Source organism: Rhodobacteraceae bacterium M385 (assembly GCA_025141835.1).
Lineage (GTDB): Bacteria > Pseudomonadota > Alphaproteobacteria > Rhodobacterales > Rhodobacteraceae > Gymnodinialimonas.
This window is the reverse complement of the sequence record CP081102.1, coordinates 2,617,265-2,673,029: the sequence shown is the minus strand read 5'-3', so window position 1 is coordinate 2,673,029 and position 55,765 is coordinate 2,617,265. Positions and strand designations below refer to the sequence as shown.

General features: G+C 59.2%; 59 protein-coding genes, 3 tRNA genes, 1 pseudogene and 1 riboswitch (1 of these 64 only partly in view). Of the genes and pseudogenes, 39 read left to right on the top strand and 24 right to left on the bottom strand.

Going from position 1 to position 55,765, the window contains the following annotated elements; genetic code table 11:
• The 3 genes in view from cobA to K3728_13020 are tightly spaced (at most 1 nt apart) and all read left to right on the top strand, a layout consistent with a single transcriptional unit that may run on beyond the window.
• Window positions 1-620, top strand: the 3' portion of a protein-coding gene (gene cobA / locus K3728_13030) for a uroporphyrinogen-III C-methyltransferase (GenBank protein UWQ94619.1). It extends 103 nt beyond the left edge of the window; the window shows 620 of its 723 coding nt (coding positions 104-723); its start codon lies beyond the left edge, outside the window; it ends in the stop codon at window positions 618-620.
• A gap of 1 nt (window position 621) precedes the next feature.
• A complete protein-coding gene (cobF, locus tag K3728_13025; GenBank protein ID UWQ97557.1) occupies window positions 622-1,362 on the top strand; it encodes a precorrin-6A synthase (deacetylating) in 741 nt (246 codons plus the stop codon).
• Complete coding sequence (locus K3728_13020; protein UWQ94618.1) at window positions 1,359-1,709, top strand: DUF1636 domain-containing protein; 351 nt, start codon at window positions 1,359-1,361, stop codon at window positions 1,707-1,709. Before cobF ends, K3728_13020 begins: the two co-directional genes overlap by 4 nt.
• On the opposite strand, the gene K3728_13015 is transcribed toward K3728_13020, so the two are convergent.
• The 4 genes from K3728_13015 to K3728_13000 form a co-directional block, all read right to left on the bottom strand.
• Window positions 1,693-2,169: a hypothetical protein gene (locus tag K3728_13015; GenBank protein UWQ94617.1), complete on the bottom strand. Its 477-nt coding sequence runs from the start codon at window positions 2,167-2,169 to the stop codon at window positions 1,693-1,695. The genes K3728_13020 and K3728_13015 overlap by 17 nt on opposite strands.
• A gap of 27 nt (window positions 2,170-2,196) precedes the next feature.
• Window positions 2,197-2,889, bottom strand: a complete 693-nt coding sequence (locus tag K3728_13010) for a CbtA family protein (GenBank protein ID UWQ94616.1) — start codon at window positions 2,887-2,889, stop codon at window positions 2,197-2,199.
• A gap of 4 nt (window positions 2,890-2,893) precedes the next feature.
• A complete protein-coding gene (locus tag K3728_13005; protein ID UWQ94615.1) occupies window positions 2,894-3,073 on the bottom strand; it encodes a CbtB-domain containing protein in 180 nt (59 codons plus the stop codon).
• A 38-nt stretch (window positions 3,074-3,111) separates the two neighbouring features.
• A riboswitch (cobalamin riboswitch) is annotated at window positions 3,112-3,318 on the bottom strand.
• A gap of 111 nt (window positions 3,319-3,429) precedes the next feature.
• Complete coding sequence (locus tag K3728_13000) at window positions 3,430-5,424, bottom strand: EAL domain-containing protein (protein ID UWQ94614.1); 1,995 nt, start codon at window positions 5,422-5,424, stop codon at window positions 3,430-3,432.
• 170 nt (window positions 5,425-5,594) lie between these two features.
• Here K3728_13000 and K3728_12995 point away from each other — a divergent pair.
• Window positions 5,595-5,668: transfer RNA gene (locus tag K3728_12995), tRNA-Gly, on the top strand.
• Window positions 5,669-5,737: 69 nt separating this feature from the next.
• Here K3728_12995 and K3728_12990 read toward each other — a convergent pair.
• On the bottom strand, window positions 5,738-7,141 hold the full coding sequence (locus tag K3728_12990) for a M10 family metallopeptidase C-terminal domain-containing protein (protein ID UWQ97556.1): 1,404 nt from the start codon (window positions 7,139-7,141) through the stop codon (window positions 5,738-5,740).
• Window positions 7,142-8,262: 1,121 nt separating this feature from the next.
• Between K3728_12990 and K3728_12985 the strand changes: the two genes are divergently transcribed.
• From K3728_12985 to K3728_12965, 5 genes are all read left to right on the top strand, one after another.
• A complete protein-coding gene (locus K3728_12985) occupies window positions 8,263-10,089 on the top strand; it encodes an ATP-binding cassette domain-containing protein (protein ID UWQ94613.1) in 1,827 nt (608 codons plus the stop codon).
• Between the two features lie 108 nt (window positions 10,090-10,197).
• A complete protein-coding gene (locus K3728_12980) occupies window positions 10,198-12,087 on the top strand; it encodes an acyl-CoA synthetase (GenBank protein ID UWQ94612.1) in 1,890 nt (629 codons plus the stop codon).
• A gap of 9 nt (window positions 12,088-12,096) precedes the next feature.
• Window positions 12,097-13,302, top strand: coding sequence for a winged helix DNA-binding domain-containing protein (locus K3728_12975; GenBank protein UWQ94611.1), 1,206 nt, complete (start codon window positions 12,097-12,099; stop codon window positions 13,300-13,302).
• A gap of 57 nt (window positions 13,303-13,359) precedes the next feature.
• Window positions 13,360-14,514, top strand: a complete 1,155-nt coding sequence (locus tag K3728_12970) for a CapA family protein (protein UWQ94610.1) — start codon at window positions 13,360-13,362, stop codon at window positions 14,512-14,514.
• Window positions 14,515-14,565: 51 nt separating this feature from the next.
• Entirely contained in the window at window positions 14,566-15,216 is a 651-nt protein-coding gene (locus K3728_12965) for a hypothetical protein (protein ID UWQ94609.1), read from the top strand.
• A 20-nt stretch (window positions 15,217-15,236) separates the two neighbouring features.
• On the opposite strand, the gene K3728_12960 is transcribed toward K3728_12965, so the two are convergent.
• The 9 genes from K3728_12960 to K3728_12920 form a co-directional block, all read right to left on the bottom strand.
• Window positions 15,237-15,929, bottom strand: a complete 693-nt coding sequence (locus K3728_12960) for a fumarylacetoacetate hydrolase family protein (protein ID UWQ97555.1) — start codon at window positions 15,927-15,929, stop codon at window positions 15,237-15,239.
• Between the two features lie 168 nt (window positions 15,930-16,097).
• Window positions 16,098-17,600, bottom strand: coding sequence for a mannitol dehydrogenase family protein (locus K3728_12955; protein ID UWQ97554.1), 1,503 nt, complete (start codon window positions 17,598-17,600; stop codon window positions 16,098-16,100).
• 29 nt (window positions 17,601-17,629) lie between these two features.
• Window positions 17,630-18,403, bottom strand: coding sequence for an L-iditol 2-dehydrogenase (locus tag K3728_12950; protein UWQ94608.1), 774 nt, complete (start codon window positions 18,401-18,403; stop codon window positions 17,630-17,632).
• Complete coding sequence (locus K3728_12945) at window positions 18,400-19,404, bottom strand: ABC transporter ATP-binding protein (protein UWQ94607.1); 1,005 nt, start codon at window positions 19,402-19,404, stop codon at window positions 18,400-18,402. The genes K3728_12950 and K3728_12945 overlap by 4 nt, the downstream gene beginning before the upstream one ends.
• 11 nt (window positions 19,405-19,415) lie before the next feature.
• Complete coding sequence (locus tag K3728_12940) at window positions 19,416-20,246, bottom strand: carbohydrate ABC transporter permease (GenBank protein UWQ94606.1); 831 nt, start codon at window positions 20,244-20,246, stop codon at window positions 19,416-19,418.
• A 10-nt stretch (window positions 20,247-20,256) separates the two neighbouring features.
• Window positions 20,257-21,123 (bottom strand): sugar ABC transporter permease, encoded by an 867-nt coding sequence (locus K3728_12935; GenBank protein ID UWQ94605.1) that lies wholly within the window; start codon window positions 21,121-21,123, stop codon window positions 20,257-20,259.
• A gap of 125 nt (window positions 21,124-21,248) precedes the next feature.
• Window positions 21,249-22,568: a sugar ABC transporter substrate-binding protein gene (locus K3728_12930; GenBank protein ID UWQ94604.1), complete on the bottom strand. Its 1,320-nt coding sequence runs from the start codon at window positions 22,566-22,568 to the stop codon at window positions 21,249-21,251.
• 120 nt (window positions 22,569-22,688) lie between these two features.
• Window positions 22,689-23,720, bottom strand: a complete 1,032-nt coding sequence (locus tag K3728_12925) for a LacI family transcriptional regulator (GenBank protein ID UWQ94603.1) — start codon at window positions 23,718-23,720, stop codon at window positions 22,689-22,691.
• Between the two features lie 176 nt (window positions 23,721-23,896).
• A tRNA-Thr gene (locus K3728_12920) sits at window positions 23,897-23,971 on the bottom strand.
• 190 nt (window positions 23,972-24,161) lie between these two features.
• Between K3728_12920 and K3728_12915 the strand changes: the two genes are divergently transcribed.
• Genes K3728_12915 through K3728_12885 form a run of 7 tightly spaced genes read left to right on the top strand, consistent with a single transcriptional unit; the run spans window position 24,162 to window position 29,366 of the window.
• Entirely contained in the window at window positions 24,162-24,332 is a 171-nt protein-coding gene (locus tag K3728_12915) for a hypothetical protein (GenBank protein ID UWQ94602.1), read from the top strand.
• A gap of 17 nt (window positions 24,333-24,349) precedes the next feature.
• Window positions 24,350-25,609: a UDP-N-acetylglucosamine 1-carboxyvinyltransferase gene (gene murA, locus K3728_12910; GenBank protein UWQ94601.1), complete on the top strand. Its 1,260-nt coding sequence runs from the start codon at window positions 24,350-24,352 to the stop codon at window positions 25,607-25,609.
• Complete coding sequence (locus tag K3728_12905; GenBank protein UWQ94600.1) at window positions 25,606-26,067, top strand: DUF2948 family protein; 462 nt, start codon at window positions 25,606-25,608, stop codon at window positions 26,065-26,067. The genes murA and K3728_12905 overlap by 4 nt, the downstream gene beginning before the upstream one ends.
• Window positions 26,064-27,071: a GNAT family N-acetyltransferase gene (locus K3728_12900; GenBank protein ID UWQ94599.1), complete on the top strand. Its 1,008-nt coding sequence runs from the start codon at window positions 26,064-26,066 to the stop codon at window positions 27,069-27,071. Before K3728_12905 ends, K3728_12900 begins: the two co-directional genes overlap by 4 nt.
• Window positions 27,072-27,118: 47 nt before the next feature.
• Window positions 27,119-28,423: a histidinol dehydrogenase gene (gene hisD / locus K3728_12895; protein UWQ94598.1), complete on the top strand. Its 1,305-nt coding sequence runs from the start codon at window positions 27,119-27,121 to the stop codon at window positions 28,421-28,423.
• 12 nt (window positions 28,424-28,435) lie between these two features.
• On the top strand, window positions 28,436-28,903 hold the full coding sequence (locus K3728_12890) for a UPF0262 family protein (protein UWQ94597.1): 468 nt from the start codon (window positions 28,436-28,438) through the stop codon (window positions 28,901-28,903).
• A gap of 4 nt (window positions 28,904-28,907) precedes the next feature.
• The gene (locus tag K3728_12885) at window positions 28,908-29,366 is read left to right on the top strand and encodes a low molecular weight phosphatase family protein (protein ID UWQ94596.1); all 459 of its coding nucleotides are present in this window, start codon (window positions 28,908-28,910) and stop codon (window positions 29,364-29,366) included.
• Window positions 29,367-29,401: 35 nt separating this feature from the next.
• On the opposite strand, the gene K3728_12880 is transcribed toward K3728_12885, so the two are convergent.
• Complete coding sequence (locus tag K3728_12880; GenBank protein UWQ94595.1) at window positions 29,402-29,758, bottom strand: VOC family protein; 357 nt, start codon at window positions 29,756-29,758, stop codon at window positions 29,402-29,404.
• 109 nt (window positions 29,759-29,867) lie between these two features.
• Here K3728_12880 and K3728_12875 point away from each other — a divergent pair, with 109 nt between their 5' ends.
• From K3728_12875 to K3728_12830, 10 genes are all read left to right on the top strand, one after another.
• The gene (locus K3728_12875; GenBank protein ID UWQ94594.1) at window positions 29,868-30,602 is read left to right on the top strand and encodes a WYL domain-containing protein; all 735 of its coding nucleotides are present in this window, start codon (window positions 29,868-29,870) and stop codon (window positions 30,600-30,602) included.
• A gap of 66 nt (window positions 30,603-30,668) precedes the next feature.
• Window positions 30,669-31,982 carry a mechanosensitive ion channel gene (locus K3728_12870; GenBank protein UWQ94593.1) on the top strand — a complete coding sequence of 438 codons (1,314 nt, stop codon included), beginning with the start codon at window positions 30,669-30,671 and terminating at the stop codon, window positions 31,980-31,982.
• Between the two features lie 42 nt (window positions 31,983-32,024).
• A complete protein-coding gene (locus K3728_12865; GenBank protein ID UWQ94592.1) occupies window positions 32,025-32,426 on the top strand; it encodes a nuclear transport factor 2 family protein in 402 nt (133 codons plus the stop codon).
• A complete protein-coding gene (locus K3728_12860) occupies window positions 32,423-33,004 on the top strand; it encodes a GNAT family N-acetyltransferase (GenBank protein ID UWQ94591.1) in 582 nt (193 codons plus the stop codon). The genes K3728_12865 and K3728_12860 overlap by 4 nt, the downstream gene beginning before the upstream one ends.
• Window positions 33,001-33,891 carry a carbon-nitrogen hydrolase family protein gene (locus tag K3728_12855; GenBank protein ID UWQ94590.1) on the top strand — a complete coding sequence of 297 codons (891 nt, stop codon included), beginning with the start codon at window positions 33,001-33,003 and terminating at the stop codon, window positions 33,889-33,891. The genes K3728_12860 and K3728_12855 overlap by 4 nt, the downstream gene beginning before the upstream one ends.
• A gap of 69 nt (window positions 33,892-33,960) precedes the next feature.
• On the top strand, window positions 33,961-34,179 hold the full coding sequence (gene infA / locus K3728_12850; GenBank protein UWQ94589.1) for a translation initiation factor IF-1: 219 nt from the start codon (window positions 33,961-33,963) through the stop codon (window positions 34,177-34,179).
• A gap of 6 nt (window positions 34,180-34,185) precedes the next feature.
• Window positions 34,186-34,734 (top strand): hypothetical protein, encoded by a 549-nt coding sequence (locus K3728_12845; protein UWQ94588.1) that lies wholly within the window; start codon window positions 34,186-34,188, stop codon window positions 34,732-34,734.
• Between the two features lie 12 nt (window positions 34,735-34,746).
• A complete protein-coding gene (locus K3728_12840; GenBank protein ID UWQ94587.1) occupies window positions 34,747-35,319 on the top strand; it encodes a Maf family protein in 573 nt (190 codons plus the stop codon).
• Window positions 35,320-35,342: 23 nt separating this feature from the next.
• Complete coding sequence (locus K3728_12835; protein ID UWQ94586.1) at window positions 35,343-35,504, top strand: hypothetical protein; 162 nt, start codon at window positions 35,343-35,345, stop codon at window positions 35,502-35,504.
• Entirely contained in the window at window positions 35,501-36,535 is a 1,035-nt protein-coding gene (locus K3728_12830) for a ribonuclease E/G (GenBank protein UWQ94585.1), read from the top strand. The genes K3728_12835 and K3728_12830 overlap by 4 nt, the downstream gene beginning before the upstream one ends.
• A gap of 124 nt (window positions 36,536-36,659) precedes the next feature.
• On the opposite strand, the gene K3728_12825 is transcribed toward K3728_12830, so the two are convergent.
• A complete protein-coding gene (locus K3728_12825) occupies window positions 36,660-37,925 on the bottom strand; it encodes a lytic murein transglycosylase (protein UWQ94584.1) in 1,266 nt (421 codons plus the stop codon).
• Between the two features lie 139 nt (window positions 37,926-38,064).
• Here K3728_12825 and K3728_12820 point away from each other — a divergent pair, with 139 nt between their 5' ends.
• Together K3728_12820 and K3728_12815 are read left to right on the top strand one after the other, a co-directional pair.
• Complete coding sequence (locus K3728_12820; protein UWQ97553.1) at window positions 38,065-38,247, top strand: DNA gyrase inhibitor YacG; 183 nt, start codon at window positions 38,065-38,067, stop codon at window positions 38,245-38,247.
• Window positions 38,248-38,349: 102 nt separating this feature from the next.
• Window positions 38,350-38,424: transfer RNA gene (locus K3728_12815), tRNA-Phe, on the top strand.
• A 31-nt stretch (window positions 38,425-38,455) separates the two neighbouring features.
• Here the strand turns inward: K3728_12815 and K3728_12810 are convergent.
• From K3728_12810 to K3728_12800, 3 genes are read right to left on the bottom strand one after another with little or no spacing between them, the layout of a single operon-like run.
• Window positions 38,456-39,568, bottom strand: coding sequence for a tyrosine-type recombinase/integrase (locus K3728_12810; protein ID UWQ94583.1), 1,113 nt, complete (start codon window positions 39,566-39,568; stop codon window positions 38,456-38,458).
• A complete protein-coding gene (locus K3728_12805) occupies window positions 39,568-39,804 on the bottom strand; it encodes a hypothetical protein (protein UWQ94582.1) in 237 nt (78 codons plus the stop codon). The genes K3728_12810 and K3728_12805 overlap by 1 nt, the downstream gene beginning before the upstream one ends.
• A gap of 15 nt (window positions 39,805-39,819) precedes the next feature.
• Complete coding sequence (locus tag K3728_12800; GenBank protein UWQ94581.1) at window positions 39,820-40,131, bottom strand: hypothetical protein; 312 nt, start codon at window positions 40,129-40,131, stop codon at window positions 39,820-39,822.
• Between the two features lie 36 nt (window positions 40,132-40,167).
• Here K3728_12800 and K3728_12795 point away from each other — a divergent pair, with 36 nt between their 5' ends.
• From K3728_12795 to K3728_12745, 11 genes are all read left to right on the top strand, one after another.
• A complete protein-coding gene (locus tag K3728_12795) occupies window positions 40,168-40,590 on the top strand; it encodes a helix-turn-helix domain-containing protein (GenBank protein UWQ97552.1) in 423 nt (140 codons plus the stop codon).
• 4 nt (window positions 40,591-40,594) lie between these two features.
• Window positions 40,595-40,900: a hypothetical protein gene (locus tag K3728_12790; protein ID UWQ94580.1), complete on the top strand. Its 306-nt coding sequence runs from the start codon at window positions 40,595-40,597 to the stop codon at window positions 40,898-40,900.
• 15 nt (window positions 40,901-40,915) lie between these two features.
• Window positions 40,916-44,143, top strand: coding sequence for an N-6 DNA methylase (locus K3728_12785; protein UWQ94579.1), 3,228 nt, complete (start codon window positions 40,916-40,918; stop codon window positions 44,141-44,143).
• 1 nt (window position 44,144) lies between these two features.
• Window positions 44,145-45,083, top strand: a complete 939-nt coding sequence (locus K3728_12780) for a GIY-YIG nuclease family protein (protein UWQ94578.1) — start codon at window positions 44,145-44,147, stop codon at window positions 45,081-45,083.
• A gap of 12 nt (window positions 45,084-45,095) precedes the next feature.
• Window positions 45,096-46,001 (top strand): restriction endonuclease, encoded by a 906-nt coding sequence (locus tag K3728_12775; GenBank protein UWQ94577.1) that lies wholly within the window; start codon window positions 45,096-45,098, stop codon window positions 45,999-46,001.
• Between the two features lie 30 nt (window positions 46,002-46,031).
• Entirely contained in the window at window positions 46,032-47,681 is a 1,650-nt protein-coding gene (locus tag K3728_12770; GenBank protein UWQ94576.1) for a hypothetical protein, read from the top strand.
• Window positions 47,682-47,754: 73 nt separating this feature from the next.
• Window positions 47,755-48,033, top strand: a complete 279-nt coding sequence (locus K3728_12765; GenBank protein UWQ94575.1) for a hypothetical protein — start codon at window positions 47,755-47,757, stop codon at window positions 48,031-48,033.
• A 1-nt stretch (window position 48,034) separates the two neighbouring features.
• Entirely contained in the window at window positions 48,035-48,622 is a 588-nt protein-coding gene (locus K3728_12760) for a hypothetical protein (protein ID UWQ97551.1), read from the top strand.
• Window positions 48,623-48,636: 14 nt separating this feature from the next.
• Window positions 48,637-48,912: a HigA family addiction module antidote protein gene (locus K3728_12755; GenBank protein UWQ94574.1), complete on the top strand. Its 276-nt coding sequence runs from the start codon at window positions 48,637-48,639 to the stop codon at window positions 48,910-48,912.
• Between the two features lie 9 nt (window positions 48,913-48,921).
• A complete protein-coding gene (locus K3728_12750; GenBank protein UWQ94573.1) occupies window positions 48,922-50,253 on the top strand; it encodes an HNH endonuclease in 1,332 nt (443 codons plus the stop codon).
• 329 nt (window positions 50,254-50,582) lie between these two features.
• A complete protein-coding gene (locus tag K3728_12745; protein UWQ94572.1) occupies window positions 50,583-51,506 on the top strand; it encodes a DUF2971 domain-containing protein in 924 nt (307 codons plus the stop codon).
• Between the two features lie 75 nt (window positions 51,507-51,581).
• Here K3728_12745 and K3728_12740 read toward each other — a convergent pair whose 3' ends face one another.
• The 5 genes and pseudogenes from K3728_12740 to K3728_12720 all read right to left on the bottom strand — a co-directional run bounded on the left by K3728_12740 (window position 51,582) and on the right by K3728_12720 (window position 55,627).
• Window positions 51,582-52,025, bottom strand: a complete 444-nt coding sequence (locus tag K3728_12740) for a hypothetical protein (GenBank protein UWQ94571.1) — start codon at window positions 52,023-52,025, stop codon at window positions 51,582-51,584.
• A gap of 183 nt (window positions 52,026-52,208) precedes the next feature.
• Window positions 52,209-52,535 (bottom strand): hypothetical protein, encoded by a 327-nt coding sequence (locus tag K3728_12735; GenBank protein UWQ94570.1) that lies wholly within the window; start codon window positions 52,533-52,535, stop codon window positions 52,209-52,211.
• Window positions 52,536-52,754: 219 nt separating this feature from the next.
• Window positions 52,755-54,308 carry a relaxase/mobilization nuclease domain-containing protein gene (locus tag K3728_12730; protein UWQ94569.1) on the bottom strand — a complete coding sequence of 518 codons (1,554 nt, stop codon included), beginning with the start codon at window positions 54,306-54,308 and terminating at the stop codon, window positions 52,755-52,757.
• The gene (locus tag K3728_12725; protein ID UWQ97550.1) at window positions 54,302-54,730 is read right to left on the bottom strand and encodes a MobC family plasmid mobilization relaxosome protein; all 429 of its coding nucleotides are present in this window, start codon (window positions 54,728-54,730) and stop codon (window positions 54,302-54,304) included. The genes K3728_12730 and K3728_12725 overlap by 7 nt, the downstream gene beginning before the upstream one ends.
• A gap of 41 nt (window positions 54,731-54,771) precedes the next feature.
• Window positions 54,772-55,627: pseudogene (locus K3728_12720) on the bottom strand (hypothetical protein).
• Window positions 55,628-55,765 lie beyond the last annotated feature (138 nt).

Below are 55,765 nucleotides of genomic sequence, written 5' to 3'. Positions count from 1 at the left end.
ATGACCTGTCGTCTGGGCCGATCCTGTCCCATGCCCAAAGCGGGGCGGATCTTGTGGGGGTCGGCAAACGCGCCGGAAGGCCCTCCCCGAAACAGAGCCACGTGAGCCGCCTTCTGGTGGATTATGCGAAGACAGGCCAGCGCGTTGTGCGGCTGAAATCTGGCGACAGCGGGCTGTTTGGGCGCTTGGAAGAAGAGCTTGTCGCGTTGCGGGAGGCGGGGATTGAATATGAGATTATCCCCGGCGTGCCGTCTGCCATCGCGGCGGCGGCGGCGGCGGGCATTCCGCTGACCCGGCGGCTGACGGCGCGGCGGGTGCAATTTGTGACCGGCCATGATGCGACCGGTGAACTGCCCGAGGACATTGACCTCAACGCCCTTGCGGATCGAACGGCTAGCACCGTGATTTTCATGGGTAAACGGACGTTTCCCAAACTGGCCGCGGCCTTAATCGAACGGGGGCTTCCCGCAGACACGCCCGCCATCCTGGCCGAGGCCGTCAGCACCCCGGAGCAAGCCCTGCACCGGATGACATTGGGCGCACTTGCGAAAAAACTGACAGCCGAGGTGGGCACCGCACCCGCATTGATCCTTTACGGTCCGTTAGCAGATGAACGCTAAGATGGACCTCTGGCTGATTGGCATTGGCACCGGAAACCCGGCGCATATCACGTTGGAGGCGCAGCGCGCTTTGCGCGATGCCGCGGTGATCCTTGTGCCGCGAAAGGGGCCTGACAAATCCGATCTTGCGGGCTTAAGGCACCGGATTATCGCTGATGCGGGTGCGGTGGCGCAGGTTGTCGAATTCGACTACCCCACACGCAACCCCGCGATCCCCTACAAGGACCGCGTGCGCGCGTGGCATGACGAAATCGCCCGTCGCTGGCAAGCCGCCATTGCCGAGGCTTCGCCCAACGGCCCGATTGCCTTGTTGGTATGGGGGGACCCATCGCTCTATGACAGCACGCTGCGTATCGCCACGCGCCTTACGCCTGCGCCGCGATTGCGTGTGCTGCCGGGCATCACGGCGCTTCAGGCGTTGACGGCGGCCCATGGGCTGACCTTCAACACCCTCGCGGGGGCTGTGACGGTCACAACCGGGCGTCGCCTGCGGGAACTTGGCTGGCCCAAGGGGGCTGAAACGGCTGTCGTCATGCTGGACGGCGAATGCAGTTTCCAAACCCTCGACCGCGATGATCTGTTGATCTGGTGGGGCGCCTATTTGGGGATGGAGGAGGAGATTCTCGACCATGGTTCCTTGTCAGAGGCAGGGCCGCGGATCATCGAGGCGCGCGCTCAGGCGCGGGCGGATCATGGGTGGATTATGGATACATATCTGTTGCGCCCCAAGGGGTTAGAATGACCTTCGGCGCTGTCGTCCACCTTTGTGCAACTTGCGCGCCGTCCGGTTTCGCGCAGGCACGCGATGGCTTGCAAGAAGCGCTTACAACAGCGGGACTGGCCGCAGAAGTCGTGGCGCAGCCCTGCATGAACGCCTGCGCCAGCCCAGTCAGCCTCGCGGTGCAGGGACCGGGCCGGGCCACGTATTTCTTCGCCGGGATCGACCCGGTCGCGGATCGTGCGGATATCGTGGCAACGGTTGCCACCTACCTGAACGCGCCAGCGGGTTGGATCGAGGATGCAACCGCCTGCGGTCGTCTGCGGCTTTGCCTGAAAGGTCGCGTACCAGCGCTTAGTTCTGGATCGTGACGCTGGCACGAAGCGGCGTTTGTTCGACCGCTAAAGGACTGTGATCGTTAGCATTTAGGGTGACTTCCACCGTCACTTCGCCTTCGGGCAGGTGATCGAGATGCACCCAAGGCCCGTAGAACCGCCCCAACTTCACCCCGTTGATATAAACATGGGCGTGGCCTTGGCCTTCAACATGAGAAAGGCTCGCGTTTTCCGGGGAAAAGGTGAAGTTCTCGGTCAGAATGTGGAGGTTATAGCCCGCCATCGGGTCTCGTGTCACGGTGACCGCAAGGGTCGGGGCTGTGGCCGAGGCGGGCAGGGACAGGACTGTGTCGTGATCCATCTCGCCGTGGCCCGCAACGCCATGGGCGCTGTGGTCGTGACCGTCGAGCGTGATGCCATTGGCGGCAGCAATCGTGAAGCCGATGCCGCCGCCAAAAATAAGGCCAATAACCAGAAGGGGTAGACCTGTGTTCATCTAGGATCTCCGTTCCGGATCAAAGGGTTACGCGGGGTCTGATGCGCCGATGCGCCGCGACCAGAAGAAGCCTGCGAAGGTGCCCAGAAGGACCCAGGCCGCCATGCCGACGCCCAAGGCGCGTGCCGCAAAGAGGGCGCCGATCTCTGTCGGGACGGGGCCGGTGAAAACCTCAGGCTCGGGCGCGCCATAGACGTGAGGGGCGAGCAACAGGACCGCCGCGCTTAACCAAGCCATCCAGCTTTTACCAAACCCAATCAACCCCATGGCAATGGCGGCCATGATGACAGTGGCAAACCACCAGATTTGGCGCAAAGTTACATCGGCAGCGGCCACACCGGGCACTTCCGGCGCAAGGGTGAAGCCCGGCGCCAGATGCACCGCGACGAAGCCCGCAATGCCCCAGATCAACCCATTGCGCGGCGAAATGATCGCGCCGCGTTCTTCGGCCACGGACATCGCGGCAAGCAGCACCATCGCGTAGCCAGAATAAACCAACATGGTGAACACAATGCTAAGACCATCGCGCAACGGATCAATGCCGCCCACATCTTGGACCGCGGGCACATTGGAGTTTGCGCCGAAGTGAAGCAACGCCCCGGTCTCGTATAATTCAGCATGGAGCAGGACAGGCTGCACAAACCAAAGCTGCAACAGGGCGGCAATCAACCCCGAGGCAGCACCAGCGAACAACGCGCTGGTCAAAAGGCGTGTAAACATCTGCTTAGTGGCAGGGGAAGCCAGTGGCGTGGCGCACGTCGTGGGCCGCATCATGCAGCGTTGCCGCCTGCACGTGTCCGGTTACGAACATCAGGCCGATGCCCATGGCAGCAACCAAAAGGGCCGCGCCGATGGTGGACAGGCCAGTTTTGGCGCCGGTCAGGTTTTGCGTTTGTGTCGTCATCTTGTCTTGCTCCTTGTTGCCGTCACACCCGACGGCCCGTTTGCGTTTGCACAATCGGCAGGTCTCCTGGCTCGCGGCTGTTGGTCTGGTTGGCCTTCCCGGATCGCTCCAGTGGCATCGACAACCTGACACACCGCTTACAGTTGCGGGGGCAGCTGCAGAGTTGGCCGGATGGCCGCACTGCATTCCCTCTATATTCCCTCGGCAAATGCGTGCTTTGGGAAACCGAATGTTCCTATTCAATGACAGAGGGGCGCGGGCGCTGTCAAACGGAATGCACATCAACCGGGTCTTAGAACCCGTGCTTGCCGTGATTGTGGACCTTTCGCGACCTATGGCAGGCCCGGTACGACGCGTTATAGCCCTGCCTCTTGCAACAAAGGCAGCAGTTCATCCGCGCTAAGCGGCTTCCCGACGAGGAAACCTTGAATCTGAGCACACCCCTCGTCCCGCAACCAATCGAACTGCGCCTGGGTTTCCACCCCTTCGGCTACAACGTTCACGTCCAGTTGCTGCGCGAGGGCAAGGATCAGGCGAATGATCGGCCCCGAACTCGGCCATTGCCCAATGAACGAGCGATCAATCTTCAAGCAATTCAGCGGAAACCGAGAGATATAGGCCAAGTTGGAATAGCCTGAGCCGAAGTCATCAATCGAGATTTTGAACCCCAGATCGCTGATCGCTTGCAACTGTACCGCAGCCCCTTCCTGATCCTCGATCAAAGCCCTTTCGGTGATTTCCAGTTCGATCTTATGGGTGGGGAAATCGGGGCGGCTGGCATAGGCTTTAAGGGTGCCCATCAGGTCAGAACCAAGGAACTGCCGGGGCGAGATATTCAGCGAGAGGCACAAGTCAAGACCCGCCTTATGCCATTCAATTGCTTGATAAAATCCCATCTCCAACACTTGCCGGCCAAGCGCGTGGATCAGCCCTGTATCCTCGCAAATTGGGATGAAATCATCGGGCAAGACCAAGCCGAGGGACGGGTGATACCACCGCGCCAAGCCTTCTACTGCCGTGATCGTACCGGTACTCACGTCCAGACGCGGCTGATAGTGAAGGTCGAACTGACGCTTGGAGAGGGCGACTTCAATCTCGGCCTCTATCCGTTTGCGGGCCTCGATCTCTGCGCCCATCTTCTCATCATAGAAAAGAAAGCGATTTCGTCCCGCATTCTTGGCAAGGTAGAGGGCGATATCGGCTTGACGTAACGCGGTCTCAATCTCTGTTTGCACGGGGTCAAATACGGATATGCCGATACTGACCTTGGCGCTAATCGCGTCTGGTCCCACATCAAGGGGCCGGGACAGATCATCAAAGAACTGCGCCGCCCGTGTGGGGCAATTTTCTGGATCATCCAGGTTCACGACGACGACAAATTCATCCCCGCCAAGGCGCACTACGATATCGCCTTCTTGTGCGCGGGCAATGGCCCGGTCCGAGAGCTCCATCAACACTTTGTCGCCGATCACGTGACCGAAGGTGTCGTTGATCTGCTTGAAACGGTCGACGTCAAAGTACATCAGCGCAATGTGACGTGCGCCCTTGCGGGCCAGATTGGCGATGTGGTCAAGCAAATAAGATCTGTTGAAACAGCCGGTTAGTTGGTCCCGGTCCGCCAAAAAACGGGCTTGGTCGCGGGTTAGTTTCAACTCTGTCACATCAATGGCTGTGACTAGAACGGCGGGCTCCCCGGTTGCGGCGTCGTCGCATTTCTTGGCCGAGATATCGAACCACCGGTTGCCGTTTTTGGTAAACACTTCGGCGATCAGGCGATGCTCTCCTGTGTCGCGCAATTGGTCCGCGATCATGTCATGGTCAGACTGACGGATGAACATCTCCCGAAAGGTGCTGTTCGCATCCAACACAACCTTCCGCGCTGCCGGGTTCATATAGAGCGCTGGCCCGTCCGCGCCGAACAACGAGATCATCACGTCGGTGTGCAACAACGCCTCTGTGCTGCGCAGGTTGTCTGGATTTTGGTCGGTGTCGCCCAAAGCCTCGCACTGCATGGCCATGCGCCCATCCAGCAGACGGAAACCGCTGAACTGAAGCTTGATCGTTGTGGGCGTGCCATTGGGGAACAGAGTCCAAAGCTCTGTGAACACGGCATCATGGGCGACGAAATCGGCTTGGTATTGTTTCAGGCGGGTGGCGACGGTGGCGGTCATGTCCTCGGACATATCGCGGCTTTTAAGGTCTTGCTCATCCTTGGCGTGCCAAAGGGCGCAGGCGGCGGCGTTGGCATGAATGACCCGGCAGGTGTCGATATCGTACACCCAAGTCGGCGTCCGCAGTTTCCGTGCGGCAGCAAATTGATCGATCCTCAGGGTGTGATCGGCCGTATTCATCCTAAAGCCGTAGCCGACAACACCTTACTGGGCAAGACAACGCCGCTTGATCGCGGACAAGGCGAACCGTGTTGGTGGCGCGAAACTGAGCGATAACATCCAACGCGCGGCATTTGCAGCTGATGGCAACTTGACCCGCATTCGGCAATGAAATATCCGAACGGTGCAACGCGGGCGTTGTGTAATGGTAAGACCTCAGCCTTCCAAGCTGATGATACGGGTTCGATTCCCGTCGCCCGCTCCAACCTTCAGCAAATGCGTGTTTTTCGGGTCCGGTAGGGTGCGGTTGTGTCGTTGCCCCCTGCTACCCCCATCAAAAGATGAAGTCCTGAGCGTCCAGATTTGCGAAGGTAACGCTTTCCAGCAAGATTGTCCCCCCGCCCGTAGTGATCGCGACATCTGCCCCCACTTGCACTGCTGCCGCAGTGCCCGAGCCTGTCCCGAGCACTTCGGAGAGGCTGTTCAAAGAGGAAAGTCCAGAAAAGTCGATCTTTTCGTAATCATTCGTCGCCTCAAAATCGCTGATGACGTCGTCGCCGTGGCCGTCAAAGAAGATGAAAGTATCGGCGTTGAAATTGCCCGTCATCGTGTCGTTACCTGCGCCGCCGATCAGCGTGTCATGCCCGGCGCCGCCAAATAGCACATCGTCGCCCGCATCGCCCTTTAGGTAGTCGCTTTGCGAGCCGCCGCGCAGCATGTCGTTGCCTGCGCCGCCGAAAAGAATATCGTTACCCTCTCCGCCGATCAGCATGTCCTTTCGGTTGCCGCCATCAAGCGTATCATCGCCGCGCCCCCCGATAAGCCGGTCGGCCCCCATCTCACCAAGGATCAGATCGTCACCATTGCCGCCAGAGAGACGATCATTCTGCCCCCCGCCGATCAACGTATCGTTGCCCATACCGCCAACGATCGAGTCGCGTCCTTCTCCGCCGTCCAGATAGTCAAACTCTGATCCACCAAGAAGCGTATCATCGCCCGCGCCGCCCGAAAGGCTATCCGCGCCCGCGCCGCCGTCGATCACATTAACCCCGTCATTGCCAGTAATGGTGTCGGCGCCGCTGCCGCCCAAAGCGTTTTCGATCACTGCCCCCAAGGCGATAGAGAAGTTGCCCACATAGCCGCCAAGGTTGGAAAACTCCCCTTCTTCCAGCGTTAACCATTGCCCCATAGCGTAGCCGGAAAGATCAATCGTATCGGTGCCCTGGCCATCGTAAACCGTCATCAACGGTGTCGTGTTGGTGGTGAAATCGTAGACCGATCCGGCCTCAGTCGCGTTGAAGCCATAGATTGTATTGCCTGCGTTGTAATTAACATCCGCCCCATAAAGTTGATGGATCGCCATGAAGTCGTACAGCATGAAGGTATCGGGGTAGCCAAGGCCGTAGCTGACGCCGGTGTTCGTCTCTCCGAAATAGCTCATCACCGTGTATTGCTGCGAATCTTGCAGGAATTGAGCGTGATTGTCGTAAGTGAAAAAGACGCCGGGCGTGGCATTGTAGTCGCCAGGGTGGGCAAGGCCGATGGCGTGGCCAATTTCGTGAAGCATCGTGTAGCCGGTATAGGTGCCAGGGCCGTAGTTTTGGCCGGGGTAGAAGGAGGAGTTGTTTAGCCAAACGTCGCCCTGTAGCGCGTTCGCATTGGTGTTGCCGCCGTTCGACCCCGGATAATAGGCGTAGGCGCCTGACCCGTCGTTTGCCTCATAGGCGCCGAACAACATGGTCGCGTTGTTCGATGTGCCCCCCGGCGCGATTTGCGTGAAGTTCAGACCCGAGATTGCGTCCACATAGGCCATCGCCGCTTCGGTGAGGGCAATTTGGTCCGCGTTCATGGCGATCGAAGGGGAGTTGTTTAAAGGATCGTTCCCCGATGCCCGGATCGCCCAAGTTAACGATACTTCGGTACCCGGTGTCGTGACCCATGCCTGGTTCGGGCGCAAAAGATTGCCCGCGCCCATGTCTGCGTTGAAGCTGGCCACGGTGCCTTGGGTGACCGACACGCCATAGGTGCCGCTGTCGGCAAAGCTGTAAGAGCCGACATCAATGTAAAACGTCGTCGGTTCACTGACGGCGACGGTGATATCCGCGTTCAATCCGGGGCCGTTGCTATCATCATAGTCAACGTAGTTTCCCGCAGCGTTTCGCAGGGTCAGCGTGATGTCGTTGACGGCAGTGTTCAACGCGCCCACCCCCACGGCGGCAAGGGTGTAGGTGCCGGCCTCTAGAGTGATTTCGATCCAATCACTTTCCGAGCCAGACGAGAGAGCCCCCATGAAATACGCGCCCACCGCCATCTCGGCCAAGGTGGTCGTGTCCGCGCTTGCATCTGCCCCTTCCACCACGGTTTCGCCCGAGGCGTTAACCGTCCCCGCGTTCTGTGCCATGCTTTGGTCTTGGCCGATCAAATCTTGGCCGATCAAATCTTGGCCGATCAAATCTTGGTACGTGCAATCGGTTAAGGTCGGGTTAAAGACAGAACAAATCTGACACATGTATGCGTTCCTATGGGTATCCTTGGCGTCGGGCGGGCCAGTGGTCAGGCGGCCAGTGATGGGGTCAGGTCATGGTTCTGGCGATGTCTGCTCTGTAGAACGCAAAAGTGTTAACGTGGGGTAACCGGGCGCTGCGCAAGTTCCAGCAATTTGCTCTGGCTGCCCTTGCGATTTGTTCCAAACAGGGCCACCTGCGTACGAACACCCGTACGTGCGCGAAAAACTGCGTCGGCATGTCGCCGCGCTCCGGCGGGGAAATGCACGATAGAAGGGGCAGCGATTGCCGTTTCGCATCGCTGCATTTCTTGGCGGCCTTGCAAAACGGGGCATCCTGAACAGGCGAAAAGACCATGGCAAACGATCAAACCACTGCCCCGACACCGGACAAGCCCGTGCCCCACGGTGCTTCGGAAGAGCGGGAGCGTTCGAAGAAGATCGGTAGCCTGAAAGAGCTGGTTCCGTTTCTCGCCCCCCATAAGATCATGGTCTTCGGCGCCCTCGCGGCCCTTGTCCTGACGGCAACGGTGTCATTGACCCTACCGCTTGCCGTGCGCCGTGTGGTGGACGGGTTCGAGACCGAAGCGACCGAACTTCTGGACCAGTATTTCCTTGCCGCTATCGGCATCGCGGGCCTTTTGGCTATCGGCACGGGGCTGCGCTACTATCTTGTGACACGCCTTGGCGAGCGGGTGATTGCCGACATCCGCAAGGCCGTTTTCGACCGTATGATCACCATGAGCCCGGCCTTCTTCGAGCGCATCATGACGGGCGAGATCCTGAGCCGGATCACTACCGACACGACCCTGCTTCTGAGCGTTATTTCCTCCAGCATGTCGGTCGCGCTGCGGAATGTTCTGATCCTGATCGGCGGTATAGGCTTGATGCTCTGGACCTCTCCGAAACTGGCGGGGGCGGTGTTGCTGATCGTGCCGCTTGTGATCGTGCCGATCGTTGTTCTTGGGCGTCGCTTGCGGGTGCTAAGCCGTCAGAATCAGGATTGGATCGCCGAAAGCTCGGGCAATGCATCCGAGGCGCTTTTGTCCGCCCAAACCGTGCAGGCCTTCACCCACGAACGCCCCACCGCCAGCCGTTTCGCCGATGTGACAGAGCTGTCGTTTGACAGCGCGCGTAAACGTATCGCGACCCGTGCCGTGATGACGGTGATCGTGATCGCCTTGGTGTTTTCAGGCGTGGTCGGTGTCCTTTGGGTGGGCGCTCGTGACGTGCGGGCCGAGGTGATGACCATCGGCGCGTTGATCCAGTTCCTTATCTACGCCATCATGGTCGCAGGCTCCGTCGGTGCCTTGTCCGAGATCTGGGGGGAGCTGCAACGCGCCTCAGGCGCGACGGAGCGATTGGTAGAGCTTTTGGGCACCGAAGATACCGTCGCCGACCCCGCGCGCGCCGTAGCATTGCCCGACGCCGGGCGCGGGGCGATTGCCTTTGATAACGTGCATTTCCATTATCCGACCCGGCCCGATACGGCTGCCCTTGACGGGGTTAGCTTCACGATCCAACCCGGCGAAACGGTGGCGCTGGTGGGGCCTTCGGGGGCGGGTAAATCGACCGTCTTCCAGCTGTTGCTGCGCTTCTATGACCCTGAAACGGGGGCGATTTCTCTCGACGGGGTGGGCCTGCCGGACATGGCCCGAGACACTTTCCGTCAAGCGATGGCTCTGGTGCCCCAAGACCCGGTGATCTTCGCCGCCTCCGCCCGTGACAACATCCGCTTTGGCCGCCTTGACGCCAGTGATGCCGAGGTGGAAGCCGCCGCCAAGGCCGCTGCCGCCCATGACTTTATCGCGGCGCTGCCCAAGGGCTACGACACCTATGTCGGTGAACGTGGCATGATGCTGTCGGGTGGGCAAAAGCAACGCATCGCGATCGCCCGCGCTATCCTGCGCGACGCGCCGATCCTTCTGTTGGACGAGGCCACAAGTGCGCTCGACGCGGAATCGGAGCGCGCCGTGCAAGAGGCGGTAACCGAGATGTCGGCAACTCGCACAACCCTGATCGTGGCGCACCGCTTGGCAACGGTGAAACAGGCCGACCGCATTCTTGTATTTGAAGGCGGAAAGATCGTGGCAGAAGGCACCCATGATGCGCTGGTGGCCCAAGGCGGGCTTTACGCGCGGTTGGCACGCTTGCAGTTCACCGCGGGCCTCGCCGCCGAATAACACGTCTACGTTGCGTTATTGTTGCGTGAGCCTCGGCTTTCGCCGATGCTACCTGTGGGAGAGGCGCCGACAAATAAGGTGCCCGTAACTAAAGATTGGGAGGGAGCCATGGCACGTTTTGCATCGCTCGAAGACGTCAAAACCATAGAAGCAGAGCAGCCTTGGCCAGAATGCCAGCCTGCGGTCACGATGTATGAGTTTTTGACCAATACAAAAAACGCGCACGGTGATCTGAACGCGATCACGTTCCAGCTGTTTTCCGGGCCCACGGACCCGGCCGAAACCCTGACATGGAACCAATTCCACGGGCAGGTCACTCAGGCCGCGAACCTGTTCCGCTCTCTGGGTGTTGGCCCCACCGATACGGTCGCCTATCTGCTACCCAATTGTAACGAGACTGCCGTGACGCTTCTCGGGGGGGCTGTTGCGGGTATTGCCGCGCCGATCAACCCGCTATTGGAAGCCGAGCAAATCGCCTCGATCCTACGGGAAACCAACGCAAAAGTTGTGGTGACGCTGAAGCCGTTTCCCAAGACTGACGTGGCCCAGAAGGTGAACGAAGCGCTCGCCATGGCGCCCGGTGTCAAGACAGTGCTTGAGGTCGATCTTCTGCGCTACCTAACAGGCATCAAGAAGTTCATCGTGCCGTTCCTGCGCCCCAAGAACCCGCCGCAACACAGCGCTAGAGTGATGGATTTCACCGCCGAATGTGCCAAGCAAAACAAGACCTTGGATTTTGAGGACGTGCGCGAAGACCGCATTGGGTGCTACTTTCACACCGGTGGCACCACGGGGATGCCCAAGGTCGCACAGCACAAATATTCCGGCATGATCTACAACGGCTGGATCGGCCATACGCTGCTGTTTTCCGAAGAAGACACGGTCATTTGCCCTTTGCCGATGTTCCACGTTTTCGCCTGCCACGTGATCCTGATGGCCATGGTCGCCTCGGGCGCTCATGTGGTGTTCCCCACGCCGCAAGGCTACCGGGGCGAGGGGGTTTTTGATAACTTCTGGAAGCTGGTAGAACGCTGGAAAGTGACCTTCATCATCACCGTGCCCACCGCGATTTCTGCCATGATGCAGCGTCCGGTGGATGCCGATATCTCGTCGGTGAAAACCGCCTTTTCCGGTTCGGCCCCCTTGCCGGTCGAGCTGTTCCACCGGTTCGAGAAAGCCACAGGTGTGACGCTGATCGAAGGCTACGGCCTGACCGAGGCGACTTGCCTTGTGTCGTGTAACCCCGTGGAAGGAGAGAAGAAAATCGGCTCCATCGGCGTTACCTTCCCGCACACGGACGTGAAAATCCTCAACGATTCCCCCGATGGGCCGGTAGAGGCCGCAACCGATACCATTGGCGAAATCTGCATCTCCAACCCCGGCGTCATTCCCGGCGCGACCTATACCGAGGCCGACAAGAACAAGGATCTGTTCTATAACGATATCTACCTTCGCACCGGTGATCTGGGCCGCTTTGATGAGGATGGCTACCTTTGGATCACGGGCCGCGCGAAAGACCTGATTATTCGCGGCGGCCACAACATCGACCCCGCCGAGATTGAAGAGGCTCTTGCCGGGCACGAGGCTGTCGCCTTCGCCGGTGCCATCGGCCAACCCGATTCCTTCGCGGGCGAATTACCCTGCGTATATGTGGAGCTCGTTGACGGGGCGACGATTACTGAAGACGAGCTTCTTGCCTACGCAAAAGACCGCATCCATGAACGCGCCGCGTTCCCTAAGTATCTGGAAGTGCTAGACGAATTGCCAAAGACTGCCGTTGGGAAAGTGTTCAAACCGGACCTGCGGAAAATGGCGATCACGCGCATCTACAACGCGGCACTGGAAGAAGCGGGCCATGCCGCGCGTGTGGTCGAGGTTCGCGAAGACAAGAAGCGCGGCTTGGTCGCCTATCTTGAGGCGAACGGCGCCGACGCTGAAGGGGTTCGTAAGGTCTTGGGCGAGTTCACCCGGCCTTGGGAATGGCTTGAAAGTGCATAGCGCCCGTTCATGACAACGCCCGTGCTCACCAACGATCAGGCGCGCCGGTTATTTCTGGCGCGCCACGGGTTGATGGAGCCACCCTCTGGCTCGGCCAAGGGCGCGGCGCTGGCGCAACTGGTCCACGGCCTGGGCTTCGTGCAGGTCGATAGCGTCAACACATTTGCTCGGGCCCACGACCTAATCCTTTGGTCTCGCAGGCAAACTTACCAACCCGAGGGGCTCCGTTGGATCAATGATCGCTCCCGGGCGACGTTTGAACATTGGACCCACGACGCCTCGATCATCCCGATGGAATTCTACCCCTTGTGGCGGATGCGATTTGAGCGTGACCGTGCGCGCCTGCACGCCAAATGGAAGGATTGGCACGGCGAGGGCTTCCACCCTGAGATCGACAAAGTCCTGCGGCAAGTGGCCGATAATGGGGTCTGCTGTTCTGCGGATATGGAGGATGAAAGGGTCGAGAAATCAACCGGTTGGTGGGATTGGAAGCCCTCCAAGGTTGCGTTGGAATATCTTTGGCGCTCAGGCGAGCTGGCGGTCACGAAACGCGTGGGTTTTCGCAAGTTCTACGATCTGAGTGAGCGTGTTATTCCAGCCGATGTTCTGGCGGTGCAAGTGCCCGATGCAGAGATCATCGACCGGGCCTGCGTCGCGGCTTTGGACCGTTTGGGCTTTGCCACCAGCGGCGAATTGGCCGCGTTCTTTGACCTGATCCGCCCGGGTGATGCGAAGACATGGGTGGCGCAAGCCTTGGCGAAAGGGCGGGTTGTGGCGGTGGATATCACCTTGAACAACGGCCAGGTGCGCCGCTCTGTGATGTGGCCCAAGGACTTGGAAACCTTAGATGAATTGCCCGCGCCATCGCCCCGCGTTCGGGTGCTTTCCCCTTTCGACCCGGCTTTGCGCGACAGGAAGCGGGCAGAGCGATTGTTCGGGTTCCATTACCGGATTGAGATATTCGTGCCGGCCCCCAAGCGCCGCTACGGCTACTATGTTTTTCCGGTCATGGAAGGCACGCGGCTGATCGGGCGTATCGACATGGCGCGAGAGGGAGGGGTTCTGTCTGTCCGTGCATTCTGGGCCGAAAATGGCGTCCAAATGGGGGCAGGGCGGGTGGCCCGCCTACGGGCCGAGATCACCCGCGCCGCCCGCTTCGCCACCAGTGGAGAGGTGCGCTATGATGAGGGCTGGCTGAGGGGCCCGGTCGCCTAAACATTGACAGAAACCGCTGCGCATAGTCCCCTGCAAGGGTTATCCACAGGGCGCGCGATGCTATTTTCGTTAAAAATCAGACAACTCACGGCCAAAGTTCGTGTAGCGGCCTGCGCCACACTTTTCGGCGCTTTCGCTGTTTCCTGCACCCCGACAGGTGGGGGGGCAGCCAACTCCTGCGGGCGGCCCGATCTGGCATTCGCAGGCGATGTGCTGCTGCATTCCCTGATCCAGTCCGAGGCCAGCACCCGCGCCGAAGGCTTTGCGCCCGCGTTTGAACCGATCATCCCGGCCCTTTCTCGGACCTCCGTCACGGTGGTCAATCTGGAGGGACCGACTGCGCGTAACATCTCGGCGGCAAACCGGGTTTGGCAAGACCCCGGTACTCTGTTTGATGGACGAATTTACGCGGGATATCCTAGGTTTAACTACCATCCCTCCATCGCGGCTGTCCTACGGGACGCCGGTGTTGACGTGGTGCAGACGGCCAACAATCACGCGATGGATCGCGGCCCCCTCGGCGCGGATCTCACGCTTTCAGCGCTGAGGCAAGCGGGGCTTGGCACGACGGGTAGCCACTCCACCGGAACCACTGCGGCGTGGCACAATATCCAACAGGTCGGCGGCCAGAACATAGCGTTTCTCGCTTGCACTTTTTCAACAAATGGCCTGCCAAATCCCCGGTCACAAGTGCTGGGATGTTACGGAAACAACCCTTCCATCCCCAATCTTATCCACAGTCTGACTGCGCAACCTACAATTGACGGCGTGATCCTCCTCCCCCATTGGGGAACTGAGTACTCGGTCCGTCCCACGGCGCGACAACGACGTTTGGCGCAGGCGGCAGCGGACGCCGGGGCGATAGCGATCGTTGGCAGCCATCCCCACGTCCTTCAACCGTTAGAGCAGCTTTTGGCGGCTGACGGGCGGCGCGTGCCGGTTGCATATTCCCTTGGGAACCTCATCTCAACCCAATGGCGGTTGGAGCAACGCACCGGGGCGATCCTTTACCTCGATCTGACGCGCGACCCGCAGGGGCGGCTTCTGGCCACTGATCCCCGATATCTGCCCACACGGGTAGAGCGGACGACGGATCGCGGCGTCGCCGTTTTCCCAGCCGCGCAGATTGCCCAAGGTGCCACGAGTGTCGCCCACGCGCAGCGCATCCTTGGCGCTGGAATGCTGTCTGTTAACTTTTGCCTTACCCCTTGAATGATAAGGTGGGCGCGTGGCCATTGTTTGCCACGGGTTCAAGGGGCGACGATGTCGAAGCCATATTCCAAGCACCTGACATCGCTTCCTATTTTCCTTGGCGATGCGCCGAATGATAGGCCACGGACCGTTGTGTGTTTCGGCACGGCGCGGGGCGGCACATCCATGGTCGCCGGGGCCATCTTGGGCCTAGGGGTGCCGATGGGGCCGGACCTTGGCCGCAATCTGGAGGATCCGGAATTTAATTTTGATCGGCAGAACAAACCGCTTGAGAAATTCGTCGATCACGCCCGCGCGGTCATCGCGGCGCGCAATGCAGCCCTTGGTGTTTGGGGTTGGAAATTTCCCAACGCAGGGCGCTATTTGCAACAGATTATCGGAGACATCCGCGCTCCGCATTTGGTGTGCGTTTACCGCGATCCTGTGCCTATGGCGCTGCGTAGGACAAAAACCGCAGCGGGGGCGGGCAGTTTCATCGCCACACGCCTGCGCGCCCAGATCCGAAACACCGCGCTCGTGGAAGAAATAGGCGCCCCTTGCTTGATGGTGTCCTATGAGAAGGCCGCGGCTTACCCCCTTGTTTTCTTGCAAGAATTGTCCGCGTTTCTCAACCTTCCCCTGCCAGCCCATGTGGAGGAGATTGTGAGCTTCATGAAGCCGGGCTCCTACAAAGCGCCCGACGACTTGTTAAGCCACCTTTAACCTTTGTCTGGCAGGGCTACCTAGGCGCGTTCACCGATGGTGATTGTCAGGTCAGGCAATCCAGCAATCGACACAACCGCCGTGTCGCCGGGCACAAGCGCACCGACACCCGCAGGTGTGCCTGTCATAATCAGGTCGCCGGGCATCAGGGTCACAAGGCCAGAAAGGTAGGCGATAACTTCGGGCGTAGACCAGATCATTTCAGCCAGATCACCGGTTTGCTGCAATTCGCCGTTTCGCGTCAGTTGGATAGCGCCGGAATCGAGGTGTCCCACATCCGCAACCCGGTGAATGGGGCCCACAACGGCAGAATTATCGAACCCCTTCGCCATCGACCAAGGGCGTCCGGCCTTTTTGGCCTGCGCTTGGATATCGCGACGGGTCAGGTCGTTGCCGCAGGCGTAGCCGAAGACATGATCCAACGCGGCGGCCTCGGTGATATTCGCGCCTTCGGTGCCGATTGCGACGACCAGTTCGGCCTCAAAATGCAGGTTCTCAGTCACCGGAGGGTAGGGGATCGTTGCCCAGTCCCCAACCACAGCGTCGGCGGGTTTGGCGAAGAAAAACGGCGGCTCACGGTCATCATGGCCCATCTCTCGAGCGTGCTCGGCATAGTTGCGCCCGACGCAAAAGATGCGCCGCACGGGAAAAAGCTCGGTCGTTCCGGCGACGGGAACGGTGGGGGCGGGTAGCGGAGTGAAGACAAAGGCCAAGGGGATTTCTCCTGTTTGGGCGGCATGTTGGCGCGACATTGGCCCATTAGCGCCCCCGATGCCAGAGCGCCGAGCATCCCCAAAGCCGGGCACCCCCAAAACGCAAATCGGCCAGCACCTGTTCAAGGCACTGGCCGGATCATTGCCACCAAAAACCGCAGAGATGCCCTAGATCGCCGCGTATTGGCTAATTGCCGCCCGCACACCTTCCGCCCAGATCAGCGTCAGCCATTTCGTGAAGGCGGCAGAAAATACCGCGCTATCGGCAAGATCGCCGTACAAGTGCTCTTGCTCCAGCCACGCGGCGGGACGAGATTTCGCCGCAGTGGCGTAGGCGGTCAGATCGTCCCAGAACGGGTCGTTGGGCGCGATCACGCTGCCATCTTCGCGGGTGCCTGCACACATACGCGCCCAGATCGCCTCTACCAAGGCGAGACCCTCGATCGAGGTGCCCTTGGCCAAGCCATCGCGGATGATCGGGTGCAAGAAGCCCGAGTGCCGGGACGACCCGTCAAACGCCACGCGGCGGGTGGTGTCCACGATCTCGGGGTTGGAGAAGCGATAAGCGACCAGATCAACGTAGGCCTCGGGCGTCATGCCGGGCACTGGGGTGACATGGGGGGCAATCTCTTCCATCTCTAGCTTGCGAAACAGCGCGTTGATGGAAATGTCGGCCATGCAGCCTGCGATTGTTTCAACGCCCAACACCTCTCCGGGGTTGGCGATCACTTGGTGGCCGGCGTTCAGCAGGCGGATTTTCATCGCCTCAAATGCGTGGACCTCATCGGTGAAGGTCGCGCCGGCTCTGTCCCAATCGGGGCGGCCTGCGCAGAACTTGTCCTCGATCACCCATTGGCGGAAGTTTTCATGGGTGACGGGCGCCGCATCGTCGATGCCGAACTGCTTGGCAAGTTTCAACTCATTGGGGCCAGTGGCGGGCACGATGCAATCAACCATGGAGTTGGGGAAGGTCACATTGGCCGCAATCCATTCGGCCAGGGCCGGGTCGGACATCTTGGCCAGCCCCAACACGGTTTGACGCAGCGCGTCGCCGTTGCCTTGCAGGTTGTCACAGCTTTGGCAGGTGAACGGGCCATGGCCCGCGTCGCGGCGCAGGCGCAGCGCGGCAACCATTGCGCCGAAAGCCGTTCTCGGCGTACCGGGATTGATCGCGTCGTGCTGAATATCGGGATGGTCCACGTCAAATGAGCCATCGGCGGGGGCCACGTAATAGCCGCCTTCGGTCACGGTCAGGGCCACAATACGGATCGAAGGATCGGCCATCTGCGCAACCAACGCGCCGTTGCTTTCTTCGACCGGGACGAAACCGATCATCGAACCTATGACCTCGGCCGAATGTCCCGAGGGGTCCAACTCGATCAGCGTTGTCAGGCAATCTTGCGCCAGAAGCCGGTCGCGCATGGCGGCATCACCGGCACGCACGCCGGCGCCAATGATCGCCCAATCGTGGTTCAGACCTTCGTCAAACAGGCGGTGCAGATACCACGCCTGATGGCCGCGGTGAAAGTTGCCAAGGCCGATATGCACGATGCCGGGGCTCAGGCCCGCGCGGTCGTAGCGCGGCACGCGCACGGCATCGGGAAGCGTCTGAAGCGTCGCATTACAAAGCTTTTGCGCTGGAGCGGTTGCAGCCATCAGTTCATCTCCCATGAGTGTCTTTCCCATTCGCATATCTTTCATCAGCTCATCCATTGGCCGCCATCGACGTTATAGCATTGCGCTACAATGTAGTCGGCCTCGGGGGAGGCGAGGAATACGGCCATCCCTGTCAAATCTTCTGGCGTGGCAAAGCGCCCTGCGGGGACGCCTGCGGCCACTTCGGCCTTCTTTTGTCCCGGCGCCTTGCCTTCAAGCCGCGCGAAAGTCGCGTCTACATGGTCCCAATGGGCCCCGTCCACGACGCCCGGCGCGATGGCGTTCACGTTGATCCCGTGGCCGATCAGGTTCAGCCCCGCCGATTGCGTCATCGAGATCACCGCCGCCTTGGTAGAGCAGTAAACCAGCACCAAAGGCTCTCCGCGTCGGCCCGCTTGTGACGCCATGTTGATAATCTTGCCGCCGTGGCCCTGTGCGATCATCTGTTTCGCTGCGGCCTGCATTGTGAACAGCGTGCCCGCGACGTTCACGGCGTAGAGTTTCTCAAAGCTTTCGCGCGTGATGTCGACGGTCTCAGCGGCATCGAACAAAGCGGCGTTGTTCACCAGAATGTCCAGCTTTCCAACGCTTTGAACGACCATCGCTATCGCCGCGTCGATGCTGGTTTGATCCGTCACATCTATCTGCACGGCATAGGCATTTTGCCCGAGTTCTTCGGCGGTTTGCTCCGCTGCTTCCGCGTCTATATCGGCAACGGCCACCTGCGCGCCTTCGCGCAGGTAGGCCTCGGCAAATCCGCGTCCAATGCCCCGGGCTGCCCCGGTAATCAGGGCGGATTTGCCATCAAGCCGTTTCATGCAATCCGCAACCCATCTGCGCCAAAACGGTGCAGGTGCTTGTCCTGCGGCGTCAGGTAAACGGTGTCACCGTGCTTGACGGACATCTCGCCATCGGCACGCACGGTCATGGGGTCGCAACCCTCGATCCCGTGGATGTGGATGAAGGTGTCCGATCCAAGGTGCTCTGCCACACCAACGGTGCCCTGCCATTTGCCTTCGGTCATCGACACGTCGATGTGTTCGGGGCGAATGCCGATGGTGTGAACGCCGTGTTCTGCGGCGGCGGCACCCTCGATCAGGTTCATCTTTGGCGATCCGATAAAGCCCGCAACGAAGGTGTTGCGTGGCGAGCGGTACAGGTCGAGCGGAGAGCCGACCTGCTCGATATGACCGGCACGCAGAACCACGATCTTGTCGGCCATGGTCATGGCTTCAACCTGGTCGTGGGTCACGTAGATCATTGTCGTATCGAGCTTTTTGTGCAGCTCCGAAATCTCCATCCGCATCCCCACACGAAGCGCGGCGTCCAGGTTGGACAGCGGCTCGTCGAACAGGAAGGCCGAAGGCTCGCGCACAATGGCCCGGCCAATGGCAACCCGCTGGCGTTGACCACCCGAAAGCTGGCCCGGACGACGATCAAGGTAATCGGTCAGGTTCAGCGCGGCAGCAGCGGAGGAGATCCGGCGGTCTTGTTCCGCCTGATCCATCTTTGCCATCCGCATCGGAAACGCGATGTTCTTGCGCACCGACATATGCGGGTAGAGCGCATAGGATTGGAACACCATCGCCAGGCTACGTTTTGCAGGGGGCACCATCGTGGCGTCTTCGCCATCGATGTTGATCTGCCCGCCCGATACATCCTCCAACCCTGCGATCAGACGCAGGAGGGTGGATTTACCGCACCCCGAGGGGCCAACGAAGACAACGAACTCACCGTCGTTAATTTCCAAATCCAGCGGCGGGATGACTTCCACATCACCGAACTTCTTTTGCACTTTTTGCAGTGTAATACGTCCCATGGGTCGTCTCCTTACTTAACCGCGCCGAAGGTCAGGCCCCGGACAAGTTGTTTCTGGCTGAACCAGCCAAGGATGAGGATTGGCATGATCGCCATAGTCGAGGCCGCCGAAAGTTTGGCGAAGAACAGGCCCTCGGGTGAGGAATAGCTAGCGATGAATGCCGTAAGCGGGGCGGCATCCACGGACGTCAGGTTCAACGTCCAGAACGCTTCGTTCCATGCGAGGATGAAGTTCAGCAACAGGGTCGAGGCGATGCCCGGCACTGCCATCGGCGTCAGCACGTAGAGTATCTCTTCGCGCAGCGTGGCCCCGTCCATCCGGGCGGCCTCAAGGATCTCACCGGGGATTTCCTTGAAGTAGGTGTAGAGCATCCAAACGATGATCGGCAGGTTGATCAGCATCAAGATCACGACCAAGGCAAAGCGGTTGTCCAAGACCCCAAGCTGAATGCACAGCAGGTAGATGGGGTAGAGAACGCCCACGGCGGGCAGCATCTTGGTGCTCAACATCCAAAGCAGGATGTCTTTGGTCCGGTGCGAGGGCACGAAGGCCATCGACCAAGCCGCAGGCACCGCGATGATAATGCCCAGAACGGTGGACCCGCCCGCGATGATGATCGAGTTGGTCAGGAACCGCAGGTAGTTAGAGCGTTCCAGGACCACACCGTAGTTTTCCAGCGTCCAGTCAAAAGCCAGGAAGATGGGTGGGTTGGCGATCGCCTCGGCCTCGGTTTTGAACGAGGTCAGGACGGTCCAGAGGATCGGGAAGAAGATCAGCAACCCGATGATCCACGCGAAGGTCGTATTCAGAGCTTTGCGTTGGGGTGTAACAGCACGTGCCATATCTATTCCCTCACTTGTCCAGGTTTTTGCCGACGATGCGCATCAGGAAGATGGCAACGATGTTGGCAAGGATGATGGCGTAGACGCCGCCCGCGCTGCCCAAGCCCACGTTCTGGCTTTCCAGCACGCGCTGGTAGATCAGATAGGTCAGGGTCCGCGTTCCGAACGCGCCGCCGGTGGTCACGAAGATTTCGGCGAAAACGGCCAGCAGGAAGATCGTCTGGATCAGCACCACAATGGTAATCGCGCGGCTCAGGTGGGGCAGGGTGATGAAGATGAAGCGCGACAGCGGGGGCGCACCGTCCATTTCGGCTGCTTCCAACTGCTCACTGTCCAACGACTGGATCGCCGTCAGAAGGATGAGCGTTGCAAAGGGCAACCACTGCCAGGACACGATCATGACGATCGAGAAGACCGACGCATCTTGCAGCCACACCACCGGGTCGGCTCCGAAGAACCTCCATAGATGCGAGAAGACGCCGTTGGTTGGGTCCATGAACATGTTCTTCCATACCAGCGCCGAAACGGTGGGCATGACGAAGAACGGGGCAATCACAAGGATACGCACAATCCCTTGGCCCCACATAGGCTGGTCCAACAAGATCGCCAGAAGGACACCCAACACGATCGAGATCAGCAGGACACCGCCCACGATCAACAATGTTGTTCCAACGGCTGGTAGGAAGGACCGCGATGATGCGAAGTTTACGAAGTTGTCGATCCCGGCCCAACCAAGGTCACCGCCGCGAAGGGGGCGATAGTCTCGGAACGAGAACCACAATGTCATGCAGAGCGGTACGAGCATCCAGACGAGAAGCAGGAATACCGCTGGCGCCATCATGATACGGGCCGCTGATCGGGAATGCTGGGTCGCCATGACACATATCCTCTGCGTTCGAGCCATAGGGCTCGGTTAATCGGAAAGTAAGTAAATTGTAGGGGATTTGGTGTTGGAAGGCGACGCTGACGCCGCCTTCCTCAGTTAGCTAGGAAATCAGAGGCTTACTGGTAGCCAGCTGCTTCCATGGCTTCGTTCGTGATTGCCTGAGCGTTCGCCAGAGCTTCTTCGATGGTCTGCTGACCCGCGTAAGCGTTGGAGAATTCCTGGCTTACTTCGGTTGCGATACCGGCAAACTCTGGGATCGCCGCGAACTGAACACCAACATAGGGGCTCTCTTCGACGGTAGAGTTGTTCGGATCGGCCGACAGGATGCTGTCCAGCGTCATCTGAGCGAATGGAACCTCAAGGTAGTTGGGGTTCTCGTACAGGGATGTACGTGCACCGGGTGGTACGTTCGCCCAACCTTCGTTCTCGGCAACCAGTTCGATGTAGTCGGTGGATGTTGCCCACTCGATGAACTGCATGGCTTCGTCCTGCTGCTGCGTACCGGCAGGAATTGCCAGTGCCCAGGCCCAGAGCCAGTTGGAACGACGGCCAAGACCGTTGTCGGGTGCCAGTGCGAAACCAACCGAGTCAGCAACTTCGCTGTCGTCTGGGTTGGTTACGAAGGATGCCGCAACAGTCGCGTCGATCCACATGCCGCACAGACCCTGTTGGAACAGCGAGAGGTTCTCGTTGAAGCCGTTGGTCGCGAAACCGGCAGGACCGGACTCTTGCATCATGTCGTTGAAGAAGTTCAGCGTGTCGGCCCATTCCTGGGTGTCAAACTGAGCGTTCCAGTCCATGTCGAACCAGCGTGCGCCGAAGGAGTTGGACATCGCAGTGATGAATGCACCACCTTCGCCCCAACCTGGCTTGCCGCGCAGGCAGATGCCGTTGATCTCGGCGTCACGGTCGGTCATTGCAGCCGCGGCTTCGCGGATGAATTCCCATGTTGGTGCGTCTGGCATTTCCAGGCCAGCAGCTTCCATCAGGTCCGTGCGGTACATGATCATGGAAGATTCGCCGTAGAACGGTGCCGCATAAAGCGTGCCGTCGTGGGACAAACCGCCTGCCATTGCGGGCAGGATGTCGTCAACATTGTACTCTTCCGACAGGCTGTCCAGCGGGACGAGCCAGCCGTTTGCGCCCCAGATGGGTGTTTCGTACATGCCGATCGTCATGATGTCGAACTGGCCACCGTTGGTGGTGATGTCCGTCGTAACGCGCTGACGAAGAACGTTCTCTTCCAGTGTCACCCACTCGACGGCGATGCCCGTTTCAGCGGTGAACTGGTCGGTGTAGCCCTGCATGCGGACCATATCGCCGTTGTTTACAGTAGCGATAGTGATTGTGGCCGAGTGGCCGTCCGCAAAAGCAGCAGTACCTGCTGCGCAAATTGCGAGCGCTGTTGTGGCGCCCAAAGCTCTTTTGAGAGACATCCGTGTTCCTCCCTGAAGTTGGATGTTGCCCAATTAGGATGCGAGAAGACGGACGCTGGGTCAATGAAAAACTTTACGCGCGTAAATTTTTAGCAGGTCTGTAAAATTCGCGCTTAATTTTCAGGAGGATGCGCGAACGATTAATTTCGCGGGATATACCGTTTCGGTCCGCTCCTTGAAGCGTGCGCCGTTTTCGATCAGCTCAAACAGGGTGTCCACGCTGCCTTTCGACACCGAATCGTAATCGTGGGCGGCAGTGGTCAGGGCAGGGCAGGTGAAGCGCGAGAACGGGTGGTCGTCGTGGGATGCCACGCGCAAGGCGCAATCATCGTTGCGCCCCACGCGCAGGCCACGCTCGTAGCAAGCCGCCAGAAAGCCGATGGCAAGGCGGTCGTTACTACATAGAACAGTGTCCGTCGGTAGTTGCTTTGTTTCCAGCACATGATGCGCGCCTTGGCGCCCGATCTCCTCAAACGCCCAACCATCGCCGTCAATGCTGACGACTTGTGGCTCCATCCCGCGCGATTCCATGGCGGCGATATAGGCGTTGCGGCGCTTGTTCGCGTTCGGGTTGGCGGGATTCTTCATTTCAAAGAAACACGGCGGGTCGCCGTCTTCGCTGATGTAAGCCACTGTTTGTTCAACGAAACTTACATTGTCCGAGCCGATGAACGCCTCGCCCATGCCCTCCAAATTACTGTCGAACAAGATGGTAGGCACGTCGCGGCAAAACTTCTCGACCGCGCCTTTGTCCGAGGCGCGACCAAGCGGGGCCATCAACACGCCCGCAGGCTTCAGGGATCGAAGGGTGTCAAGATTCTCGGCCTCCAATTCCGTACTACCATGAGAGCTGAGAACAATCGGGCGGAACCCGGCCTCGATCAACATCATCTCAATATTCCGAGCGATCTCGGCAAAGAACGGGTCCGCCAAATAAGGCACCATGACACCAATGTTCTTGGTCATCCGCCGGTTCTGGTTCACCGCGTAAATGTTGGGTCGGTAGTCGTATTGATCGAGCGCTTTTTCGATTCGCTCCCGCGTTGAGGCGCGCACGCTTTGGGGATCGTTGAAGTACTTCGATACCGTGGGCCGAGAGATGCCGCTGACGGCGGCAAAGTCTTCCATATTTCTGATCTGTTGGTCCGACATCTTACCGATGGCTCCCCCCTTATTCAGATGAAACGTAGTAGCGAGAAGCCCGTTTGAGAAGCAAAAACCTTACCGCGCGTAAAGTTTTTGGCGCTCTGTCGCCACGGTAAAAAAACGGCTCAGCCGCCTGAATGGCTTCTTAAAGCAACTCTTAACGCATTGTCTAGAAAGGGGAATGGTGCTGTGAGGGAGGATTGAACTCCCGACCTCGTCATTACCAATGACGCGCTCTACCACTGAGCTACCACAGCATTCCGTCTCGGTTATTAGCCGCGGTGTCTGGGCCGTGGCAAGTGGGTCCGAGCATGACCCGTTCAAAAATGTCTTCCGTTCCCACCAAGGCAGGCGCTTAGCAACATTTCGCCGCGTCCTAGACGTTGATGCGCCCCCATGCAAGCGCAATCTGGACGCCTCTGCCCGCGCGGGGTAAAGGCTAGGGCTATGGCGCAGAAAACCACCAAGGGCCAAGGCTCCAAATCCGCGAAACCGGGCCGCGAGGACCGGTTGAAAGCGGCGTTGAAGGCCAACATGGGCCGCCGCAAGGCACAGACGCGCGCCCGTGCAGCGGCGGGTGACGATCAGGATCAAACCGGAAAACCGGTGGACGAGTAAACGAGAAGGCAGGGCAGATGGATAGAATTGTCGTAAAGGGCTCGGGCCCGCTCAGTGGGCAAATCCCGATTGCGGGGGCAAAGAACACCTGCCTCAAACTGATGTGTGCGGCCTTGCTCAGTGATGAGCCGCTGACGCTTACCAATGTACCGCGCCTCTCGGACGTGGCGACGCTGTCGGAACTTCTCGAAAGCCTCGGCGTGCAAATCGGGCGGCTGGACGAGGGCCAGACCCTCGCGTTTTCCGCCAATACGCTCAGCTCTCAGCTGGCGCACTACGATATCGTGCGAAAACTCCGCGCCTCATTCAATGTGTTAGGCCCCCTTCTTGGCCGCACCGGAGAGGCGATCGTGTCATTGCCCGGCGGCTGTGCGATCGGGGCGCGGGCGGTGGATTTCCACCTTGAAGGGCTCAAGAAAATGGGCGCCAAGGTGGATCTGCGCGACGGCTACGTTCATGCCTCGGGCGATCTGAAAGGGGCGGAGGTTGAATTTCCGTTCCCCTCCGTGGGCGCGACAGAAAACGTGATGTGCGCCGCCGTGCGTGCTAAAGGCACCACCGTCATCAAGAACGCCGCGCGCGAGCCTGATACCAAGGCACTGGCTGATTGTCTGATCGCCATGGGCGCGGATATCGAAGGGGCGGGGACGGAAACCATCGTGGTGCGTGGCGTTGATCGCCTCCATGGCGCGACCCACCGCGTGATTACGGACCGGATTGAGATGGGCACCTATATGTGTGCCCCGGGCATCGCGGGCGGCGAGGTTGAATGCCTCGGCGGTACCCGCGATCTGGTCGCCTCCCTTTGCGACAAGATGGAAGAAGCGGGTTTGGAGATCACGGAAACCGACGCGGGCCTGAAGGTGCGCCACCCCGGCGGGCGCTTGAAGGCCGTCAACGTGACCACCGCGCCGTTTCCCGGCTTTCCCACGGATTTGCAAGCACAATTCATGGCGATGATGTGCTTTGCCGAGGGCACTTCGGTGCTGGAAGAAACAATTTTCGAAAACCGCTTCATGCATGCGCCCGAACTGTTGCGCATGGGCGCGCAGATTGACGTGCACGGCAACACCGCGCGCGTCACCGGCGTCGAAAGCCTGCGCGGCGCGCCCGTTATGGCCACCGATCTGCGGGCCTCGGTCTCGTTGATTCTGGCGGGTCTGGCGGCTGAAGGCGAAACAGTGGTTAACCGCGTTTACCATCTTGATCGCGGCTACGAGCATCTGGCCCGCAAGCTGCAAGGTGTCGGCGCAAATGTAGAGCGGATCTCCGAATGACCCAAGACGCCCGATTTGAGGATGCCGGCGACGCCCCCGTCGCGCTGCGTGCGCTCGATGCCGCCGATGTGCCGGTCATTTCTGCCCTTGTCCAAGACGCGATTTTTCCTGCCGCCGAAATGCGGTGGGAAAAAAGCCGTCGCCGTTTTGCCCTGCTTCTCAACCGTTTCCGTTGGGAACAGCAGGGCGACACCCCCGAACGGGTGCAGGCGGTGCTGGCCGTGGAAGATGTCTTGAAGGTCTCCAGCCAAGGCATCGACCGCACCGATCCCGATCTGGTGTTCTCGGTCCTCGCCCTCAACTGGACCCCGTCGGAAGACGGCATGGGCCGGTTGGAGCTTACCCTTGCGGGCGACGGCGCCATCGCGTTGGAGGTTGAGGCGCTGGAAATCACCCTCAAGGACGTCACGCGTCCCTATGGCGCCGTGTCGGGCAAGGCGCCCACCCACCCGGAATGACCGTCGCGCGCGCGCTAGAGCCGGGCGATCTGCCCGCGCTGTCTGCCCTGCGCCTTGAAGGTATCCGCCTGTTTCCCCAAGCTTTTCTGCTGTCCGAGGCAGAGGCTCAAGCCAGCGACGCGCCCCTGCGCCGATGGATCGAAAGTGGCACCGTCTTCGGCCTTTTCGACGGCGACCGCCTGATCGGCTTCGCGGGCCTGTCGCGGCAAGGCAACGCCCTGTCGGCGCACCGCGCCTCCCTTGGCCCGTTCTACGTGACCCCAGACGCCCAGGGCGCGGGGGCGGCGGATCGGCTGATGGATCACCTCGTCGCAACCGCCAAAGACCAAAACGCCACGCAGTTGGAACTCTACGTCGCCGCTGCAAACCTCCGGGCCCGCGCGTTCTATACCCGCCACGGCTTTGCCACTTCGGGCCGTTTGCCCGCAGCGGTGATCCAGAACGGCACGCCCCAGGACGACCTGTTGATGGTCCGCGACCTTACCGAAGCTATCGCGCAACCCGGCCCCGATGGCCTGCGCCGCCTTGGCCCCGGTGATTGGCGCATGTATCGCGCTATCCGTCTGGAGATGCTGGAAAAAGAACCGATGGGCTTTGGCATGACAGCGGCTGAATTTGCCGCCATGCAGCCCGATGAAATCCTGCCCTGGATGGCGAAATCCAACATCTGGGCCGTGGTCAAAGACGGCGCGATCCTTGCCACAGCCGCTTGGTTCACCATGCCCGGCGCGGTGCAGGCGCACCGGGGCCATGTGGTGGCTGTCTATACGACGCAGGCCGCACGGGGCAGGGGGCTGGCACGCAAGCTGTTGGCGGAAATCGCGGCAGAAGCGCAGGCGCAAGGCAAGATGCAGTTGGAACTCGACGTGGGCGCTGAAAACACTGCTGCGATCAAGGCTTACGAGGCCGCAGGCTACCGCATCGCCGCCACGATCCCCAATTGCCTGAACCATGGGGGCCACATCCATGACCAGCATTTGATGATCCGCCCCCTCAACGCTTGAGGCTCCGGCCCCCCCGCGCTATCTGCCCCTCAACGCGAGGAGGGCCCATGCCACAGTTTCTCAACACCAACGACACCGATTTTGAGGCGCGTTTCGCCGCGCTTCTCGACATGAAGCGCGAAGATGCGCCCGATGTGGATGCCATCGTGGCCGATATTATCGCCGATGTGCGCGCGCGCGGCGATGCCGCCGTGTTGGAACTTACCGCAAAGTTTGACCGTCTGACCCTCACGCCCGAGACCCTCGCTTTCAGCGCCGAGGAGATCGCGGCAGCGATCGAGCAGGTGCCAGCGGCAGAGCGCGAAGCGCTCGAACTGGCGGCGGAACGTATCCGCGCCTACCACATCCGCCAACGCCCCGAAGATGCCCGCTGGACCGACCCCGACGGTGCGGAACTGGGCTGGCGTTGGGGGCCGGTCTCGGCTGCGGGCCTCTATGTGCCCGGTGGTCTCGCCTCTTATCCCTCTTCCGTTCTGATGAACGCCATTCCCGCGGCGGTGGCCGGGGTGGAACGCCTCGTGATCTGCGCCCCCACGCCTGACGGTGTCGTGAACCCTCTGGTGCTTTTGGCCGCACAGCTTTCGGGCGTTGATACTGTCTACCGCATCGGCGGGGCGCAAGCGATTGCCGCCATGGCTTACGGCACCGAAACCATTGCCCCCGTTGATAAAATCACCGGACCGGGCAACGCCTTTGTTGCGGCGGCCAAGCGCCGGGTGTTTGGCAAGGTGGGCATCGACATGATCGCTGGCCCCTCGGAAATTCTGGTGATTGCTGACGCCGATAACGACCCCGATTGGATCGCCACCGATCTGCTCAGTCAGGCCGAACATGACGAAAGCGCGCAATCCATTCTGATCACCACCGATGCCGCCTTTGGGGCGAAGGTGGCCGAGGCTGTCACCCGGCAGCTCGAAACGCTGCCCCGTGCCGCCATCGCGGGCCCCAGCTGGCGCGACAACGGCGCAATTGTCATCTGCGAAGACCTGACCCAAGCCGCCGACCTCTCGGATCGTATCGCGCCCGAGCATCTGGAACTTTGCGTCGCCGACCCCGAAGCGCTTTTTGCGCAGATCACCCATGCGGGCGCTGTTTTCCTTGGGCAATGGACTCCTGAAGCCATCGGCGATTACATCGGCGGGCCGAACCATGTGTTGCCCACGGCGCGTTCCGCTCGCTTCTCCAGCGGTTTGAACGTGTTGGACTTCATGAAGCGCACAACGTTGGCCCGCATGACGCCCGACGCCCTCAAGGCGATTGGCCCGGCGGCAGAGGTTCTTGCGGCCTCGGAAGGACTGGACGCCCACGGCGCGTCCGTGGCCGCGCGATTGGCGCGGTTGAACAGGGACTAAGGGACTAAGACGATGCACATTTGCCATATCGAGATCGACACCGATGGCTTGCCCGCTCCGACGCCCGAAATCGAGCAGGAACGCAAGGTCGCGATCTTCGATTTGCTAGAGGAAAACACCTTTACGCTGCCCCATGAAGATGCCCCCGCCGGTCCTTACCGCGTGACATTGGCGATCCGTGAGAAGCGCTTAGTGTTTGATATTGATACCGAAGATGGCGCTGAAGCGGCCGAGTTTCATCTGTCGCTGTCGCCTTTCCGGCAGACGGTGAAAGACTACTGGCAGATTTGCGAGGCCTACTTTGACGCGGTCAAAAAGCTGCCTCCCTCGCAGATCGAGGCGATTGATATGGCCCGCCGCGGTATCCACAACGAGGGCGCGCGCCTGTTGCAAGAGCGTCTGGAGGGCAAGGCCGGGATCGACATCGACACGGCGCGACGCCTGTTCACCCTGATCTGCGTCCTGCACTTCGGAGCCTGAGCCCTTGGCCCAAGACTTCCCCCAATCCGTTCTGTTTTGTTGCGACCACAACTCTACCCGGTCGCCGATGGCCGAAGGCTTGATGAAGAAATTCTACGGCCACCGCGCCTATGTCCAATCGGCGGGGGTGAAGGGCGAGATGGAGATCGACGGGTTTGCCGTCGCCGTTTGCGCTGAATTGGGGGTGGAACTGGAACGCCACCGCGTCCGCTCCTTTGATGAGATGGAGCAATGGGGCGATGACCTTTCCGGCTTCGACCTGATCGTGGCCCTTTCCCCCGCCAGCCAGCGCCGGGCGCTGGAGATGACGGGGACGTTTCACATAGACGTGGAATATTGGCCGATCATCGACCCCACGGGCCTTGGCGAAACCCGTGAAGCCAAGCTGACCAGCTACCGCCAGGCCCGCGATCAGATCGTGACACGGATGACCGAGCGCTTCGGCCCGGCAACAGCGGATTAGCGCCCCCTTCGTCCGGCACGCTCTCCGCCTTCCAATCAATCTGATAGGCACAGCTTGTTGCCGTCCAAGTCCCTCACATAGCCTGAGAACTTCGGCCCCTTCTGGCATGGCGCCCCCTCGCAGCTTCCGCCCAGTTCCAGCGCCAAGGCGTGCAACCGTGTGACCTCTGCGGCGTCGCCCACGGCGAAACCCACCATGGTGCCATTGCCCACAGTGGCGGGCGCGCCGTCAAAGGGCTCTGCCACCGCAAAGGCGAAATCCGCGCCCATAAAATAGGTCATCCGCTCCGATGGTGACATAACCTGCACCCCCGCCTTAGCGAACAGCGCGGTGTAGAAGGCAACGGCAGCCTTTTGGTCGTTGGTGCCGACAACGGTGTAGTTCATCTTCATGGGTTCATTCTCCAACTTTTGGGTGGTGAGTGGGGTAGGGGGCTAGGCCCCGAACCGGCTCTGCCGTCGGTCTATTGTTAAACATGACATTTTATGTCCTATTTGTTCCATGACCCGCGCCAATACTTCAGACAGGATCAGGCGGCTGGACCAATTGGCGGTGCAGCTGAAGCAAGACAGCCATTGCACCGTCGCCGATCTTGCCCGCCTACACGGCGTTTCCGCACGGACCATCGCGCGGGATCTTGCGTTGATGCGCGACCAGGGCTTGCAGATCGACGCCGACCGGGGGCGCGGCGGCGGTGTCCGTCTGGATCGGAACTGGGGCGTGGGCCGGGTAAACCTTTCCTACGCCGAAGCGGTGGATTTGCTCATCAGCATCGCCGTGGCCGAACAGATGGACTCGCCCCTCTTTCTGGCTAGCCTCGGCTCTGTGCGGCGGCAGCTAGAGGCGTCGTTCTCGCCCGAGAAACGCGCCAAGGTGGACCGCCTGAAATCCCGCATCGTGATCGGCGTCACCTCCTCCACCTTCGTTCAGGCCGGGGCCACTGCGCCCCCCAAACGGGTGGTGCAATCGCTGCATCAGGCCTTCATCGATCAAAAGCTGCTGGAAATCCGCTATCAGCGCGAAGACGGCGAAATCTCGGACCGGTTGATCGAGCCTCATTACCTCCTGCTCAAATACCCGATCTGGTACGTGGTGGCCTTTGACAAATTGCGCCAAAGCCCCCGCACGTTTCGCTGTGACCGAATGCTCTCGGCGCTTGGCACCGAGGATCACTTCCCCTTGCTGCCCAAGGATAAACTTGGCCCCTCCCTGTTCGATGAAACGCCCTTCGCCTAACCGATTACGCCCCCTTGGGCACGGCAGACCTTCCCTCTGCCCGCCGCGCACAGTAGCTTCGCGCCCATGAATAATATGCCTGAGTTTCTGCAACCCGTTCTTGATCTGCTGGCCCCCGTTTGGGCGACCGCGATGGGCTGGCTGCTTAGCCCCGCCGCTTGGTCGCAATTCGGCTTGCTTCTGGCCGCGTTTCTGCTGGCTTGGGTGGTCAATCGCCGCTTGCAACCGATCCTGATCCGCCTGCTGTCGCCCCCGGTGGAAAGCGACTCGATCCTTTCCACCACCCGCCGTTTCGTCCTGCAATTCCTGCCGCTTTTGCTGCCGGTTCTGGCCTATGCCTTCACCGCCATGGCCGAGCAGATTGTCCGCTCGATTTTTGAGGCGGGCGAGGTGATCGCCTTCGGCAAACGGGTGTTCCTGTTCCTCGCCGCCCGCGCCGTGGTGCGCGATATTGTGAAAGACCCGTTCCTCAGGCTTCTGGGGAAATACGTGCTGATCCCGGCCGCCGCCCTCTATGCACTGGGGCTTCTAGGCGTCGTGACCGCGCAGATGCAGGCCACGGTCGTGCCCTTGGGCAACCTGTCGTTCGACCTACTGTGGCTGGTGCAACTGGTCGTTCTGGGGGCCGTTGTCTTCTGGCTCGGGCGCTGGTCCAACGACCAATCCACCACCTATATCAGTGCGCAGGAAGACCTGCGGCCTGCCACAAGGCAACTGGCCGCCAAGGCCGCCGAAATCGCGATTTTCGGCGCGGCTTTCCTCGTGTTGATGAACATCATGGGCATTTCGCTGACCTCCCTTGCGGTTTTGGGCGGCGCCGTGGGTGTGGGGCTTGGCTTTGGCCTGCAAAAGATCGCCGCCAACTTCATTTCCGGCGTGATCTTGTTGCTGGAAGGTCAGGCCACCGTTGGGGACTACGTGGTGCTTGATGGCGGCGAGGCGGGCACGATCATCAAGACCACGGCCCGAGCGATGATTTTGGAAACCTTCGATGGCCGCTGGATCGTTGTCCCGAACGAGGATTTCATCACCACCCGCGTCGTCAACTACTCCGACAGCGGCTCGGCCAACCGTTACGAGGCGGCGTTCTCTGTCAGCTATGACACCGATATCAACCTGATCCCCGACATCGTCGGGAAAGCCGTCGCCGCTCACCCCGATGTGCTGGACACCCCCTATCCCCCCGATTGTGAACTGCGCGGGTTTGGCGACAATGGCGTTGATTTCGCGGTCGAATTTTGGGTGAACGGGATCGACGACGGGGATAAGAAATACACCTCTGACGTGCTCTTTGTGGTCTGGAACGCCTTGCGTGATGCCAATATCGAAATTCCCTATCCGCAGCGTGTGGTCCATATGAAGGACCCCAAATCCGACTGACCCGCCATTGCCCGCCCCGGCCTCTGCGCCTATTCAGGGGCCATGAACACCACAGATCTCATCACCCGCTATTACGCCGCGTTTAATGCCGCCGACACTGACGCCATGATCGCCTGCCTTGCCCCCGATGTGGCCCACCACGTGAACGAGGGCGCGGTGCGCATCGGGACCGAAGCTTTCGCCGCCTTTTGCGCCCATATGACCCGCTGCTACCGTGAAAACCTGACCGATATCGTGGTTATGGCCACCCCCGATGGTGCTCGTGCGGCGGCCGAATTCACCGTCAACGGCACCTACCTGCAAACCGACGAAGGCCTGCCCGCGGCGCAGGGGCAAACCTACCGCCTTCCGGCAGGCGGGTTCTTCAGCGTGGCAGACGGGAAAATCACCCGCATCGTGACCTACTACAACCTCGCCGACTGGATGGCGCAAGTCAGCCCATGAGCCTGCGGGTCGTGGCCCTTACCGGTGCGGCGCTGACCGCTGCACTGCCCGACCTCGCGCGCCTGCGGATCGAGGTCTTTCGCGCCTTTCCCTATTTGTATCAGGGGGATGAGGCTTACGAGGCCCATTACCTGCGCTCCTATCAAGACACCCCCGGCGCAATCCTTATGGCGGCCATGGATGGTGCGCGCATCATCGGCGCGGCCACGGGGATGCCCCTTGTGGCCCATGCCGATGCTGCGCAACTCTCCGGTCCCGTGCCGGACGTTGAAACGATATTCTACTGCGCCGAAAGCGTGCTGTTGCCCGCCTATCGCGGGCAGGGCATCGGCCACCGCTTCTTTGATTTGCGCGAGGCTCACGCCCGCGCCCTTGGCCACGCCCACTCCGCCTTCTGCGCCGTGATCCGCCCCGCCGATCATCCCGCGCGCCCAGTCGGGTACAGCCCCCTCGATCCGTTCTGGAAAGCCCGAGGCTACGCGCCGCTGCCCGGTGTCACGGCACAGTTCCACTGGACCGACGTTGGCGATACAGATGAAACACCCAAGTCCCTGCAATTCTGGATGAAACGCTTATGAAAATCGCCACCGCCGCCTATTCGCTGGACCTGCTGCCGGATTTCACCGCCTACGCCGAGAAGCAGATCAACTGGGTGCGTGAAGCAACCCGCGAAGGCGCGGATTTACTGGTGTTCCCGGAATATGGCCGGATGGAATTGGCCGCCCTGTCGGGGCCTGACGCGGCGGCGGATCTTGAAGCCAGCCTCCACGCCGCCCACGCCTATACGGAAGAGGCAGACGCACTGATGGCCTCGCTCGCGGAAGGCTACGGTGTCCATATCCTCGCCGCCTCCGGACCGGTGTTCGAGGAGGGGGCCGAGCGTCCGGTGAACCGCGCCTCTCTCTTTGGGCCCGATGGGTTTCTGGGGGATCAAGACAAACAAGTGATGACCCGGTTCGAGCGTGAGAAGTGGGACGTTGTTCCCGGAGAGCCGCTGGAAGCCATCGACACCGCCCTTGGCAAAATCGGCACGCTGATCTGCTATGATGCAGAATTCCCCCTTCTGGGGCGTGAGTTGATCGAACAAGGGGCCGAGATCATCCTTTGCCCCTCCTGTACCGATAGTCTCGCAGGCTATTCCCGGGTGCGCATCGGGGCCATGGCGCGGGCGCTGGAAGGGCAATGCGTGACCGTCCAATCGCCCACGGTGGGCGATGCCAAATGGTCCCCCGCAACCGATGAAAACGTAGGCATCGCAAGCGTTTACGGCCCGCCCGACCTTGGCTTTCCGCCCACAGGTATCATCGCCGAAGGCACGCTGAACACAGCCGGCTGGACCTACGCCGAGATCGACCCCGCCGCCATCGCCCGCGTGCGTGCCCAGGGCTCCGTCTTCAACCACGCCCATTGGCCCGAGAGCCACGCTCGCGCCGACCAAAGCCGAAAGCTGCGCGATTTGCCTTGAAACCTTTGGGGTTTAGGCGCATTTAGCCGAAATCAGCCCCACCGTCGGGGCGCAATCAATGGAGTACCCATGGCTAAGGAAGAGATGCTCGAATTTCCTGGTGTCGTTAAGGAACTCTTGCCCAACGCGACATTCCTGGTCGAGCTCGAAAACGGCCATACCATTATCGCGCACACGGCAGGCAAGATGCGGAAGAACCGTATCCGGGTTCTGGCAGGCGACAAAGTCCAGGTTGAAATGACCCCCTACGATCTGTCCAAAGGCCGGATCAACTACCGCTTCAAGTGATCTCCCGTGTCTGAGCGCACGATCACCACGCCCGACATGTCCGATGCGGTCACGGCCTATGCCGCGACCCTTGGCGATGGCGTTGCGGAATATGTCACGGTCGCGCCCTCCGACGGCGCGATTGAAGACCAACCTTTCTACAATGTGATCCTTTCAGGGGCCACGCCCGTGTTTGGCTGGCTGGTGTGGGAACTCACCGGCTATTGGCTGGAGGCGCAGCGCCACGCCGTGATTGAACGCGATGGCGCTTTGGTGGATATCACCCCGCCGCTGGATGGAGAGGAAAAGATCCTGTTCATCCGCGATAGCGATTGGGCGTTTGACTACCTCAACCCCAAACCCCTGCGCAAAGCGCAACGTCATCTTCTGACCGATGATAGCGATGTGGTGAAATGGGCTAAGCTGGCCGATGATGTGGATGCCTTCAAATGGCGTCACACCAAGTTCAAAGGCGACAAGTCCGAACTGGTGATCCCCGAAGGCAAAGACATGCGCCGGATGGAGCGGATGCAGCGTGACTATAATGCCGCCGCCCGTATCGCTCTTGCGAAATAGATCGGGCATCCAATGAAGCTTATCCTCGGCTCTGGCAGCCCGCGCCGTGTGGAAATTCTGGCGGTTCTCGGGCTCACGCCCGATGACATCCGCCCCCCCGATATCGACGAAGATCCCCTGAAAGACGAACTGCCCCGTGCCTACGTGGACCGGATCATTCGCGGCAAAGCCGCTGCCGTGTCGTCCGATGCGGGCGATGTGGTGCTCTGCGCTGATACCACCGTGGCCGTAGGCCGTCGCATCCTTGGAAAGCCAAAGGATGAGGCTCAGGCCCGTGAATTCCTGACTCTTCTGGGCGGACGCCGCCACCGGGTTCTGACCGGCATCGCGGTGCTATCCGACAAGGGCCTATCCACCCGCATTGTTGAGAGCCGTGTGAAGATGAAGCGCCTCAGCAAGATTGAACTGGATGGCTACATCGCCACCGGTGATTGGCAGGGCAAGGCGGGCGGCTACGCCATCCACGGCCCCGCAGGCGCATTCTTCCCTTGGATATCGGGCAGCCACTCGGCCATTGTCGGCCTGCCGATGGTGGAAACCGCGCAGCTGCTTCAGGCGGCGGGCATAGAGGTGTGGAAGTCGTGAGTCGCACCGAAGGTGCGCCCGGAATGAGCAGCACCGAAGGTGCGCCCGGAATGAGCAGCACCGAAGGTGCGCCTGGAATGAGCAGCACCGAAGGTGCGCCTGGAATGAGCAGCACCGAAGGTGCGCGCCCCACATTCAGCACCGAAGGTGCGAAAGAAACCAATCTTACCGGAGGTAAGACATGAAAGGCACAGTCGTTCTTCTAGATGAAGTCGCAGGCCGCCGCGCCGCCGCGCTGATGGTGGACGGGAAGCTGCATGATATCTTCATCGACCCGCCTGAAGGGGCAGCGCCGGGTGTTGGCGCGATCTCTCGGGCGAAAGCTGACCGGCCGTTGAAAGGGCAGGGGGGGATTACCCTGCATCTGGGCAATGGCGACAAAGGTTACATGCGCCGCGCGAAGGATATTGCACCGGGCGATGTGTTTCTTGTGCAGGTCTCGGGCGTGGCAGAACCGGGCAAAGCGGCCCCGGTGACGCCTGATCTGATCTTCAAATCCCGATATGCCATCGTGACGCCCCGTAAACCCGGCCTCAACGTTAGCCGTGCCATTCGCGACGAGGACGAGCGCGACCGCTTGCTGGAAATCGCCCACGAAAGCCGCGCCGCGTCGGACGGCTACGGGCTCATCATCCGCTCCTCCGCCGAAGGCGTCCTCGCCGATGAAATCCAGGAAGACATCTACGCCATGTGCAAAACCGCGACGATGGTCGTGTCCGAGCAATTGGGAGAGCCGGAATGGCTGCTCGATGCCGACGACGCCCACACCCGCGCGTGGCGCGAATGGGACGCGCCTGACGAGGTGATCGAAGGCGGGTTTGCCGACAACGGCGTCCTGGAAGCCGTCGATGCGGCGCTGGCCGCGCGTCAGCCGCTCTCCGGCGGCGCCTATGCCTATGTGGAGGCCACCCGCGCCCTCGTCGCGGTGGATGTGAACACCGGCGCCGATCACTCTCTCGCGGCTGGGTTGAAGGCCAACCTCGCGCTGGTTCGGGACTTGCCGCGCCTGACGCGGATCAAGGGGTTGGGGGGGCAGATCACCCTCGACCTCGCGCCGATGCCCAAACGCGACCGCAAGCAGGTGGAAGATGCCGTGAAAAAGGCGTTCCGTTTGGGGGGCGGCGATGTGGTCGTGGCAGGCTGGACTCCGCTGGGGATGCTAGAGCTGACCCGCAAGCGCGACCGCGCGCCCTTGGCGCAGGTCTGGCCCGCGTAGCACACCGCAACAGTAGCTGCACAGTAACCGCACAGAGGCGGCCATATCGCCCCACCTCTGTGCAAAAACCGCGTATGTACGCGATGTGTACGCCCCGGTGTACCGATGTCACAGGGCGTTTAGGCTACCGCAACCGCCGCAACAGCGCCGCCGATGGCTCGCCCGTCACCGGCAGCCCATTGGCCGCCTGATAGGCCTCAATCGCCGCTTCCGTGCCCGATCCGATCACCCCGTCTGGCGTGCCCGCGTCGTATCCGGCGCGGTTCAAGGCCTCCTGCAATTGGCGGCGTTGGGATTGGGTCAACCCGCTCGCGTCGGCACCGAATTCCTGCCGTAAAGGCCCACCTCCGGCGATGCGATCAGACAGATATCCAACCCCGATCCCGTAGTTGGTAGAGTTGTTGTAGCGCAGGATCACGTTGAAGTTGTGGAACAGAATCCACGCAGGCGCACCGGCCCCGCCGGGGGCATATATCGCGGCTGATCCGTGGTCGGGCAGGGCGCCGCCGCCGGCACGCCTTACGCCCGCATCGCGCCAACTGGCGACCGACCGGCGGGTGTCGCGACCCGTCGTCGCGCTGAACCCACTGGGCAACTGCACTTCCATCCCCCACGGCTCTCCGGTGCGCCACCCCGAGCGGCTGAAATAGCTCGCGGTAGAGGCGAAGGAATCGGTCGGATCACTGCTCCAGATATCGCGGCGACCATCGCCCCGAAAATCGACGGCATGTTCCTCGTAAGTGGTTGGAATAAATTGCGTATGTCCCATCGCACCAGCCCATGACCCCAGCAGGCGATCGGGCGTCGTGTCGCCGTTCTGGATGATGCGCAGGGCGGCGATTGTCTGCGCCTCAAAGAAGCGCCCGCGCCGGCCTTCCCATGCCAGCGTAGACACCGCCGAGATCACCGGAATATCGCCCAAACGGGTGCCATATCGGCTCTCTACGCCCCAGACGGCACAGCAGATTTCGGCGGGCACACCGTAGCGCGCCTCCACCTCGTTCAGGACGCTGCGATGGGTGGCAAAACGCGACCGCCCAAGGCTGACATCGTCGTCACCAGCCACCAGGGCGAGGTAATCTTCCGTGGTCCGCCGGAACTCTGTCTGGTTGCGGTCCCGCTCCACTACGCCGGGAAGGTAGCCCGCGTTGCGCAGCCCGCGCGTCAGCGTATCGTCCGAAATCCCCGCCGCCCTTGCGCGGCCCCGAAACCCGGTGAGCCACTCACTGTAGGAGGCATTGGGCTGCGGCATGAAGTCGGGATCGGTCGAAGGCCCGCCATCCCCGGCCGAGCCGATGCCCACACGACCCCCGCCGCCAATCCCGCCGACACAGCCGCTCAAAGCCACACAAGCGCTGCCCGCACCAAATGTCCGCCGTGTCATCCGCATGATATTCGCCCTCAAAATGTTTCCCCAGACCTAGCGACGTAGGACCATACAATGCAAGGGAATCAACGTGATCCACGCCTTGCAGGCGCCCCTCCGCTCGCGCACAATGGGGCCCGCATCCATAGCCGGAGACAGCCACTTGCCTTGCCCGATTTGCGAAAAAGAGACCAACAAAACCTTCCGCCCCTTCTGCTCCAAACGCTGTGCAGACGTGGACTTGGGCCGCTGGCTGAACGAATCCTACGCGGTTCCTTCCACCGACCCAGAGGACATGGAACGCGCTTTGTCCGAGGTCGCACAGGCGACCCCCAAAATACACTAAACGCAAAGGGTTAGAAAAACCCTCCAGACCCTATGGACAGTGCCGCGCGAACGCCCTAGAACGCGCCCACCCGAGGGGCTTTCCTGAAGCCCCTGAACCCGTGCCCGGGTAGCTCAGGGGTAGAGCAGTGGATTGAAAATCCTCGTGTCGGTGGTTCGATTCCGCCCCCGGGCACCATTTAACATCCTGATATATTTGTATTTTTTGCTCATGACTGATCCTCGTTTCGGTCAGGTTTGACGCTTTTCTGCGAAGGTTTGACACTTTTGGCCCGCCTTCGGTTCTCTTCTTCCAGTGTGGCCATGGTCTCGCGGTTCTTGTCGGCAAGGTTCGCTGACCGCGAATAGTGCCGCGCCATGGACGGAGTTTTCTGCCCCAGAAGGTCCGCGATGCGGCGTTCATCGAGGCCCGCCTCGCGCAAAGTCGTGGCAACCGTGTGCCGCAAGCCCTTGAGGGTCAATCCTTTTTCGATAAGGCCTTCATTCTCAAGGGCGGATTTGAAACGGTGCCAGACGGTTGAAAAGCCGTTGTAAGTCCAAGCCTCACCGCGCGAATTGGAAAGCACGGTTTCGGCCCCGTGGTCTGGCATGCGGTCAAGAGCGGCTTGGAGCGTGGGGCTGATCGGAATTGCGACCTCTTCCCCGGTCTTGCCGCGCACGCCCCAAATCGTGCCGTCATCGACCTGGTCCTTGCGCAATCGCAGTGCGTCGGACGGATCGAGGCCCGTGTTCATCATCAAGGCGAGGGCCACGCGGACATGAGGCCTGGCTTTGCCTAGGACCGTATCGCGTTCTTCGATAGTCCAGGGCCGGTTGGCATAGACGCGGTCGCGCGGGCGGCGCTTCGGAATGACGTCCTTCGCGAAGTTGGCGGAGATCAGACCCTTCGGGATATTGTAGCGAAACACCTCGCTCAGAAGCGTCCGCACCATGTTCGCCCGCCGCCAGCCAATCTTCTTCGCGGCCTTATCGTGGATGCCCGCAATCAAAGGCGTGTCGATCACATGGATCGGAGTGTCGCGGATCGGCTCAAGGAAGTCCGCGCACTTGCGATAGTCGCGCCGGGTCGCCTCCGCCAGGTTCTGATAGTGCTCAGTCTCAAAGTAGGACTGGATCAGTCCGCCAAGCGTTCCGGCTTTCGGGGCTTTCGCCCGCTGAGCCTCAGCGATGGCGCGGATCGTCTCACACTCGGCAAAGAACTCGGCAGAACCGATAGGCGCGCGGGCAAGGTCAAGCTTGTGTCCGGTCTCGCGGTGATAGCATCGCTGCTTTCCGTGCCGGTCCTTGAAAATCTTGAACCCCTTGACCCGCACCTGTGTCATCAAAGGCGGTCCAGAATTGTGTCGCGCGTGTCCATAACGGCCCCGGATTTCACATCATCGATCCAGAGATCGAGGTCACGCCGATCCCAAAGCAACGTGCCCTGTTTCAACTCCACCGGGCGCACAGGACAAGCCGCCTTGAAATGCTTCACCGGCAACCCGGCATAACTTGCGGCCTCAGACTGCTTCAGCATGCGCTTGTCGATCACGCTGATATTGAGATTGGTCGTCGCCATAACCAGACACCCCCGTCAATTCGCCACCGAACCCTCGGCCCCTTTGACCTTGGTCGCGTTCTTCTGGAACCGGTCCCAGCCGCTCATCGTCAACAGCTTGGTCTTCGGGGATATCTCCACAAATTCGAGCTTACCGCTGTTCATCAACGCGCGTACTTGCGCAACGCTTAGGCCAACAATGGAACTAAGCTCTTTTGGTGATAGTAACTTCTCGTGCGCCAAAACTCCCTCCTTTTCAGAAGATAGCGTGAATCGGGTTGATTGCGCGAACCAGCCGTGCTCCGATAGCGAAACACAATCAAAGACGTTCATTTGTGCGTATAGCATCCATATGAGCGTAAACACAAGTGGATTGCTGTGAAAATGGCAGAACGTGCGGAAGACTACCTAACTGCGCTCGGCGCGCGCATCGCGATTGCCCGAAACGAACAGGCTTTGTCGCAGGCAAAAATGGCCGAAGCGCTCGGAATGTCTTTGCGGGCATATCAGAGCTATGAGTTGGGTAAGCGAGCTATCCCAGTTGAAGCTCTGATCAAGCTGCACCGCCAGTTCGATGTGGACTTGAGTTGGATTTTGCTTGGTGTGGAGGCTGTCCGCCTCAAGCACGACCTCGACAAGCTGGAAGAATTCGAAGTCGCGCTGGACAAGTACCTGTCAGAAAACGGGATCAAACTGAAAAGTGAAAAGCGCGGCGCAATCGCGGCGCGCTGGTATCGCTCTTTCCTAGAAGGGAAAGAGATCGCCATGGACGACGTCCATACCTGGATCGAGCTATTGAGGGAGTAGAACTTTGACACCACCAACCGAAAAGTGGCGCAGCGCACAACTTGCGACTGTCGAGGCCTCGCATCGCTTTCTCTTCAAGTTTGCGGACATTTTGTATGCAAGCGCCAGCGTTGCGGCCATTTTCTATCTGGTCGTTTTTGCTCGGCTAAACTTTCTTCCTTTCGATGCTTCAAGCGGAAACGTTCACTCAACTATAGAGGGCCTGATGGCAGGGCTTGCCATGGTATCCTTCATTGGCCTGGCTATATTTTCTGGCCCCGTTGCATTGCTTCAATGGCGCTCACAACGCTACCTCCAATCAATTTCATGAGCAGCAAATTAACGAATGAACCTTTTTAACAAAAAGACCATTGCGCGGAATGCTAAGCCCACAACGCTTCCGGCGGATCACCAAGATGCGCTGACAGCTTGGGCGGACATGATCCGCGACGGACGCATCTACTCGCTGAAGGAAACCGCCCTGCATGGGCAATTCACCGCAAAGATCGTTGAAGGTGTTCTCGGCTATCACGGTCCCGCTGGCGGCGCGGACTACACTGTTGCAACGGAACAAACGATCCTGCGAGGCAGCGTTGATCTCGCCCTTGGGCGCTTCGGTGGCCCAAAGCCTGAAATCCTTGCACCGTTTGAACTGAAGGGTGCGGACACCCGCGACCTCGATGCGATCATGCCTGGCCGGAACAAGAGCCCAGTTCAACAGGCGTGGGAATACGCCATGAACGCCCGCGGCGTGAAATGGGTTCTGGTGTCCAACTACATCGAGCTGCGGTTCTACGGGTTTGGCGAAGGCACCTCGGCTTACGAGGTCTTCCGCCTCGATAAGCTGACCGATCCGGACGAATACGCCCGCTTCATCCTTCTCCTCTCAGCGGAAAACCTGCTGTCTGGCCGTACGCTTGATCTGCTCAAGGAAAGCCGCCGTGAAGACAAGGACATCACGGACAAGCTCTATCAGGACTACAAAGACCTCCGGCTGAAGCTGCTTCACGCGGTGCAAGAGGCTGATGCTTCCATCGACGCGCTCGACGCGATTGCCCAGGCGCAGAAGATCCTCGACCGTGTGCTGTTCATCGCCTTTGCCGAAGACACTGGCCTCCTACCAGACAACACGCTCGCCAACGCCTTCACGGCGCGCGATCCCTATAATCCGCGCCCTGTGTGGGAAAACTTCAAAGGCTTGTTCCGGGCCATCGACGCGGGCAGCGAAGAGCTGAAAATACCCCGCTACAACGGCGGACTGTTCCGCACGGATGAGGCCATCAATGGCCTCGATATTCCTGACGCAGTTTGCGAAGGCTTCAAAACCCTGGGCGAGTATGACTTCGCGTCCGAAGTCTCTGTCACCGTGCTCGGCCACATCTTCGAACAATCCATCGCGGATGTGGAAGGCCTGCAAGCCATCGCGCGTGGCGAAGAGGAAGAGCCAGAAAAGACCAGCGGCACCAGTGGGCGGCGCAAGCGAGACGGGGTGGTCTACACGCCCGACTACATCGCGCGGTTCATCGTGGTCGAAACCCTTGGCGCGCACCTCAAGGAAGCCTTCGAAACCATCCTGCGCGATCACGCCAAGAAGGGCGCGGACGTCTCGGACTATGCCGCAATTCCGTGGCGCAGGAAATCGGCTGAGCTGGAGGCCTGGCAAGCCTATCGCGACCGCATCAAGACGCTGCGCATCGTCGATCCTGCTTGCGGCTCGGGCGTGTTCCTCATCATGGCCTTCGACTTCCTAAAGGCCGAACTGTCCCGCGTGAATGACAAGATCGCCGAACTGGAAGGTAAGGATCAGCATATCCAGGACCTTCTCGATCCGGACAGTGAAATCCTGTCGAACAACCTCTTCGGCGTCGATGTGAACGCGGAAAGCGTTGAGATCACCAAGCTGTCGCTTTGGATCAAGACCGCGCGGCGCGGCAAGGTGCTGGACAGCCTTTCGGGCAGTATCCGCGTCGGTGACAGCCTGATCGAGGACAGCAACTTCGCCTATCTCGATCACGCCTTCACGTGGGAAACGGCGTTCCCGGAGGTCTTTGCCGAGGGCGGCTTCGACGTGGTGCTGGGCAATCCGCCTTATGTTAGGCAGGAGCTGATTGCCAATCTGAAACCCTATCTGCAGAGGCGCTTCGAAAGCTATGACGGTGTGGCTGACTTGCTTTGCTACTTTTACGAACGCGGTTTGAGACTGCTGAAACCGGGGGGTCGGCTTGGCTACATCTCATCAAATACATTCTTTAAATCTTCCTCCGGCAGGCCGCTCAGAGAATATCTTTTGTCCCATGCGATACTTGAAAATGTGATCGACTTTGGTGATCTCCCTGTCTTTGAAGGCGTAACGACCTATCCAGCAATTCTCGTCCTCAAAAACGATCCCGTTTCGCAAGGGCACGAACTAAAGTTCTGGAAAGTTGATGCGCTGCCGGAAACGAACTTTCTTGCAAGCTGGGAAGCGGCTCAAGGGCCATATCCGCAATCTGCTCTTGGTACCGGATCGTGGGAGTTAGAAAACCCCGCGCTGCGCGCTTTGCGGGATAAGATCAGAACCGGGCGCAAAACCTTGAAAGAAGTCTATGGCGCGCCGCTGTATGGCATCAAGACCGGTCTAAACGCCGCGTTTATTGTCGACGCTGCTAAGAAAGAGCAGATTTGTTCCGAAGATCCAAACTCTTCGGATTTGTTGAAGCCGTTCTTGGAAGGAAAAGACCTCAAACGTTGGCGCGCCGAGTCACGTGGCCTATGGGCAATTGTAATTCCTAAGGGTTGGACAAAGTCAAACTTCGATCCAGTGGACGAAGATGAAGCTTGGCAGTTTTTCAGCGGAGCGTACCCTGCAATTGCGGGTTGGCTTGAAGACTTCGAAGAGCGCGCACGAAAGCGCTCGGACCAAGGGGATTTTTGGTGGGAACTACGAGCTTGCGATTACTATGATCGGTTCGAAGAGCCTAAAATCGCATACAGCGACATCGACAGTTCCACACCGTTCCACGTTGATACAGAAGCAAAGTACTTTGCAAACACGGGCTACTTTCTGCCCACCGGTGAGCATTCTTTGGCTGCCTACCTCAACTCGCGTGTATTTTGGTTCTTTTACCTAAACGTGAGCGCTCAAATTAGAGGAGGTTACGTTCGCTTTTTCTCCTCGCACCTGAAGGAAATGCCGGTTCCAGAAATGCCTAAGGATGTTGAAAACGCGTTGGCCGACTTGTCGCGCGCGGCGCATGCTGCGGCAAGTGGCAGATTGAAGCTCCAAACCGCTCTCACCCGCCGCATCCCCGATCTCTGCCCGCCAGAACGGGAATCAAAGCTCAACACCAAGCTCAAGGAATGGTGGACACTGCCAGACTTCGCCGCCTTCCGCGCCGAGGTGAAGAAAGCCTTCAAGGCCGATATCCCGCTTTCCGAACGCTCCGACTGGGAAGACTGGATAACCCGCGACCGCGCCGAAATCGCCCGCCTCACTGCCGAAATCGCCCAGGCCGAAGCCAAGATCGACGGCATCGTCTACGACCTCTTCGACCTCACCCCCGACGAAATCGCCCTTCTGGAAAGCGTGGTGTGACATGAGCGCGGGGCTACCCAATGGGCGCAACATGTGGATACGCGCCTTCTACGGCTTCGACCCGGAACTGGACGGCTATGTCGGCTGGACGAATGAGAGCGGTCAGGCACGCGCCCTGCGTGAACTGAACGACGGCGACCTGATGATGATCTATGGAGCTGCTTCAGGCAACACCAAGAAATCTATGCGCTCTCACATCCTCGGGTTTGTCGAGATCGAGGCACGCCCTATACGCGACTATGAAAAGGCGTCTGAAGCTTCGCTTGAAGCCAAACGAGAAAGAGGCAACGGTGAAAAGTGGACCTATGGCCTTCCAGTCCGCCGCGCATGGCGGGCGCTCGACAAGATGTCGATCGAGCGCATCGCGCCCGACACTTACGACAAGGACGCGGGCCAAGGCATCGGCGTCTGGGGGCGCGCTCTGACGCCAGCCGAGATCGATACAGCGCTGAAGATCAGGGTGACCGAGGTCAACGTATTCGGCGCGGAACCGGTCGGGGATAGCGGTCTGACCGACACCCCCTTAAGGGAAGAGTTCTTTCCATCAAAGGCGTTTCCGGGGTCTAGCGGCAAACGGACGTCCACCTATACCGATGGCGAAACGTTCTTGTACCTGGCCAAGTTCGACGGTGACGGAGCTGCACTGCTGGGGCGCGCCAAGGCTTTTGGCAGTAAGTCTGTCGCATTGAAGATCGGTGTCTCCAACGATCCGCCGTCGCGGTCGGATCAGCTAAATGCAGGCATTCCGCCCGTTGCAATGGGGCGGTGGCGGATCGAGCTGCAAGCCCCGTTCGCGGATCGGAAAGCGGCTGAAGCGGCAGAGCAGTTGTTCAAGGATAAATCCGGCAAGCTGGAAAGCCTGGGCGGGGAGTTTTTCTGGGGCGATAGTATGGACGCGGTCTTGCTATTCTCATCGATCCCAGGTGTGTCGCGGTTTTGAATGGGGATTTTGATGAGACGATTTGAGATTGATGCGGAAACGCTCCCAGACCTTCCGGGAATGATGCTTGTCACGGTCGAGGCACTAAAAGACCTCGGCGGGTCCGCAACGATCCAGGAGCTTGATGAGAAGGTTATCGAGCTGGAAGGTGTGACAGAGGCCGAACAGGCTTTCACCATGCCTCGCGATGAAAATCGGACGCGGGTGAACTACTACCTCGCCTGGGCACGGACCTATCTGAAACGCGGTGATGCGCTTAACAACTCCAAGCGCGGGGTCTGGGCCTTGACCGAGACAGGCTCCGCGATTTCCGAGTTGAGTGCGACGCAAGCGATCTATGATCAGGTGACGCAGGAAGAACGCGAGCGCGCCCGCCTGAAACGGTTGGCCGCCAAGAAGTCTGATGCTGACAGGGGCGAAGAGATTGAGGTCTTGGCCGAAGACGGCCCGGCTGATGAGGAAGATTGGAAGTCGGCGCTTCTGGCCGTGCTGGGCAAGATGACGCCGGACGGGTTTGAACGGCTAGCGCAGCGTCTTCTTCGTGAGGCGGGTTTCACCAAAGTTGAGGTTCGAGGCAAGTCAGGCGACGGCGGGATCGATGGTGTTGGGGTGCTGCGCGTCAATCTTGTGTCGTTCCAGGTCTACTTTCAGTGCAAGCGTTGGAAAGGCAGCGTTGGCTCCAAGGAAATCCGTGACTTCCGGGGGGCGTTGCAGGGCCGCGCAGACAAAGGGCTGTTCATCACCACTGGGCATTTTACCAGCCAAGCGTCAGACGAAGCCACGCGCGACGGCGCTATTGCGATTGATCTCATCGACGGTGACCGGCTGTGTGAGTTGCTGAAGGAAAATAGGCTTGGGGTCGCGACAGAGATGATTGAGAGGGTGAGCATTAAGCCAAACTGGTTTGAAGGCATCTAATTAACATCAAAAATTCGAGCGAGAAATAGCATGACCCAGGAAGATTATGATGAAGAGCTACGTTGGCGGTTAGAGGTGCTCCGTGCGCAATTTGAGGAAGGTAAAATACACATTGCAGAGCACCTCGCTGCGGATTTTGAGGAAAGTATAGGAGCGGTCCGCTACGGAGCAGACGGCAAGATCGATCTATCAACCGTCGATGGCCGCGTTCGCACAATGGCAATGATGGCTGCGGTCGTCAAAAACCGCCAAGATGCGAAAGACGCGGTTTCTTTGGAGGAGATTGCTCACTCTTATTTCAGGTACATTGAAGACAATCTTGGGTTCTTCGTTAACGAAGCTCGCGACAAAGGGTACGATGCACATGTCTTTGCAGAAATGGTGTCTAGGCAACCCCACGTTGTTGCCGACATAAGCCCGCAGATCCCCAAGTTTTTGGAAGGTCTAGAGGAGTTCTGGTCGGCTTTGACCGAGCCCTCACATTATCACGTGCAGGATTTGACCGGAGTGAAGGCGGTTTTTGGTGGTGATCTGTTTCCGTCCTACCAGCGCAATATTGCAAGCAGCACCGGTTTGTATGTTGATACAATTGTGCTGTCAGACCCGTTTTGGCACACCCGCCACATTTTTGAACGCGTGACTCCAGAACTGCAGGTCTACTACCTGGTAAAACACGCGATCAACTTGATGCAATATCGTGACCTAGCTCTTGCCGGGTTGGAGAATCCAATTGTGATCGTCACGCCATTCAAGTCTTCTGTCGACGAGGAAGAGGTGGATTTCCTTAAGGGTTTGGCGGAAACGGATGCTCTCGTCCATGCTGGGAAACTCTTTGGCCGCGGTTTCAGTTCAGTTGAAGAACTGTTTGATTTTGCAACAGATTTAGACACGCCAGAAAGCGTCGTTAAAGAGCTAGTGGATAGAGATCGGTTACTATTTGACACCGATTGGACAGAGCCATTGGAACAGCAAATTCGTCGCTCAATTGAGAGCGGTGATGGGTTATTGCCGACTGGCACCAATGCCGGTGGCTTGGTCGCCTCCCAATGCATGGGCAGAATGATGCAGTCGACCGACATATTACTCAAAAGTCGCTACCTTATGGGCACGCCTTTGATTGATGCGGCCACGTCGTGGAAGTATTTTAGCTGGAAGTTGGAGTATAATTCGGCATTGGCTGAAGATGATGTGACAAGCTTACATATGGTGAGAGGCCTGCAACGCGTTGGGGAAACGGATATGCAATGGCTTGGCAACATTCCGCCAGCCGCTCTCATAGAAATGCGCCAGCAGGGCGCTTTTGATGAAATCCGTGAAATGTTGTCGCAAGGTGTCAGTGAAATTGCGGCGTCCAAGCCCGATTCTTTCTTCAGGTCTAGTGATCAGATTGTTGAGAACGTGCAAGACGCCTTTGAGAGGCACCAAGAAAACATCCGAGAACTTCGTGGAAAAGGTATGAAGTTTGCGGGACAGGACCTCGGCTCTTGGATCGTTGCGGGAACAATTGAGGTTGCGGCAATTGCTACTGGGACACCGGCTTTTGGAGCGGCGGCATTTGCAATCAATCAAGTGGTCGATGCTCCTAAGCTGAAAGAGCTACCCGAACGCTTCCGTAATCTGAAAGATGCGCAAGTTGAGCTCAAGAAGTCACCCATGGGACTGTTTTTTGCCCACAAGTAAGCCGGATCGGCGCTATGTGGCCGATACTGATGCAAAGTTGTCGATTGACAACTTAAGAAAGTGAGACTATCTAATGGCCAGAAAGTCGCACAAGTCCAAGGAGATCGAAGCCGTTCTGCGTGAGCTGGAGGCCTTGGGCTGGACGGTCACTCTGCGTTCTGGGCGCGGTCATGCCTGGGGCCTGATCCGATGCCCGAACAACGATCCTGACTGCCGGTGCGGTGAGTTTTGTCAGATGGGTGTATGGTCGACGCCTCAGAATCCGGGCCGCTTTGCGCGGCAATTGAGAAGTCGGGCGCTTGGTTGCACGAAATTCGACAACACGAACGAAGGCGCGCAAAAGGATGAATAATATGGCAGAAATCGAGTTTGAACTGATCTTCGCCCTTCCAGAGGGTGAACATGAAGCGTTCGATCTGATGGACGTGGTCTTCGAGGCTGGTTTCGAGGATGCCATCGTCGGGACCGGCGTGCCTGGCATGCTTGGTATTGCATTGGAAGCGGCGAGTGATCGCGCTGAGGATGCGATCCTAGATGCGGCGCGTGCGATACAAAAGCAATTGCCTGCGGGCTCGGTCTTGCGAGAAGTGCGGCCTGACCTCGTCAGTTTGGCTGATGTTGCTAAGCGGTTGGAAGTGACACGCCAGTCGCTGCAAAAGCGCAAGATGCCACCGGCAAGTCAGGGCGGGCTGTTCCGGATGGAGGAAGTCGCAGTCGCCATCATCGACGCAGCGGCAGGCATAGGCGCTGGCGCGCGCAAAGGGCGCTTCGCAGTGGACAAAGCGGGGAAGTGGCTGAGCGCGGGGAGACCGGCGCGGCGGGTGAACGCAGGCCTTGCCGTTGGTGCGATTGACGCGGCGACGCTAGAAGTGCGCGAGGACGCCAAACAATTCATCTACGCGGATGAAGTGAACGCCGAGCCACGAACCAGTGCGGCCTGAGGAAGTGTGTGGTGATGAGCGCGCTTAAAGAACCAATGCACCCCGGTGAAGTCCTGAAAGAGCTTTATCTTGATCCCCTGGATATGGGGGGCATCGCGTTTGCGCGGCGTCTGGGCGTGCCTCGGACGCGGATCGAGCGGTTGATCAAGGGCACGACCGGGATCGCGCCTGATACGGCGCTGCGCCTCGCTCGCGTATTCAACACGACCCCGGCCTACTGGGTGAACCTGCAAGCACAATACGACGGAGTATTTTTGGCTCCCGAAAATGTGCCGAATTCGCGTACTTAGCCAGTTGCAATGAACGCACTTCAGCTTGAAATCGCACGCTTCTTGGCTTGGAAAGCTATAGCAAAAAAACGAACGACCTACCAAGAACTGGCCGAAGCGATAGGGTGGCCGCATCCGACGGGTCGGGGGCTCGGCAAGAATCTGTACGCAGTTCTGCATTACATGCACGACAAGCGGTTACCGCCTTTGACAACAATACTTGTTCGCAAAGGACACCGATATCCAGATGATGATGCTCTCGACTATATTCGGGAAGCGATAGGGGCGGTCGACATTGCCGACGCACAAGAGAACGTCTTTCAGTATGACTGGGGCTCGATTCAAGAACTTCGTGCGGTTGCAGACGATCTGCCAGGCGGCCGGGCGATTTGGCGATCATCGTTTCGAAAGCAAGTTGATGCTGGCGACGCCGGTTCACATGCCTTTTTGCTGAAGTTTAACGGCGAACTCCATGGCCCTGGTGGTGTATCCCGTCCGATTGATCCGCGAGACTGGGACGATCAGGTCTTGAGCATGCCTTGGGACAGCCCCCGTGCAAGCTCTTGGACCGATAAGTCCCCCGGTCCCCAAGTCGTTGCTGGCGATGTCCTTTACCTCTGGGCTCACGAGGACGAAGCATTTGGATCAGGGCTCGGCTTGACTGGCATCGCAAAAGCAAAAGACGCGCATCTAAAGGATGGTGTCCTTGAAATACAGCTTGCTGAACTGGCTCTGCTCAAGGGCCCGTTTGGGTTTCGCAGCCTTGGTGCTACTGGCTGGAATTCGACGGTTCTTGACCGCATAAATGAGGATCGCAGCCCCAGAGCTTGGGCAATGAAACCGGATGAGCAGGCCGAGATTGATGAACTTATTCTGCGCTATGGTTCGAGGAAATCCGACGCGATTTCAAGCGTTGAGCTTCAGCACCTATCGCCTTTGGAACGTGCGCTTACCGAAGACCGCGATGCCGTGTTGGCGGCAGAACAAGAACGGAAAACAACAACCGTCAAGGCGAGGCCTGAACAACAGAAATTTCGTGAAGCAGCGATGCTACGCCATGGTGGGCGTTGTGTTGTGACACGCTTCACGCTGCCAACGGTGTTGGAAGCGGCTCACGTCATTCCTCACACCGGCAACCCCGCTTTTGAAGTGCCCGAGAACAGTCTGATCCTAAGGCGAGATGTTCACTCACTATTTGACGCTGGCATGATCGCGATAAACCCTAAATCTGGGCTTATTGTGGTTTCATCGGAACTGAAGGGAACGGCGTACAGAAAACTTGATGGGAAGAGCGTGGATCACAAGTTGGCTTCGGCGTCCCTCGCCTACCAATTTAGGCGCTTCAAAAAGGCAAATTCGTAGGGTTTTCCATGATTGGTATTGAATGCTTACGGTGCCGTAGGCCTTACCGCCTCACCGTTCGCTCCGCATGCGCGTCGGACGCGGATCGAACAGTTTATCAAAAGGACGACACGCCCAACGCTGCGACGCGCCTTGCACGCTTGGTCAACACGACCCTGACGTACTGAGTGAACTTGCCTACAATCTTTGGTATAATGAGAATGAAACGGAAGATCGAAGCTTCCGAGATCAACCACCTGCCGCAAACTGACGATTACCCTGCTCTTTTGAATGAAGGCCAAAGTCGTTAGCTTGATCAGCTATTGCACAAGAAAGAGAGACCTAAGACTTTGAAAATCTATAAGTATTTTTCCAGTGACGTCATGGACTTGGTGTTTCAACGGGATGACTATTGCGGTGTCAAATGCTCGCTTCCTAAGGACTACAACGACCCCTACGAACTGTTCCTCGGCGTAGACTTGGATGTGACAACGGAGAGCCTTGCCACGTACCAAGATATCGTTCAGGAACTGCCACAGTTTCCAACAACGTGCTTCTCCAAATCACCGAATGTCGCTCCTATGTGGGCGCACTACGCGCAAAACCACTCTGGGTTCGTGCTCGAATTTGACGCGAGCACTTTGCAGGAAACCTTTGAAGAAATCGAAATCTGTGATGTTGACTACAAGGCGGGACCCAATCCAAGCCTTGCATCATCTTTGGAACGAGTGGCGGCAACAAAGAAACCTAGGCATGCAGTTTGGCTGCGCCAACAAGTCCTCACCGAAGCCTACTTTTCGAAGTATCAAGACTGGAGCTACGAGCAAGAATGTAGATTGGTTGACAGAAACCAATACGTGGAGGACGTCGCAGGAAATGACATCCTGTTCATACCAACTGATTGTGTGACCGCGATGATCGTTGGCAGCAAAATACCTGAAGACAAGAAAGCGATCAGTATTGAGTTGTGCCAGGAAAATGACATCGACTGGTACCAACTCAGCATCGGAAAAAGCCTGGCGCTACCATACATGCGATCAACGGGTGAAAGCGTCTTCATCTTCGAGAAAGGGGAAGTCACTGAGGCTCTAGGCATATGCGAGAGTTGTTCAGAACCAATCCCATCTGGCGGCGATTTGTGCGTTTGGTGCTCGATTACTGAATCACATGCAGACGATGCCGCACGGGGCAATCCATTTAGAATTCTTGATCATTATGGGCAGCTAGAGAGCTATTTTGAAGGTGTTCGCAATATTGAACGCAAGAGACGATAGGACATCCAAGTCAAGTCCTTATCCGACAAGATATGCTCGTCGAAACAGTAAAGGCTCAACAAGGTTACGCGTGACTTACGCTTTGGCGGACAGGAAGGCTCTATTGCCGAGACTGAAGCAATCAACGCGCTTCATGACTTCTAGCACATCTTTGGACCGAACCGCTCCCAGCCTGTTAAACTCTCCCAGAAATGCAGCAACTGCGCCTTCAAACGTTTTGTTATTCAACCACTTAGCGCTTGGGTCTTGTTCGATGTCACGGATAACTGATCGTGATGCAAGATAGGTCAGTCCATCAACCGATACCCGACTGCAAATCTGCACGCTTATGTCCCGTGCGATAATGACAAGCGTTGTTGATGCCAAAAGCACATCGTTGATCTGAAGGCTCAAGCAACGATCAAATTCAGGCTCAGAAAGCTGGATTGGTCCGATGTGCCCGGTTTGACTGGACCACTGGGTCAGCGCACTGCTATCGACAATGCGCTTATATGCGGCAACCGATCCGTGGCTAGCCACGCCTGCGCGGTGAACGATGCAATTCCTTAGCTCTTGATAATATTGAAAAAATGGGATGAAGAAATCTACACTCGTTGTGTCGAGAGAAATCCGCTCATAGAGATGAGAGAGCTTGTCGCCGCGAGTTGCAGCGGCGTCATCGTCGCGAAGATTGATGTCATCCGCTGCGCCAAAAAAACTATTTTATCGGTCAAATTCTGCCGAGCACTCATCTAGAAACCTGTCAAAGGATGAGAATGCCTGAGCTATACCCATTTGGAATGCAGTGTCCAAGAATAGTGCTACATTTCTATCTGGGTTCGTCCAGTCTAGGGGCGTTCCCCATCCGGTACCCTTTTTTCGAAGCAGTCTCCATAGGGGACCAATTTTTTCAGGACTATGAAGTTTCTTGCTTTCAGCGCCCATCAATGCAGCCTTCAAAAATACATTGAGATCTTCATGACGGCGCGTGAGGAAATAAGTGGGGGTGAGGTGTGCTGCCGAAAAGTTTCTTTCAAGACTGTTTTTCATTCCGGCCTCCAGAGTGTTGCGCTCAATGAATGAGCGGCAAACCATTTCGGCCTCAGCGTAGCTTTTTCCACGCCAACTTCGAAGCGTTTCACCACCTTTGAGGCTGAAAATTTGGCTGGCACACACCAGCAGTCTAAATGAATACAGCTTACCAACTGACAGTCAGCCACAACTCAAATGCACTGAAGGTGGGTGCTTCCGTGGTCGAATTGTCGCTGTTCAATGCCGCAACCCCCTCTCCGCATGCGCCTCCTGGCTGTCTAGCTGTCCTTCAATCTCTCGGCGGCGGCCCTCGCTAAGGTCAAGCTCTGCTGCAAGCTCTCGTCCAGCGTCTTGTAGTTCGCCTCGTCGTTCAGCAATCCGCTCAAGGCCTTCATGGATGCGGCTTGAGACCGAATGAGCAAGGTCACGCAGTCTTTCAAGCCAGCCAGTTCCGTCTCGATCCTGCCGGTCGAGCGTGTCTCCAAGGCGGTCAAGTCCTTCGCGGAGGCCTCTGAGGCCGTCACCAAGCGCTCGACGCAGGCGAGCAAGTCGCGTTCCAATGCTGACAGTTGGGTCATCTAATCCTCCTCGATCCGAATGCAGGTCACGCGCCGCTCGCTCATCGTGCATGTGCGCAGGCGCGTTTTCGATGGGTCCAGGATCAGCCAGGTCGCCTCGGGCCGTTCGATCCGCGTCAGGCCCATCTCCATCAGTTCCGAACGTGTCAGATGCACCGTCCAGAAAAAGCTCGCGGCCATCATCGAGGCGATCCCCGTCAGCACCATCGCCGCGATCAGCCAGGGTGAGATCGTCAGCCAAAGGCGGATCGACCTCAGCCGCGTCTCGAAAATGTTCGCTGTCTCGCTCTGAAACCGGCGCGTATCGCTCGCGATGGTATGCTGCGCGGCGCCCACAATGTTCTTCAAATCGATCCTGAAGCTCTTGAGCTGGGACGAGATCGAGGCGGCGTAGTCCTGCCGTATCGTGTCCAGTTCCGCGTTCAGCTTCTCGCTCAGTCGGGTCGGCTTGCCAGTCTTCATGGAAAATCTCTCCTTTCAGCCGCCAGCGCTCGCCGGTCCCGGGGTCGCGGGCGGTGAGGTAGGCCTTGCCGGTGCGCGGCAGGTCGAAGCCTGCCTCGGTGAGGGCGTCGACCATGCTCGCGCGATCAGTGATCAGGCCCATATCGATCTGATCCTGTATCCAGGCGTGCAACTCGTCGCGGCCCTGGGCGCGGGTCGGGGCCTCGATGGTGTCACGGACCTCCTGTGCGCGATCCACGTCCATCGGATCGGCCCAGACATGGCGCTGGTTCATGACGTCCCGCAGGCTGTCATAGGCATTCTGGTAGCCGGGTGGTGCGATATTGAGACTCTTGCCCGTGGTCAGCTCCAGGCGCGGCGTGCAGAAATGGAGCTCGACCCGGCCTTCGTGGCGATGGCGGACCCAGAGCACCTCATATTGCTCAGGGTCCAGCCCCGCGAAGGCCAGACGCTCGAAGTGGTCCATGACCTCGGCCTGCTGTTCCTCGGTGGGCGCATCGCTGCCGGCAAAGCTGATCACGCCCGCGCGGTAGGTCCACTGGTGGCGGCTGGCATCGATGAGGACCTCGGTGCGCTCAGGGTTGCCGCGCAGGACTTCGGGCAGCGGATCGCGGGTGACGGTCATCGGCTGGCCCTCCGCATCGCGGATCAGGTCGCGGTTGCCGTCATAGGCCAGCACGCGCTCGGCCACGAGGTAGCCGACCGGCCCTGCGCCCGCGCCTTTGCCGTTGGGGAAGAACTTGATCAGCACCGCCGCGCCTCATCGAGGAGCGCGGCAAGCTGGCGTTCGATCACCACAAGGCGGCGCGCGACGGTCAGCGTGTCGAGGTCGGTGCGCCCGACCTTCATGGCGTGGTTCAGCCAGCGGGCGATCTGGTTGAGGTTGCCGCCGATGCGCCCGACCGCCAGCACCAGCGCAGGATCGACGCGCGGGATAGCCTTGCGGCGGCGGGCCTCGGTCAGGCCAAGCGCCTCGCGCAGAAGGGTCGAGGCGGGCAGGCCAGCGGCCTCGGCCTTGGTGCGAAGCTGGGCCTTCTCGGACGCGGTGCAGCGGAAGACGAAGGTCTCTGTCAGCGGTTCTTTGGCAAGGGCTTTGCCCGCGCCGGTGGGGTTCGAAGGGGAGGCGTGTCGCCCCTCGCAAGGTCCCGTGTCAGCAGCGCCAGCGTATGACATGGGTCGCCTTGCTGTTGGCGCTTCGGTGGGATCGGTGGTGCTCATGATCTGAGGCCCGCCGACTGAATTTGCGCCTGTGTGACCAACTTTGCAGCCAGCAGAGCGTCGATCTGGCCGGGTGTGATGTGGCGGCAAAGAGGGTGCTTGTCCGCCACCCAGTTTGCCAAGCCTGCAAGCATCTCGGCCTCCTTGGCCTTCGTCTCTTCTCGGCCTTTGGCGATGTCTTCAACATAAGCCCGCCACCGTCCCGACCTGAACCAGTTGTCCGAGAAACAAACCTTGGAGCGGGTGAAGCCCGCGCTGTCCGCTGCGTAGGCATTCACGGCCTGCAACAGGTCCTCGACCTCTGTCCCAGCGTCCAAAGCCTCCCTTATCCGACTGAGGCACTCAGCCCTTCCCGCGCATACGGTCGGGCGGATAGGCGGCCAAAATCTTCTCAGCCTCTTCATCCTCCACCGCCCCGCGCTCGCGCGTAGGTGGTTTATGGATGGTTTTAGGATGGTTTGGGGGCCGTGGTGGCCCCGGTACCCCGGCCACTGTGGCCCCCGTTCCGGGGCCAGTCTGGACGGGGTCCACTGTGGCCCCCGTCTCAATTTCGGGTTCTGCGGTCGGTTCTAGTTCTTCAACCTTAGCTAAATCGATCCGGTAAACGACCGTGAAACCGTTCTTGCAGGTGCGTGCGCCAGTCTCGACCAGAATGCCTTCTTTCAGGAACTCGCGCAAAGTTCGCTTGACCGTGGTCTCGCCAAGTTCGGTGTGCCGCTGGATCGTTCCCTTCGAACACCAGATGCCCGAGCCATCATCCGAGGCCTTGTCCGCCAGAAACATGATGATCTGCTTGCGCGTGGCACTCCCGAATTTCCGCTCGGCACATGCATTCGCCACTCGCCAGCTCATCGAATCGCCTCGCGGCCAAGGTTTGACAATTCACAGCTAAGTCCTTGATGCGCCGTTGTGGGTTTGACAAATTTTCCGGTCCTAAGCTGTTGAGCCTTATCAATAAGCTTCGGTTTGAAAATCCTCGTGTCGGTGGTT

What these genes read in the sequence shown, in the direction of transcription:
- cobF (UWQ97557.1), top strand. Translation starts at nt 622, where the DNA reads ATGGACCTCTGGCTGATTGGCATTGGCACCGGAAACCCGGCGCATATC.
- K3728_13020 (UWQ94618.1), top strand. Translation starts at nt 1,359, where the DNA reads ATGACCTTCGGCGCTGTCGTCCACCTTTGTGCAACTTGCGCGCCGTCC.
- K3728_13015 (UWQ94617.1), bottom strand. Translation starts at nt 2,169, where the DNA reads ATGAACACAGGTCTACCCCTTCTGGTTATTGGCCTTATTTTTGGCGGC.
- K3728_13010 (UWQ94616.1), bottom strand. Translation starts at nt 2,889, where the DNA reads ATGTTTACACGCCTTTTGACCAGCGCGTTGTTCGCTGGTGCTGCCTCG.
- K3728_13005 (UWQ94615.1), bottom strand. Translation starts at nt 3,073, where the DNA reads ATGACGACACAAACGCAAAACCTGACCGGCGCCAAAACTGGCCTGTCC.
- K3728_13000 (UWQ94614.1), bottom strand. Translation starts at nt 5,424, where the DNA reads ATGAATACGGCCGATCACACCCTGAGGATCGATCAATTTGCTGCCGCA.
- K3728_12990 (UWQ97556.1), bottom strand. Translation starts at nt 7,141, where the DNA reads ATGTTGTTCGGCGCCTATGAGGCAAACGACGGGTCAGGCGCCTACGCC.
- K3728_12985 (UWQ94613.1), top strand. Translation starts at nt 8,263, where the DNA reads ATGGCAAACGATCAAACCACTGCCCCGACACCGGACAAGCCCGTGCCC.
- K3728_12980 (UWQ94612.1), top strand. Translation starts at nt 10,198, where the DNA reads ATGGCACGTTTTGCATCGCTCGAAGACGTCAAAACCATAGAAGCAGAG.
- K3728_12975 (UWQ94611.1), top strand. Translation starts at nt 12,097, where the DNA reads ATGACAACGCCCGTGCTCACCAACGATCAGGCGCGCCGGTTATTTCTG.
- K3728_12970 (UWQ94610.1), top strand. Translation starts at nt 13,360, where the DNA reads ATGCTATTTTCGTTAAAAATCAGACAACTCACGGCCAAAGTTCGTGTA.
- K3728_12965 (UWQ94609.1), top strand. Translation starts at nt 14,566, where the DNA reads ATGTCGAAGCCATATTCCAAGCACCTGACATCGCTTCCTATTTTCCTT.
- K3728_12955 (UWQ97554.1), bottom strand. Translation starts at nt 17,600, where the DNA reads ATGGGAGATGAACTGATGGCTGCAACCGCTCCAGCGCAAAAGCTTTGT.
- K3728_12950 (UWQ94608.1), bottom strand. Translation starts at nt 18,403, where the DNA reads ATGAAACGGCTTGATGGCAAATCCGCCCTGATTACCGGGGCAGCCCGG.
- K3728_12945 (UWQ94607.1), bottom strand. Translation starts at nt 19,404, where the DNA reads ATGGGACGTATTACACTGCAAAAAGTGCAAAAGAAGTTCGGTGATGTG.
- K3728_12940 (UWQ94606.1), bottom strand. Translation starts at nt 20,246, where the DNA reads ATGGCACGTGCTGTTACACCCCAACGCAAAGCTCTGAATACGACCTTC.
- K3728_12935 (UWQ94605.1), bottom strand. Translation starts at nt 21,123, where the DNA reads ATGGCGACCCAGCATTCCCGATCAGCGGCCCGTATCATGATGGCGCCA.
- K3728_12930 (UWQ94604.1), bottom strand. Translation starts at nt 22,568, where the DNA reads ATGTCTCTCAAAAGAGCTTTGGGCGCCACAACAGCGCTCGCAATTTGC.
- K3728_12925 (UWQ94603.1), bottom strand. Translation starts at nt 23,720, where the DNA reads ATGTCGGACCAACAGATCAGAAATATGGAAGACTTTGCCGCCGTCAGC.
- K3728_12915 (UWQ94602.1), top strand. Translation starts at nt 24,162, where the DNA reads ATGGCGCAGAAAACCACCAAGGGCCAAGGCTCCAAATCCGCGAAACCG.
- murA (UWQ94601.1), top strand. Translation starts at nt 24,350, where the DNA reads ATGGATAGAATTGTCGTAAAGGGCTCGGGCCCGCTCAGTGGGCAAATC.
- K3728_12905 (UWQ94600.1), top strand. Translation starts at nt 25,606, where the DNA reads ATGACCCAAGACGCCCGATTTGAGGATGCCGGCGACGCCCCCGTCGCG.
- K3728_12900 (UWQ94599.1), top strand. Translation starts at nt 26,064, where the DNA reads ATGACCGTCGCGCGCGCGCTAGAGCCGGGCGATCTGCCCGCGCTGTCT.
- hisD (UWQ94598.1), top strand. Translation starts at nt 27,119, where the DNA reads ATGCCACAGTTTCTCAACACCAACGACACCGATTTTGAGGCGCGTTTC.
- K3728_12890 (UWQ94597.1), top strand. Translation starts at nt 28,436, where the DNA reads ATGCACATTTGCCATATCGAGATCGACACCGATGGCTTGCCCGCTCCG.
- K3728_12880 (UWQ94595.1), bottom strand. Translation starts at nt 29,758, where the DNA reads ATGAAGATGAACTACACCGTTGTCGGCACCAACGACCAAAAGGCTGCC.
- K3728_12875 (UWQ94594.1), top strand. Translation starts at nt 29,868, where the DNA reads ATGACCCGCGCCAATACTTCAGACAGGATCAGGCGGCTGGACCAATTG.
- K3728_12870 (UWQ94593.1), top strand. Translation starts at nt 30,669, where the DNA reads ATGAATAATATGCCTGAGTTTCTGCAACCCGTTCTTGATCTGCTGGCC.
- K3728_12865 (UWQ94592.1), top strand. Translation starts at nt 32,025, where the DNA reads ATGAACACCACAGATCTCATCACCCGCTATTACGCCGCGTTTAATGCC.
- K3728_12860 (UWQ94591.1), top strand. Translation starts at nt 32,423, where the DNA reads ATGAGCCTGCGGGTCGTGGCCCTTACCGGTGCGGCGCTGACCGCTGCA.
- K3728_12855 (UWQ94590.1), top strand. Translation starts at nt 33,001, where the DNA reads ATGAAAATCGCCACCGCCGCCTATTCGCTGGACCTGCTGCCGGATTTC.
- infA (UWQ94589.1), top strand. Translation starts at nt 33,961, where the DNA reads ATGGCTAAGGAAGAGATGCTCGAATTTCCTGGTGTCGTTAAGGAACTC.
- K3728_12840 (UWQ94587.1), top strand. Translation starts at nt 34,747, where the DNA reads ATGAAGCTTATCCTCGGCTCTGGCAGCCCGCGCCGTGTGGAAATTCTG.
- K3728_12835 (UWQ94586.1), top strand. Translation starts at nt 35,343, where the DNA reads ATGAGCAGCACCGAAGGTGCGCCCGGAATGAGCAGCACCGAAGGTGCG.
- K3728_12830 (UWQ94585.1), top strand. Translation starts at nt 35,501, where the DNA reads ATGAAAGGCACAGTCGTTCTTCTAGATGAAGTCGCAGGCCGCCGCGCC.
- K3728_12825 (UWQ94584.1), bottom strand. Translation starts at nt 37,925, where the DNA reads ATGCGGATGACACGGCGGACATTTGGTGCGGGCAGCGCTTGTGTGGCT.
- K3728_12810 (UWQ94583.1), bottom strand. Translation starts at nt 39,568, where the DNA reads ATGACACAGGTGCGGGTCAAGGGGTTCAAGATTTTCAAGGACCGGCAC.
- K3728_12805 (UWQ94582.1), bottom strand. Translation starts at nt 39,804, where the DNA reads ATGGCGACGACCAATCTCAATATCAGCGTGATCGACAAGCGCATGCTG.
- K3728_12800 (UWQ94581.1), bottom strand. Translation starts at nt 40,131, where the DNA reads ATGCTATACGCACAAATGAACGTCTTTGATTGTGTTTCGCTATCGGAG.
- K3728_12795 (UWQ97552.1), top strand. Translation starts at nt 40,168, where the DNA reads ATGGCAGAACGTGCGGAAGACTACCTAACTGCGCTCGGCGCGCGCATC.
- K3728_12785 (UWQ94579.1), top strand. Translation starts at nt 40,916, where the DNA reads ATGAACCTTTTTAACAAAAAGACCATTGCGCGGAATGCTAAGCCCACA.
- K3728_12780 (UWQ94578.1), top strand. Translation starts at nt 44,145, where the DNA reads ATGAGCGCGGGGCTACCCAATGGGCGCAACATGTGGATACGCGCCTTC.
- K3728_12775 (UWQ94577.1), top strand. Translation starts at nt 45,096, where the DNA reads ATGAGACGATTTGAGATTGATGCGGAAACGCTCCCAGACCTTCCGGGA.
- K3728_12770 (UWQ94576.1), top strand. Translation starts at nt 46,032, where the DNA reads ATGACCCAGGAAGATTATGATGAAGAGCTACGTTGGCGGTTAGAGGTG.
- K3728_12765 (UWQ94575.1), top strand. Translation starts at nt 47,755, where the DNA reads ATGGCCAGAAAGTCGCACAAGTCCAAGGAGATCGAAGCCGTTCTGCGT.
- K3728_12760 (UWQ97551.1), top strand. Translation starts at nt 48,035, where the DNA reads ATGGCAGAAATCGAGTTTGAACTGATCTTCGCCCTTCCAGAGGGTGAA.
- K3728_12755 (UWQ94574.1), top strand. Translation starts at nt 48,637, where the DNA reads ATGAGCGCGCTTAAAGAACCAATGCACCCCGGTGAAGTCCTGAAAGAG.
- K3728_12750 (UWQ94573.1), top strand. Translation starts at nt 48,922, where the DNA reads ATGAACGCACTTCAGCTTGAAATCGCACGCTTCTTGGCTTGGAAAGCT.
- K3728_12735 (UWQ94570.1), bottom strand. Translation starts at nt 52,535, where the DNA reads ATGAAAAACAGTCTTGAAAGAAACTTTTCGGCAGCACACCTCACCCCC.
- K3728_12725 (UWQ97550.1), bottom strand. Translation starts at nt 54,730, where the DNA reads ATGTCATACGCTGGCGCTGCTGACACGGGACCTTGCGAGGGGCGACAC.